The 57,671-nt window shown below is 46.6% G+C and carries 55 protein-coding genes and 1 riboswitch (2 of these 56 running past the window's edge); of the genes, 41 read left to right on the top strand and 14 right to left on the bottom strand.

The window, feature by feature from the left end; all coding sequences use genetic code 11:
- A protein-coding gene (locus ACJJIE_RS06865; protein WP_282933054.1) for a methyltransferase domain-containing protein crosses the window boundary here: on the bottom strand, positions 1-131 show its start. Its footprint begins 916 nt before the window's first position; 131 of the gene's 1,047 nt are visible here — the first part of the coding sequence; its start codon is at positions 129-131; its stop codon lies off the left edge, out of view.
- Positions 132-333: 202 nt separating this feature from the next.
- Between ACJJIE_RS06865 and ACJJIE_RS06860 the strand changes: the two genes are divergently transcribed.
- The 3 genes from ACJJIE_RS06860 to ACJJIE_RS06850 are packed head-to-tail and all read left to right on the top strand — an operon-like array spanning position 334 to position 1,357.
- The gene (locus ACJJIE_RS06860) at positions 334-537 is read left to right on the top strand and encodes a hypothetical protein (protein ID WP_444894054.1); all 204 of its coding nucleotides are present in this window, start codon (positions 334-336) and stop codon (positions 535-537) included.
- A complete protein-coding gene (locus ACJJIE_RS06855; RefSeq protein ID WP_444894053.1) occupies positions 534-1,151 on the top strand; it encodes an RNA polymerase factor sigma-70 in 618 nt (205 codons plus the stop codon). Before ACJJIE_RS06860 ends, ACJJIE_RS06855 begins: the two co-directional genes overlap by 4 nt.
- Positions 1,152-1,153: 2 nt before the next feature.
- On the top strand, positions 1,154-1,357 hold the full coding sequence (locus ACJJIE_RS06850; protein ID WP_444894052.1) for a zf-HC2 domain-containing protein: 204 nt from the start codon (positions 1,154-1,156) through the stop codon (positions 1,355-1,357).
- A gap of 39 nt (positions 1,358-1,396) precedes the next feature.
- Here the strand turns inward: ACJJIE_RS06850 and ACJJIE_RS06845 are convergent, their stop codons facing one another.
- Positions 1,397-1,885: a hypothetical protein gene (locus tag ACJJIE_RS06845; RefSeq protein WP_413662207.1), complete on the bottom strand. Its 489-nt coding sequence runs from the start codon at positions 1,883-1,885 to the stop codon at positions 1,397-1,399.
- Positions 1,882-2,814: a DUF2092 domain-containing protein gene (locus tag ACJJIE_RS06840; protein ID WP_444894051.1), complete on the bottom strand. Its 933-nt coding sequence runs from the start codon at positions 2,812-2,814 to the stop codon at positions 1,882-1,884. Before ACJJIE_RS06840 ends, ACJJIE_RS06845 begins: the two co-directional genes overlap by 4 nt.
- 222 nt (positions 2,815-3,036) lie before the next feature.
- Between ACJJIE_RS06840 and ACJJIE_RS06835 the strand changes: the two genes are divergently transcribed.
- From ACJJIE_RS06835 to ACJJIE_RS06820, 4 genes are all read left to right on the top strand, one after another.
- Positions 3,037-3,429 (top strand): hypothetical protein, encoded by a 393-nt coding sequence (locus tag ACJJIE_RS06835; RefSeq protein ID WP_282933047.1) that lies wholly within the window; start codon positions 3,037-3,039, stop codon positions 3,427-3,429.
- 84 nt (positions 3,430-3,513) lie between these two features.
- A complete protein-coding gene (locus ACJJIE_RS06830; RefSeq protein ID WP_444894050.1) occupies positions 3,514-4,884 on the top strand; it encodes a TolC family protein in 1,371 nt (456 codons plus the stop codon).
- Between the two features lie 15 nt (positions 4,885-4,899).
- Positions 4,900-6,141, top strand: coding sequence for an efflux RND transporter periplasmic adaptor subunit (locus tag ACJJIE_RS06825; RefSeq protein ID WP_444894049.1), 1,242 nt, complete (start codon positions 4,900-4,902; stop codon positions 6,139-6,141).
- A gap of 13 nt (positions 6,142-6,154) precedes the next feature.
- On the top strand, positions 6,155-9,301 hold the full coding sequence (locus tag ACJJIE_RS06820; protein ID WP_444894048.1) for an efflux RND transporter permease subunit: 3,147 nt from the start codon (positions 6,155-6,157) through the stop codon (positions 9,299-9,301).
- A gap of 306 nt (positions 9,302-9,607) precedes the next feature.
- Here the strand turns inward: ACJJIE_RS06820 and ACJJIE_RS06815 are convergent, their stop codons facing one another.
- A complete protein-coding gene (locus ACJJIE_RS06815; protein WP_444894047.1) occupies positions 9,608-10,894 on the bottom strand; it encodes a hypothetical protein in 1,287 nt (428 codons plus the stop codon).
- 429 nt (positions 10,895-11,323) lie between these two features.
- Between ACJJIE_RS06815 and ACJJIE_RS06810 the strand changes: the two genes are divergently transcribed.
- The 19 genes from ACJJIE_RS06810 (at position 11,324) to ACJJIE_RS06720 (ending at position 29,931) form a co-directional block, all read left to right on the top strand.
- The gene (locus ACJJIE_RS06810; RefSeq protein ID WP_444894046.1) at positions 11,324-12,259 is read left to right on the top strand and encodes an SPFH domain-containing protein; all 936 of its coding nucleotides are present in this window, start codon (positions 11,324-11,326) and stop codon (positions 12,257-12,259) included.
- 293 nt (positions 12,260-12,552) lie between these two features.
- Positions 12,553-12,906, top strand: a complete 354-nt coding sequence (locus ACJJIE_RS06805) for a DUF1428 domain-containing protein (protein ID WP_444894045.1) — start codon at positions 12,553-12,555, stop codon at positions 12,904-12,906.
- Between the two features lie 234 nt (positions 12,907-13,140).
- Entirely contained in the window at positions 13,141-13,830 is a 690-nt protein-coding gene (locus tag ACJJIE_RS06800) for an RDD family protein (RefSeq protein WP_444894044.1), read from the top strand.
- Positions 13,831-13,884: 54 nt separating this feature from the next.
- Positions 13,885-14,511 carry a LysE family translocator gene (locus tag ACJJIE_RS06795; protein ID WP_282933038.1) on the top strand — a complete coding sequence of 209 codons (627 nt, stop codon included), beginning with the start codon at positions 13,885-13,887 and terminating at the stop codon, positions 14,509-14,511.
- Between the two features lie 196 nt (positions 14,512-14,707).
- Positions 14,708-15,316 carry an SMI1/KNR4 family protein gene (locus tag ACJJIE_RS06790; protein WP_444894043.1) on the top strand — a complete coding sequence of 203 codons (609 nt, stop codon included), beginning with the start codon at positions 14,708-14,710 and terminating at the stop codon, positions 15,314-15,316.
- Positions 15,317-15,517: 201 nt separating this feature from the next.
- Positions 15,518-15,665, top strand: a riboswitch (cobalamin riboswitch).
- A 103-nt stretch (positions 15,666-15,768) separates the two neighbouring features.
- Complete coding sequence (locus ACJJIE_RS06785; RefSeq protein WP_444894042.1) at positions 15,769-17,625, top strand: TonB-dependent receptor plug domain-containing protein; 1,857 nt, start codon at positions 15,769-15,771, stop codon at positions 17,623-17,625.
- A gap of 37 nt (positions 17,626-17,662) precedes the next feature.
- Positions 17,663-18,277 carry a cob(I)yrinic acid a,c-diamide adenosyltransferase gene (gene cobO, locus ACJJIE_RS06780; RefSeq protein ID WP_444894041.1) on the top strand — a complete coding sequence of 205 codons (615 nt, stop codon included), beginning with the start codon at positions 17,663-17,665 and terminating at the stop codon, positions 18,275-18,277.
- Positions 18,278-18,289: 12 nt separating this feature from the next.
- A complete protein-coding gene (locus ACJJIE_RS06775; RefSeq protein WP_444894040.1) occupies positions 18,290-19,798 on the top strand; it encodes a cobyric acid synthase in 1,509 nt (502 codons plus the stop codon).
- Positions 19,795-20,817 carry a FecCD family ABC transporter permease gene (locus ACJJIE_RS06770; RefSeq protein WP_444894039.1) on the top strand — a complete coding sequence of 341 codons (1,023 nt, stop codon included), beginning with the start codon at positions 19,795-19,797 and terminating at the stop codon, positions 20,815-20,817. Before ACJJIE_RS06775 ends, ACJJIE_RS06770 begins: the two co-directional genes overlap by 4 nt.
- Positions 20,817-21,599, top strand: coding sequence for a heme ABC transporter ATP-binding protein (locus tag ACJJIE_RS06765; protein ID WP_444894038.1), 783 nt, complete (start codon positions 20,817-20,819; stop codon positions 21,597-21,599). The genes ACJJIE_RS06770 and ACJJIE_RS06765 overlap by 1 nt, the downstream gene beginning before the upstream one ends.
- Positions 21,592-22,140 (top strand): bifunctional adenosylcobinamide kinase/adenosylcobinamide-phosphate guanylyltransferase, encoded by a 549-nt coding sequence (cobU, locus tag ACJJIE_RS06760; protein WP_444894037.1) that lies wholly within the window; start codon positions 21,592-21,594, stop codon positions 22,138-22,140. Before ACJJIE_RS06765 ends, cobU begins: the two co-directional genes overlap by 8 nt.
- Positions 22,141-22,156: 16 nt before the next feature.
- Positions 22,157-23,203: a nicotinate-nucleotide--dimethylbenzimidazole phosphoribosyltransferase gene (gene cobT, locus ACJJIE_RS06755; RefSeq protein ID WP_444894036.1), complete on the top strand. Its 1,047-nt coding sequence runs from the start codon at positions 22,157-22,159 to the stop codon at positions 23,201-23,203.
- Positions 23,193-23,798, top strand: coding sequence for a histidine phosphatase family protein (locus ACJJIE_RS06750; RefSeq protein ID WP_444894035.1), 606 nt, complete (start codon positions 23,193-23,195; stop codon positions 23,796-23,798). Before cobT ends, ACJJIE_RS06750 begins: the two co-directional genes overlap by 11 nt.
- Complete coding sequence (gene cobS, locus ACJJIE_RS06745) at positions 23,782-24,615, top strand: adenosylcobinamide-GDP ribazoletransferase (protein WP_444894034.1); 834 nt, start codon at positions 23,782-23,784, stop codon at positions 24,613-24,615. Before ACJJIE_RS06750 ends, cobS begins: the two co-directional genes overlap by 17 nt.
- Before the next feature lie 30 nt (positions 24,616-24,645).
- Positions 24,646-25,569: a cobalamin-binding protein gene (locus tag ACJJIE_RS06740; protein WP_444894033.1), complete on the top strand. Its 924-nt coding sequence runs from the start codon at positions 24,646-24,648 to the stop codon at positions 25,567-25,569.
- A gap of 95 nt (positions 25,570-25,664) precedes the next feature.
- Entirely contained in the window at positions 25,665-25,814 is a 150-nt protein-coding gene (locus ACJJIE_RS06735) for a hypothetical protein (protein ID WP_444894032.1), read from the top strand.
- Positions 25,815-25,825: 11 nt separating this feature from the next.
- Entirely contained in the window at positions 25,826-26,191 is a 366-nt protein-coding gene (locus ACJJIE_RS06730) for a hypothetical protein (RefSeq protein ID WP_444894031.1), read from the top strand.
- 282 nt (positions 26,192-26,473) lie between these two features.
- A complete protein-coding gene (locus ACJJIE_RS06725) occupies positions 26,474-28,210 on the top strand; it encodes a hypothetical protein (protein ID WP_444894030.1) in 1,737 nt (578 codons plus the stop codon).
- Positions 28,207-29,931: a hypothetical protein gene (locus ACJJIE_RS06720; protein ID WP_444894029.1), complete on the top strand. Its 1,725-nt coding sequence runs from the start codon at positions 28,207-28,209 to the stop codon at positions 29,929-29,931. The genes ACJJIE_RS06725 and ACJJIE_RS06720 overlap by 4 nt, the downstream gene beginning before the upstream one ends.
- 58 nt (positions 29,932-29,989) lie before the next feature.
- Here the strand turns inward: ACJJIE_RS06720 and ACJJIE_RS06715 are convergent, their stop codons facing one another.
- Positions 29,990-30,346, bottom strand: a complete 357-nt coding sequence (locus ACJJIE_RS06715) for an LLM class flavin-dependent oxidoreductase (RefSeq protein WP_444894028.1) — start codon at positions 30,344-30,346, stop codon at positions 29,990-29,992.
- A 258-nt stretch (positions 30,347-30,604) separates the two neighbouring features.
- Between ACJJIE_RS06715 and ACJJIE_RS06710 the strand changes: the two genes are divergently transcribed.
- A complete protein-coding gene (locus ACJJIE_RS06710) occupies positions 30,605-31,513 on the top strand; it encodes a LysR family transcriptional regulator (RefSeq protein ID WP_444894027.1) in 909 nt (302 codons plus the stop codon).
- 731 nt (positions 31,514-32,244) lie between these two features.
- Positions 32,245-33,495, top strand: a complete 1,251-nt coding sequence (locus ACJJIE_RS06705; protein ID WP_444894026.1) for an anthrax toxin-like adenylyl cyclase domain-containing protein — start codon at positions 32,245-32,247, stop codon at positions 33,493-33,495.
- Positions 33,496-33,889: 394 nt separating this feature from the next.
- Here the strand turns inward: ACJJIE_RS06705 and ACJJIE_RS06700 are convergent, their stop codons facing one another.
- Positions 33,890-34,876, bottom strand: a complete 987-nt coding sequence (locus ACJJIE_RS06700) for an alpha/beta hydrolase (protein WP_444894025.1) — start codon at positions 34,874-34,876, stop codon at positions 33,890-33,892.
- A 446-nt stretch (positions 34,877-35,322) separates the two neighbouring features.
- The gene (locus tag ACJJIE_RS06695; protein WP_444894024.1) at positions 35,323-35,742 is read right to left on the bottom strand and encodes a TraR/DksA family transcriptional regulator; all 420 of its coding nucleotides are present in this window, start codon (positions 35,740-35,742) and stop codon (positions 35,323-35,325) included.
- A 124-nt stretch (positions 35,743-35,866) separates the two neighbouring features.
- On the opposite strand from ACJJIE_RS06695, the gene ACJJIE_RS06690 reads away from it, so the two are divergent.
- The 6 genes from ACJJIE_RS06690 to ACJJIE_RS06665 all read left to right on the top strand — a co-directional run bounded on the left by ACJJIE_RS06690 (position 35,867) and on the right by ACJJIE_RS06665 (position 41,337).
- Positions 35,867-36,229 (top strand): MerC family mercury resistance protein, encoded by a 363-nt coding sequence (locus ACJJIE_RS06690; protein WP_282933009.1) that lies wholly within the window; start codon positions 35,867-35,869, stop codon positions 36,227-36,229.
- A gap of 9 nt (positions 36,230-36,238) precedes the next feature.
- Positions 36,239-36,748, top strand: a complete 510-nt coding sequence (locus ACJJIE_RS06685) for a ZrgA family zinc uptake protein (RefSeq protein ID WP_282933008.1) — start codon at positions 36,239-36,241, stop codon at positions 36,746-36,748.
- Positions 36,749-36,751: 3 nt separating this feature from the next.
- Positions 36,752-37,219 carry a Fur family transcriptional regulator gene (locus ACJJIE_RS06680; protein ID WP_282933007.1) on the top strand — a complete coding sequence of 156 codons (468 nt, stop codon included), beginning with the start codon at positions 36,752-36,754 and terminating at the stop codon, positions 37,217-37,219.
- Positions 37,219-38,259, top strand: coding sequence for a CobW family GTP-binding protein (locus ACJJIE_RS06675; RefSeq protein ID WP_282933006.1), 1,041 nt, complete (start codon positions 37,219-37,221; stop codon positions 38,257-38,259). Before ACJJIE_RS06680 ends, ACJJIE_RS06675 begins: the two co-directional genes overlap by 1 nt.
- A gap of 121 nt (positions 38,260-38,380) precedes the next feature.
- Positions 38,381-40,744 (top strand): M1 family metallopeptidase, encoded by a 2,364-nt coding sequence (locus ACJJIE_RS06670; protein WP_444894023.1) that lies wholly within the window; start codon positions 38,381-38,383, stop codon positions 40,742-40,744.
- A gap of 107 nt (positions 40,745-40,851) precedes the next feature.
- On the top strand, positions 40,852-41,337 hold the full coding sequence (locus tag ACJJIE_RS06665; protein ID WP_444894022.1) for a DUF6702 family protein: 486 nt from the start codon (positions 40,852-40,854) through the stop codon (positions 41,335-41,337).
- Between the two features lie 170 nt (positions 41,338-41,507).
- On the opposite strand, the gene ACJJIE_RS06660 is transcribed toward ACJJIE_RS06665, so the two are convergent.
- The 4 genes from ACJJIE_RS06660 to ACJJIE_RS06645 all read right to left on the bottom strand — a co-directional run bounded on the left by ACJJIE_RS06660 (position 41,508) and on the right by ACJJIE_RS06645 (position 46,068).
- Complete coding sequence (locus ACJJIE_RS06660; protein WP_282933003.1) at positions 41,508-41,687, bottom strand: hypothetical protein; 180 nt, start codon at positions 41,685-41,687, stop codon at positions 41,508-41,510.
- Positions 41,688-42,594: 907 nt separating this feature from the next.
- Positions 42,595-42,810 (bottom strand): hypothetical protein, encoded by a 216-nt coding sequence (locus tag ACJJIE_RS06655; protein WP_282933002.1) that lies wholly within the window; start codon positions 42,808-42,810, stop codon positions 42,595-42,597.
- Between the two features lie 165 nt (positions 42,811-42,975).
- Complete coding sequence (locus tag ACJJIE_RS06650; protein WP_444894021.1) at positions 42,976-45,303, bottom strand: TonB-dependent receptor; 2,328 nt, start codon at positions 45,301-45,303, stop codon at positions 42,976-42,978.
- Positions 45,304-45,345: 42 nt separating this feature from the next.
- Positions 45,346-46,068: a DUF1826 domain-containing protein gene (locus ACJJIE_RS06645; RefSeq protein ID WP_444894020.1), complete on the bottom strand. Its 723-nt coding sequence runs from the start codon at positions 46,066-46,068 to the stop codon at positions 45,346-45,348.
- 629 nt (positions 46,069-46,697) lie between these two features.
- On the opposite strand from ACJJIE_RS06645, the gene ACJJIE_RS06640 reads away from it, so the two are divergent.
- Positions 46,698-48,923 carry a S46 family peptidase gene (locus tag ACJJIE_RS06640; protein ID WP_282933000.1) on the top strand — a complete coding sequence of 742 codons (2,226 nt, stop codon included), beginning with the start codon at positions 46,698-46,700 and terminating at the stop codon, positions 48,921-48,923.
- Between the two features lie 51 nt (positions 48,924-48,974).
- On the opposite strand, the gene ACJJIE_RS06635 is transcribed toward ACJJIE_RS06640, so the two are convergent.
- On the bottom strand, positions 48,975-49,598 hold the full coding sequence (locus ACJJIE_RS06635) for a DUF3299 domain-containing protein (RefSeq protein WP_444894019.1): 624 nt from the start codon (positions 49,596-49,598) through the stop codon (positions 48,975-48,977).
- A gap of 86 nt (positions 49,599-49,684) precedes the next feature.
- Here ACJJIE_RS06635 and ACJJIE_RS06630 point away from each other — a divergent pair, with 86 nt between their 5' ends.
- The 4 genes from ACJJIE_RS06630 (at position 49,685) to ACJJIE_RS06615 (ending at position 53,824) form a co-directional block, all read left to right on the top strand.
- Positions 49,685-50,422: an ABC transporter ATP-binding protein gene (locus ACJJIE_RS06630; protein WP_282932998.1), complete on the top strand. Its 738-nt coding sequence runs from the start codon at positions 49,685-49,687 to the stop codon at positions 50,420-50,422.
- A complete protein-coding gene (locus ACJJIE_RS06625; protein ID WP_444894018.1) occupies positions 50,412-51,620 on the top strand; it encodes an ABC transporter permease in 1,209 nt (402 codons plus the stop codon). Before ACJJIE_RS06630 ends, ACJJIE_RS06625 begins: the two co-directional genes overlap by 11 nt.
- 257 nt (positions 51,621-51,877) lie before the next feature.
- The gene (locus ACJJIE_RS06620; RefSeq protein WP_282932996.1) at positions 51,878-53,182 is read left to right on the top strand and encodes a S8/S53 family peptidase; all 1,305 of its coding nucleotides are present in this window, start codon (positions 51,878-51,880) and stop codon (positions 53,180-53,182) included.
- A gap of 141 nt (positions 53,183-53,323) precedes the next feature.
- A complete protein-coding gene (locus tag ACJJIE_RS06615) occupies positions 53,324-53,824 on the top strand; it encodes a DUF4166 domain-containing protein (protein WP_353057101.1) in 501 nt (166 codons plus the stop codon).
- A 46-nt stretch (positions 53,825-53,870) separates the two neighbouring features.
- On the opposite strand, the gene biuH is transcribed toward ACJJIE_RS06615, so the two are convergent.
- On the bottom strand, positions 53,871-54,701 hold the full coding sequence (biuH, locus tag ACJJIE_RS06610; protein ID WP_282932995.1) for a biuret amidohydrolase: 831 nt from the start codon (positions 54,699-54,701) through the stop codon (positions 53,871-53,873).
- A gap of 291 nt (positions 54,702-54,992) precedes the next feature.
- Here biuH and ACJJIE_RS06605 point away from each other — a divergent pair, with 291 nt between their 5' ends.
- Together ACJJIE_RS06605 and ACJJIE_RS06600 are read left to right on the top strand one after the other, a co-directional pair.
- A complete protein-coding gene (locus ACJJIE_RS06605; protein ID WP_282932994.1) occupies positions 54,993-55,778 on the top strand; it encodes a penicillin-binding transpeptidase domain-containing protein in 786 nt (261 codons plus the stop codon).
- Positions 55,779-55,895: 117 nt separating this feature from the next.
- Entirely contained in the window at positions 55,896-56,723 is an 828-nt protein-coding gene (locus ACJJIE_RS06600; protein ID WP_444894017.1) for a DUF2059 domain-containing protein, read from the top strand.
- A gap of 193 nt (positions 56,724-56,916) precedes the next feature.
- On the opposite strand, the gene ACJJIE_RS06595 is transcribed toward ACJJIE_RS06600, so the two are convergent.
- Positions 56,917-57,671, bottom strand: partial view of a potassium transporter Kup gene (locus ACJJIE_RS06595; RefSeq protein ID WP_282932992.1) — the final stretch only. Its footprint extends 1,135 nt past the window's final position; 755 of the gene's 1,890 nt are visible here — the last part of the coding sequence; the start codon falls outside the window, past its right edge — the gene reads right to left on this strand; its stop codon occupies positions 56,917-56,919.

Below are 57,671 nucleotides of genomic sequence, written 5' to 3'. Positions count from 1 at the left end.
TCGGGATGAATATTGGACAGCAATGGTTTTAGCCACTCTGGCATATCGCTGGGGTCACAACAGGCATTGGTCTTCAGGTCCGAAGAGTTCTTTAGTTGGCGTCCGTAGTAGTCCTGTACTAAATCGTGCATTGGCTCTTTACCTATTGCGGGGGTTAACCAAAAAGGCGCAGTTGCGCTGATATTGGCGCATTTTGTATTTTTGCTGAGGAAGTGTAACAAGTCTGCGGTTCTTGCGACTAAAAACCAGAGAAATCACGAAAGAGTTGAGGAGTTATAAGTTCTTCTGTCAAAGGTTTCTGCTTTCGAAACTGATACAAAGCCCTATACTGGCATGATATTTAACTTATTCTGGCTCGAGGGGTGGGGCAAAGCAGAAAAGTCTCAATTGGCACAAAAATACCAGCATGATGCACTGGATATTTCAGAATCCGCAAAATTGCCTTTTGGCGCCAGTGGGGATTGGTTGGTAGAGAATCGCATTATTTTCGTTAATATCGACTCTCTCCGCTTCGATATTATGAGGGAACGTAATTGAGCGATCACCTAGCTCCCAGTGCTTCGACAGAGTCCGCCGAGGATTCTTTACAGAATTCGCAGTTCCTGGTGGATTTGCGCCAGCAGATGCTGCGTTTTGCCAGTTTGCAGTTGCAGGATACACAGCTGGCTGAGGATGCTGTTCAGGAAGCATTGATGGGTGCGCTAAAGAACTCGCGCAGCTTTTCCGGTCGCTCGGCTTTGAAGACCTGGGTCTTCGCCATCCTCAAGAACAAGATTGCCGATATATTGCGACAGAGACAGCGCTTCGTAGATGCGGATCAATTGGTTCGTGGGGATAGGGAAGAATATGATCACGATGAGCTGTTTGATCAGATGGGGCACTGGCAGAAGGATGAAAAGCCCAAACGCTGGGCTGATCCTGAGTCGGCAATTCACGATAAGCATTTCTGGCGAATCTTCGAGGCCTGTCTCAGCCATCTTCCCTCGCGCCAAGCGCAGATCTTTATGATGAGGGAATTTATTGAGCTGGAAAGCCATGAGATCTGTGCTGCCATGGAGATTACCGTTAGCAACTTAAATGTCACATTGCACAGGGCGCGCCTTCGCTTGCGCGAGTGCCTGGAAGATAACTGGTTTGGTGTGGAGAAGTGACAATGATGAAGACCTGCCGGGAAGCCACGAGGCTGATGTCTGAGTCCCAGGAGCGGGACCTGTTCATTTCCGAGAAGGCGAGTTTGAAGTTACATCTGGCGGTTTGTGGAGCTTGCCGCAATTTCAATAAGCAGATGAAGACCCTCAGGCATATCACCAAATCCTATGCCCAGGGTGGCCCCGAGAAAGCTGATACCGAAAAATAGCATTTCGCACTTGGGGCCACTTATCCAATATTGGCATTCCTAGCGGGGAGGGCGAACCGGGCGGTAGGCGATATGGCCACCGACAAAGTGCGGTTCATACCAGTAGGACCCGCAGTGCTCATAGGTAACGTTACCAACAGTTACTGCAACACAGCTGCGAGGCAACGTATATAACCACCCGCCGACACCGACGGCTGCTGCCGTACCCCAAAATGCTGGTCCCGGGTAGGGCCAGTAGTGGGGGCGCCAAGGGGGCGGTGGGTAGGGTGGATGATGGGGGTGAAATGGGGGGTGATTGGGAAAGCGCCTCGCAAACTCTCCCGGCGCATAGCCACCGTGGAAGCCTCCACCCATCGGACGCATCCCATTAAAATGTCCCCCAATATTGAAATGAGCCCCACCACCACCAAACCGACCAAAGGCTTCGGCTGAGGGACTGGCCAATGCAGTCAGTAGTGCCCCCGTGACCAGGGCAGGCACAACCAGTTGTGCAAGGAAACCCGTCTTTTGACCGTTGCGATGCATCATGGTGTGGCCTCCTTATTGGGTTCCGCCTTCTTAAACTGGATCTGCTTGAGCTTGTCGGTGGAAGGGGTAAATTGCCCGGCGGCACCAGGTTTGGCTTCCATCCATTTCAAGGTGGCAATAAAGCGCGGCTTGGCGGGGTCGCGGGTATTCACTGTTGAAATACGCAGGGGTAGGGGCTTGTCACCAGCCTTGATCCAGATTTCCCAGTCCAGGTTTTCAGAGCGAAATGCCCAGTGCTCGGTTTTTTGGCCGTCAACCATAGGCCGGTTTACCAGAAAGCCTTCTTTGATACCGGACCAAACATTTTCCTTCCTTCCCCATTCGAGGAGGTCGGCAAAAGGAATCTCAATGCCGTAATCCTTGGCGGCTTTGGTCAAAACTTCCGCTGTAGGCTGGGGTGCTTCCATTTCTGCGAAATAACCATCGCGGGGAGCAATCACGGTGAACTTGTCGCCATTGTGAATAAATTGACGGGTAATAGAATCTGTTTTCAGGTCTACACGCAGTTGCTTGGGTGGCATTGCCATATATTTGACGGTACCGCCAATCAGGAGCTTTTCCTGATTTTCCAGAACGACCTCAGTGAATATATCGGCGTTAAACATCATCATTTTGAGGCTGGCGAGGTAGTCACCCATTCGTTTCAAGGTTGCCATCGCCTTGGGGTCTAGGGGCTCGTTTGATTCCATGGTCCCCATTTGGCCTTGAGGAGGTTTGCCTTGCTGCATTTGCCCTGGTGGCTGGGGGGGATTGCTGTCATCGGTCGATTGAGTGGGGTGCCCTGGTGGCGGGGTTTGGCCTTGGGAGCCAGTGCTATCGGGTTGCGGGGGTGGTGTCGGGTTTTGAGCGACAATCGCAGGGGCTAATGCCACCGTCGCTGCAAGAATCAGCGCCCTAGCCAAGCCACCAAAGGGTTGAAAAGCAAGCATTTACCGGTACCTCCCAATACATAGCCATAGTTGTGGCATCTGAATCAGTGTAGAGGAGAACCTTCGCGCCTGCCGTTGCGTAAAAACGAGTATTGAAACAAGACTGGCTATCCAGAATTGCTGGTCAATAAGCTGTTGTTTTACAAAACTTTTGCCGTATTCAATTGAGGCTCTGGGTTATGTTTGCTAGAGTCGGTCTATTATTGATACTAGCCTGCTCCTATGAATGTGGTTCGTCTGTCATTTTTATTGATTGCGCTGCTGATTTTCCAGACAGCTGGCGCCTTCTATGACAGTCATGATGAGCTAGAAGATATCACCATCCACTTCTCTTCAAATCATATTGATCAACTCCCGGGGGTAGCTCCTACTGACGAGCCTGATGGGGGTTCCGTCACTTTCTCGCTGCCTTCCTCCGGTGAAGAGCAATCTACACCGACGTTGGATTTCTGTAATCACTGTTGCCATTGTCACGGAATTAATGCAACCGGGCTTTTGGGGCAGTCTTATCAACCTCTTCTTCGGGGCACTATCAGTTACAGTGACACAATCAGTGCAGCTGCGCCCTCAGGTTATTTTTCTCCACTTTTACGCCCACCTATAACCCAAGTCTGATTAGTTAAATACAGCGTGTGCCGCTATAGAAGTATGTAGCTTTTGCCCACGCATGCTGATCGAGTTGTGACTTGGGAGAATTCCATGGATTTTAATTACACGCTCTTTAGGGGCGTGGTGGGTCGTGCAGCCGCTAAATTCTTGCTGGCGACCACTTTGAGTTTATCTGCGCAAACTGTTTTTGCGCAGAAAGGGGAGCTATTAACACTGCCAGAGGCAATACAGAGAACGCTGGCACAAAACCCCCAAATTGCAGTTTTTCCTTTCCAGCAATGGGCTTTGGATGGTGCTGAGTTCACCGCAAAACAGCGTCCTGCTTGGGATTTTGGCTTTGAAGCTGAGTATGCAACCTACGACGATGGCTCATCAGGTAATGGCCCTCCCGGGCCTCCAGGCCCCCCGGGTCCTCCAAGTGACGACAATGATGGCGATGATGAGTATACCGAGCTTGAACTGACCGCCTCACTGTCGTCAGTTATTGAGTTGGGTGGAAAACGTGAAGCTCGTATTGATGTAGTTAATGCCCAACGGGATCTCTTGATTGCTGATGAGCAGGCGACTGCGTTAGATGTCTTGGCCGAGGTAGTTCGAGCCTATGCCCAGGTACTTGCTGCCGCGGAGTTGCTTGCTCTTGAAGCAGAAAAAGTTTCACTGGCCAAAGAAACGCTGAAAGTGGTGACTACGAGGGTGAATGCCGCAGCTTCGCCAGTGGCTGAACGCATGCGGGCAGAATCCGCGTTGGCTAAAGCCATTTTGGCTGCTGAGGCGCAGGAGAGAATGCTGACGTACTACAAGTACGCATTGTCTGCACTTTGGGGGCAGCCGACACAAGACTTTACTGTTGATTCCAGCGTGTTGTTTCGTTTTGAGCCAGGTGCGAGTTTCGAGGTGTTGTACGAAAGAGCTCAGGAAAACCCTGCCATTGCTCGATTTGCTTCGGAAGAGCGATTACGCACATCGCAACTGCACTTGGCGCAGGCGAAGTCGAAGCCGGATATCGGTTGGTATGCCGGTTACCGTATCGACCGCGAATATGATGAGAATGCGGTGGTGGCGGGCATTAACGTGCCTCTTTTCACCGGTCGACGCAACCGGGGCAGGGAAATTTCTGCGATGGCTGAGTTGGAGCAGGTTCAGTTAGAGAGAGAGGCGGCGCTACTAAAACTCTACCCTCAACTCTTCCTGGCGGTAACAAGCCGGGAACAAGCCCTGGCTACTGTCGATGAAATGGAAAACACAGTAATCCCTATGCTGCGCGAGGGGCTCTCCGAAGTAGGCCGGGCTTACCGCCGTGGTCGCTATTCCTATGTTGAATTAATTTCTGCCCGCGAGGAGTTGCTCGATGCTGAGCGTTCCCGAATTGTTGCGGCGCGATCTGTCCATTTATATGGCGCGGAAATTGAGAGATTAACTGCCCGACCTTTAGGGGCTGTAGCTGCTGATAGCAGCAAATGAATTTGGATTTAGAAAATGAGCAGATCAAATAAAACATTAAAGTTTGCGATGTTGTTCTTCTCCCTTCTGGCTACAGCAATGGGGGCGATGAATTTCAGTTATGCAAGTGGCTCTCATGGCGAAGGGCATCATGAAGAAGAGCCCAAGGGGCCTCATGGCGGGCGACTTCTGGAGCGCGGAGACTTAGTAGTCGAGCTGGCTTTGGTAGAGCAAAGTGGTAAGGCTGAGTTTCGCGCGTGGGTTCAGAAAAATGGAGAAGCACTGAATAATGCGGACTTGAGCCTGACTCTAGTTCGACTTGGGGGTGAGTCAGAACGAATAACTCTTTCCCGTGATGACAGTATTGATTACTGGCGCAGCCATAGAGATTTGCCTGAGCCCCATTCATTCGATATTGAACTCTCCCTGACCTACAAGGGGGGTAGTGCTGAATGGAAGTTTGAATCCTATGAGGGCCGTGTAAAGATAGCCGAGGATATGGCAGCAAAAGCCGGTATTAAAACTGCGATTGCCGCACCGGGAGTTATTCAAGAGCGCGTTACTCTTTACGGCAAAACCGCTATCGATCATCGCAGCCTCAGCCATGTTCGCGCCCGCTATCCGGGCACAATTATGACAATTGAAAAAGCATTGGGTGATTCCATACAAAAGGGGGAAAAGCTGGCAACAATTGAGTCCAATGACAGCTTGCAAACTTACTCCTTGATAGCGCCTATCAGCGGTCAGATTATCGATAAGCAGGCCAGTCGAGGGGAGTTTAGCGGTGATCGGGTACTGTTCACGATTGCGAACTACAAGCAAATATGGGCAGAGCTTCAAGTATTCCCTACACGCCGGGGACAAATTGCTCGAGGGCAAAAAGTTTCTATTACCGCCGATGGGCTCTCATTTGACTCGACAATTGTCAGCTTGGCACCGGGGGGCAATGGCACACCTTTCGCAATCGCTCGAGCGATGATTGAAAACCCAGAGGACATTTGGACAACAGACCTGATGGTTCAGGGTGATGTGGTCACCCATGAGAGTCCCGCGCCTTTAGTGGTGGAAAATCAAGCGCTACAACCCTTCCGCAATTGGACCGTTGTGTTTGTAAAAGTAGGGGATGCTTATGAGATTCGTCCACTGGAACTTGGGCGGACCGATGGCAGGGTTACAGAGGTATTAAGTGGACTCAACCCTGGAGACCGCTACGTTACTGAAAACAGTTACTTGATCAAAGCGGATATAGAGAAATCCGGTGCTGCTCACCACCATTAATTGAGACCAGAAGATGATTGAAAGCATTCTGCGCTTCTCAATTGAGCGGCGTTATTTCGTGTTGTCCCTAATTTTTATTCTGGTGGGGCTCGGGGTTTGGAGTTACCAGAAACTCCCTATTGATGCGGTCCCCGATATCACCAATGTTCAGGTGCAGATTAATACTGAAGCACCTGGTTACTCGCCTTTAGAAGCTGAACAGAGAATCACCTATCCGGTAGAGGCGGCACTTGCCGGACTTCCCAACTTGGAGTACACCCGTTCGATTTCGCGCTACGGGCTATCCCAAGTGACCGTGGTTTTCAAAGAGGGGACAGATCTCTATTTTGCGCGAAACTTAATAAACAGTCGTCTGGGTACCATCGAGAGCAATCTGCCCCCGGGGTTGGAGCCGGAAATGGGGCCCATTGCCACCGGGCTCGGTGAGATCTTTATGTATACCGTGGAGGCTCTGCCCGGAGCAACCCAGCCCAATGGCCAGCCCTACGACGCCACTGCACTGCGGGAGATTCAGGATTGGATTATTAAACCGCAATTGTCTCTCGTTCAGGGGGTTACGGAACTAAATACTATCGGTGGCTATAACAAGCAGTATCACGTAACACCGGACCCCCGCCAGATGCTTAACTTCGGCGTATCGATGGAGGATATTGCCGAGGCTTTGCGTCGCAACAACGAAAGTCGAGGTGCTGGCTATCTGGAAAATAATGGACGCCAACTGTTAGTGCGTTCACCGGGACAACTACAGAATATCGGAGAAATTGAAGACGTAGTAATTACCAGCCGATCCGGGGTGCCGGTTAAAATTTCTGATGTTGCTGAAGTGGCTATTGGTAAAGAGCTGCGTACCGGTGCTGCTACGCGAGATGGTGAAGAAACCGTATTGGGCACCGCTATGATGCTGGTGGGGGAAAACTCCCGCGAGGTCGCGCGCAATGTGGCGGAAGCTTTGGAGCAAGTAAAATCCACTGTACCTGAAGGTGTAAAGGTGGAAGCGGTTTACGATCGCACGACGCTCGTGGACAAAGCCATCGCTACAGTACAGAAAAACCTTATTGAAGGTGCGTTGCTGGTAGTCGTCGTGCTGTTCTTGCTGCTTGGAAATATTCGGGCTGCCTTTATTACAGCTGCTGTAATCCCGCTGTCCATGCTCGCCACTATATTTGGTATGGTGCAAACCGGTGTTTCTGCCAACCTGATGAGTCTCGGTGCGCTCGATTTCGGTCTGATTGTCGATGGGGCTGTAATTATCGTAGAAAATGCGATTCGCAGGCTCGCCGAAGCCCAACAGCGCAAGGGCGGTAAGTTACCTCTGCAAGAGCGATTGGAGCTGGTATTCCTGGCCACCAATGAAGTGATTCGCCCAAGCCTTTTTGGAGTGTTGATTATCACGGTGGTGTATATTCCTTTGTTCACACTGACTGGTGTCGAAGGAAAGATGTTTCACCCTATGGCCGCTACTGTGGTTATGGCGTTATTGGCTGCATTGGTTCTGTCTCTCACCGTAGTACCAGCAGCGGTTGCTGTTTTTCTCACCGGGAAAGTCAGTGAAAAAGAAAATAAGGTGATTGTTGCTACTAAGTCACTGTACAAGCCGCTTTTAATTGCCGCAATGAAAGTGCGTTGGCTGGTACTATCAGGGGCTCTTGCTTTAGTACTGTTTTGTAGTTGGCTAGCTACTACTCTCGGTTCTGAGTTTATCCCTCAGCTTAATGAGGGCGATATTGCACTACACGCTTTACGTATTCCGGGGACTGGTCTCGAGCAGTCGGTGGAAATGCAGCGTCTACTAGAGCAGCGCATTAAGGAGTTCCCCCAGGTAGACAAGGTATTTGCAAAAATTGGTACTCCAGAGGTGGCTACAGATCCAATGCCTCCGAATGTGGCTGATAACTTTGTGATCCTGAAACCCAGAAATCAATGGCCCGATCCAAAACTGCCTCAAGAGCAATTAGTGGCAGAAATCGAAGCAGCCGTTCGAGAGCTTCCAGGTAATAACTACGAATTTACCCAGCCAATCCAGATGCGTTTCAACGAGTTGATTTCTGGTGTGCGTGCAGATCTGGGCATCAAAGTATTTGGTGATGACCTGGACCAGCTGGTCGCTTCGTCTAATCAAATCCTGGGTGTGTTAAATGGGATTGAGGGTGTAGCCGATGCTCGAGTAGAGCAGGTTGAAGGTCTGCCAGTTCTCTCTGTAGTCCCCAAGCGTATAGCGCTTGCCCGCTATGGTATCGACCTGAAAACCCTACAGGACTTGGTATCAACCGCAATTGGAGGGGAATCTGCAGGGCTGATTTATGAGGGTGACCGCCGCTTCCAATTGGTAGTAAGGCTGCCGGAAGGGCTGCGTCGGGACTATGAAAATCTTGGTGATTTACCTGTTCCTTTACCCGCTGGTAGCCCGCTAGGTAGCTATGTGCCTTTGTCTGAAGTAGCCAATCTTGAAATGACACCGGCTCCCAATCAAGTCAGTCGTGAAAATGGTAAGCGCCGTGTAGTGGTAACCGCGAATGTACGCGATCGCGATTTAGGATCTTTTGTGGAGGAGGCAAAAGCCCGAATCCAACAACAGGTGTCTTTGCCTGCCGGTTACTGGTTGGTATATGGAGGTACATTTGAACAACTGGAATCTGCAAGTACTCGTCTTTCTATCGTTGTACCGCTGACGCTTTTGGTAATCCTCGGTCTTCTAGTAATGGCTTTCGGCTCATTCAAAGATGCCTTGATCATTTTTACAGGAGTTCCCTTAGCGCTAACTGGCGGGGTGCTAGCTCTATGGCTGCGCGGTATGCCTCTATCGATTTCTGCAGGGGTTGGGTTTATTGCCCTTTCTGGTGTTGCGGTTTTAAACGGCCTGGTAATGCTGTCATTTATTCGTCAGCTGCGGCAACAGGGCGGTGAGCTTTTGGTTTCGATTATTGACGGAGCAATGATTCGTCTTCGTCCTGTGCTGATGACCGCTCTGGTCGCCAGCTTGGGGTTCGTGCCTATGGCATTGAATGTGGGTACCGGCGCAGAGGTACAAAGGCCCCTGGCCACGGTTGTGATTGGGGGGATTATTTCTTCCACACTTCTAACTCTGTTTGTACTTCCGTTACTTTATCGGATTGTGCATGGCAGGGAAAAAGCTGTTAAAGAGTATATGAGACTGAGCTAAGCTTCCGTGAGCACCTACTTCACCTTGAGGAGAAGTAGGTGCTCCCAAAGTGAATATAAATTTATTGTTAAAAGTGCTCTGATTTAGGACTTACAGTGAAGTTGGGGGTGTGTTTTTAATATCCACGGAGGCTCTCTTTCGAGTGCTACACAGGATTGCGGCTTAACTAGGCAAGCCTGATTGGTTGCTTCTTGTGCTAAAGGTGGCGCTTATCCATGCGGACATGTTGACGCCTTGAAATAGTTAACTTTCAATGATGTATAAATATGTTCAGTGTATCTGTGCTTGGCTGTTTGCAAAGTAGTATTACATGTCACTTAATTCCAGTTTTTTTAGAGTATTTATAAACCTTTCCGCAAAGTTTAAAATATTGTCCCTTTTGGTTAGTGGGTCACAGTATGAAAAAACAAATACAGAGTTGCGCATGGTTGAATAAGTTAATATTGAAATTGGGTGGGCGCCGTGGGTTTGAAGTGGAATTCCACTGACAATCTCAAAGTATTTCATTTCTGTATTAAGTGCTTTCATACTTCCTACATTAGAAATACAGATTCCCTCAGGAAATACTGGTTTATTATTTTCATATTCTTGTACGAAATCTATTATGTCATTCAACTTATAGTTTTGCGGGAATAAAAATTTGCAAGACTCTCCTGCCTCTGCTTGCCTATCAAGTTCAAACTGTAAGTATTGTGCTAATTGCCATGTGTCCTCTATGTCAATATCTGGCATTATCTCAAGGGTTGTTGCTGCAGAGAAGGCACCGATAGCACTAATTCCAATCTGTGAGCCACATAGATCCCTAACATCCATGGGGAGTAAGATACTTATCCAGTCCTTATGATTTGGCAGTATTTGAGCGGCTTGAATAGCTGCCGCACAAAATAGGGCTGTGGGCCTTACTTTATGACGTTTTCCCAATATTGCCAGTTCTGTAATTTCTTCTACGGGAAAAGCACGGTAGATGGCATGTCCTTCTCGCTCAGCAGCAAATGCAGGTTCCTCTACTGGCCACTTGAATAGATTGTTTTTAAATTGTGATGATTCTTTGTTTGCAAAATGTTTTGGAGAGTTGAAATAGCTTTCAACTGGATCATAAAGAGGTTGCTCTTCAAGTCTAAATGAATCATCACTTTTAAAATAAAGATCCAAGACATAGAATAAGGTCATAATTGACCGGCCATCCAAAGCTGCATGGCTGCTTACTAAGGAAACCCATTCTACTTTGTCATCAGAATTGATATAGAAGGTAATAGTATAAGTACATTTGCTGACATCAAGCCCTAATTCGCCCCTACGATTGAATTCGTGTTCAAAATCGAAAGGTTTGTCGAGTCTTCTAATCTCAAAGGGGATCGATTCGAATGGTACGTCACACCGCCAACATAGCTGCTCCCCAGTCTCTACCCTTGCTTGTAGTAGGGGATATATTGTGTGAATCCAGGCAAATCCAGACTTTAGTTGCTCAATACTCATAGGGATGAGAACTTTGATAAATGAGATTATCAAGGTTCCGCCGCATGTTCTTCTTGCCAGCTCAGTAAATAGTACTTCCTCGGGGCCAAGTGCTCTGGAGAGCTCTCTGCCGGACATAGGGAGCCTCGCCTCTAACCTGTATTCATGTTATGTAAAGTAGTTGTTTCGGCCCTTAATCACAAAAAAGTTCGAAGCATCATTTGTGCTGATTGCGGCCAATTAAACAATGTATATATCAAGCGGGTGGACTTATGATGTATTCGACTTTACAAAAATTTAAATATGCTCGAGTTTATCTGTTTGGCTCAAGCTAGTTAGCCAAAAGTCAGGGTGAATAAAGCTAAAGTTTCAAGCAGACAGCCTGTTTTAGTATGTCGATAAATAAGTGTCGAACTGGATTAAATAAAGTATCAGAGTTTCTGTAAGCCCGAGTGACTCTTGGGTAGAGAGCCTTGTTAAAGTTTGATTTCTCAATCCGTTAGCTATATTTTCTATTGGTGATTTAAATGATAATTTGCTGATACCACTGTTTGGAAACACTTATATATGTTAGAACAATTCTTTGAAGCCCTTCCTTTTTGGCCAATTTTACCGTTGGTGGCGGCAGCCTTTTTGATTGCTAAAGCTATTGTTATCGTTGAACCAAAACAGTACCACTTTGTTCTATTTTTAGGCAAATACTGGAAGACTGCTACACCTGGATTCAACTTGATTATTCCTTATCTATCTTGGGTTGATAAAAAGGCTTCTACAGCACTGCACGAAACGCCAGTAGAGCTTAGTTTGAAAACAAGTAATCATGTAACCTTTGGGTTGATTTTAAAAGTGCAACATCAGGTGGCCTCAGATGTGAGGCTCGCCTACAAGGCATTGTATGACCTGGAAAATTATCAGGCACAACTAAAATCTTTTGCAACGGATGCGGCTATTCCTGTTGCTAATGGCATTGAGCTTGAAGATGTTTATAACAAGAAAGAACAGATAGCGGATAAGGCCAAAGAGCGTCTTCGCCACTTTTTCCATGACTTTGGTGTTGAGATTGTCGATGTATTGTCGGATGAGCCACGCCTGCCGAAGTCGGTAGAGGTTCAGGCTAACAAAGTTATGGAAATGCAGCGGGAGAAGCAGGCCGCTACCTATGAGGCTGAGGCAATCCGGGAACGCGAAGTGGGTAAAGCTAAAGCTGATGGTGAGTCCGTAAAGATCCGTATGGAGAAAATGGGTGAGGCGCGACGGGTATATGCCGAAAGTGCTGCCGAGGCTATCAAGGTTCTTACCAGCGCAGGCACCAGCGCTGACGAAGCGCTGCGCTTTATGACTGCCATTGCGGATAATGATGCGCTTGTAACTGCCGCACGTCACGGTAGCACTGTGGTAATGGCTACCAGTCAGCCGCAGCAAGCACCTGTCGCTTTGCCTTTACCTGATAAGGCGGCTGCGGTAGCAAAACAACGATCCTTGAGAGAGTCCGAGCTTGTTTAATAAGGTTGTCCGAGGGATAAGCCTATGGGCTATCCTTTGGTAGCTTCAAAGTGAATGGCGATTTATATGCAGTGAGTGGGGCTGCCAGATGGCGCTTTATTGATATTGGTTGTGAAGTTGCGTTTTGGATAGTGTTATTCTTGGGCTTGTTGTTTAGATAGGCTATAGACCGGAAAAATTTAGGTCTAAGCCCTATTTATTATCACTAGCTCTGAGAGTTAGAGGTACTTTGCGAGTCTGTGTTTAATTTCAACAGTAAATTTTCAATTTAGAAAAATATCGGAGGCTTAAAAATGTCTTATGCAGATGGATTTGTAGCAGCTGTACCCACAGACAATAAAGAAGAGTATATTAAGCATGCAAAAATTGCTGCAGAAGTATTTAAAGAGCAGGGGGCTCTAAAGGTTGTTGAAACTTGGGGTGATGATGTTCCTGAGGGCGAATTAACCTCGTTCCCTTTGGCTGTGAAGTGTGCAGGCAATGAAACCGTAGTGTTCTCCTGGGTTGTTTGGCCTTCTAAAGAAGTTCGAGATTCTGGGTGGCAAGCGGTTATGGATGACCCGAGGATGCACCCAGATCAGAACCCCATGCCATTTGATAGTAAGAGATTAATCTATGGTGGTTTTAATATTATTTTGGATAGATAAGGCATATTTGTAGGTTGTTGCAGCATGTCAATATGAGTGGTTGAGAGCAATATCAACTCCTTAGCCTGCGTTGCCATGAGATTGTATTTTAGTGGTACAAAGGTGTCGCAGACAGTTGGCATGCATGTGTCCTCGGAGTATAGATCTACTAAAAATACTTTAGATGAGGTGATAAAGGTGGTATACAGGGGCCTCTCTTTAATAAGCCACTTTGAATAGAAATTTCTAACAAATATGTACCCCAAGTTATCCAGAAGACTTAGAGCATTGATGATTGATTCTTTGGTGCTAGTTGTAGTTGTTGCCTTTTCAATAGCTGTTGGTACTAGCATCGGCTTAAAAAATGATGTGTACCAATCAGCTTTAATTCTAATGCCGATCATCTTATTTGAACCGGTATTGGTTTCGTTAACTGGTGGGAATGTTGGGCATCATCTAATGGGTATTCGTATCCGTAAGGTGGGAGCCAATAAAAAAATTAATATTTTTCAGGCACTTGTCAGGACGTTCTTTAAACTATTCTTAGGGGTTCCTTCACTAATAGCTATTCTTACATCAAAGAAGCGTCAAGCTGTGCATGATTTTCTCTCAGTGTCGCTAGTGGTTGTAAAGGACCCGGCTTCATTGCCAGGCTATGAGGTGCTTGATGAGCGCACTGAATCGCTAGACTATAAGTATCCAGGAAAGGTCCGGAGATTGGTTGTAGTAGGTGTATATCTATTACTTTCAATGCTCTTCGCATCCATGATTTCTTTTTTTTCAGTATCGGAGCTGTGTGCTTTTAGGCAGATTTGCAGTCAGCTGGAAAGTTCTATGCAGTTTCTAATTAGTTTGTGCTTTTGGGTCTCGGCTTTTGTGCTTCCTTGGCTGGGGTGGTCTGGTCGCTTATATGGGGCGAGGAGAATAAGGCTGGAAGTTTACTAGTCTACTACCGATTTGCCTTCCCCTGAGGAGCAATGGTCAATTAAGGTGAGTTAAATGGCATTTGAAAGTTGGTTGGCCTTTTGCGTAATCGCACTCTTGGCGACTGCTACCCCAGGGCCTGCGGCACTACTGGTCTCTATCAATACTCTATCGGACGGTGTTAGAGGGGGTGTGTTCACGGCATTGGGTAATATATCTGGTTTGTTTGTTATGTCCGGGCTTTCAGTTATTGGATTGAGTGTAATTGTCCTTAACTCTTCCGTAGCGTTTACTATGGTAAAGATGATTGGGGCTGGATATCTGATTTATATGGGGGTTAAACTTTGGAAAAACGGAATAGGAAGGGCGGATTCTGCTGATGTAGCTTGTAATGCTAGGCGAGGCGCATTGAATTTGTATATTCAAGGGGGCTTAATTGCCTTAACGAACCCTAAAGCGATTATATTCACAACCGCGCTTTTCCCGCAATTTATTTCCTTGTCAGATCCACTCTTACCCCAGTTCTCCTTGCTGGTTTTCACTTTTATGGCATTATCTTTTAGTTGTTTGTTTTGTTATAGCTTATTAGTTTTTGGTACTAAAGAAAAATCCAGGAATATGGCCTCAAGTCGATTGCTCGGTCGTATATTTGGTTCCACTTTTGTTGGTGCTGGTTGTGTTTTAGTTGGCACATCAAAATAGGAAGGTGTATGTAAGAATATACAAAAATCTATGTTGGGTACTTCTGTAAAATATACAGCGCCCCTCCCGCTGTCAGAAGCAAGGTGGTAAGTAGGTCGCAGTTAGATGAGTAGGGTAAGCCGTACCCGTTGCTCTAAATGGAGCTGTGTACCCTCCCCAAAAAAAATACAGCAAGTAGTTTCGCGAGTTACGTAGTATGGATATTAAAGATTATATTGAGTTGATTCATAGTTTTTCAAAGACAAATTTCGAACTTCAGGGAGGCGGAAACTCTATCTATTTTCGGTTGCAAGAGGAAAGGGATATTGTTTTTCCGAAAGAGTTTCAAGAGTATATAGTCCACTATGCGCCTGCACACAGTCAATATCTTGATGGCGTGGGCAATCCAATTGATCTTTATAGTGCCAGGCGCTTGTCATGGCTGATGAATGGATATAACTACAACCCGGTTGACAATCAGCCAATACCCGGTTGGGATAAAACCTGGTTTTTATTCGCCGATGAGGGGGCAGACCCAATCATTGTTGACTTGGCCGAAAATAACCGAAATTCAATGGTATATCGTGCCATGCATGGGGCTGGGGGATGGGATTTTAGGCCTATCGCAGATTCAATAGGGCAATTTCTACTATGCGCTTCAGCTCTACATCATGCGCTCTCCGGAATAGTTGACAAAGATGTACTTGTTGATGATGGATGTGGGTTTAATCTTCATGAAAGAAGTGCATCTTGGTTGTTTCCATTCCTTCGTCAATATGCAGATAAATATTATACAGATTGGCTTGCAGTATTTGATAATAGTTAGCGGAATGATTTATTGATAAATTCTTTATTATGACTGCAGCTCAAGGTTGATCTCAGTCTAAATGGAGATGCCTTGCTAAGTGCTTTTGAAATCTTGCTCATGAATAACTAGTACTTATGTAATGAGGGAATACCCGACTCACGAACAAGCTTCCCTCACATTTTTTGGCTTCTGTTGACTTTCCGGTACCTTTCCACTAGTTTCGCGACCACGATTAGAGGTGCCTTCTGCCCTGAATTGGCTGAGAAGGTTAAACGGGAAGTCCGGAAATCCGGCGCTGCCCCCGCAACGGTGATCCACCTGTATTCTGAGTGGTAAGCCCGATACCGGCCTCTTTTCTAAACACGATGGAGCGGAGGGCTACCATCTTGCAATACGATCTTTCGCGCTTCGGCGTGCCGCATTGCTATTCCTCCCTCGATCCCATGTGCTTTTGTCTTAGGGGTTGAAACTTGAAAAAATCTATATTGAGCCTGGCTGTACTGTCAGCCGTGAGCGCGCCGTCTTTTGCTGAATCCACTGTTACCGAATCTTCAATTCCGGACCTGGAAACCGTGGTTGTTGTGAGTTCCCGTCAGGGCGAGCCGCTGCGCCAGGTAGCTACTTCAGTAACTGTATTGGATGAAGAGCAGCTAAAAGAGCGGGGATTGGTGTCCCTTGCCGATGTTCTGCGCAGTGTGCCTTCTGTGTCTGTTACCAATACAGGGGGTATGGGCAAGACTACCTCCTTAAGGGTGCGTGGAGAATCTGGTTTCAGAACCTTGGTCCAGGTAGACGGTATTGACATTTCTGACCCAACCGGCCTTCAGGCCGGTGCTCATATTGAACATATTATGAGCAGTAATTTACAGCGTGTGGAACTGCTGCGTGGCCCGCAGGGAATGCTCTACGGGGCCGATGCCGGTGGAGTGCTGGATATCTCAACTCGTCGCGAAGATCAAGGACAGCGCTTTGAGCTGTCTGCCGAGGGAGGTAGCTTCGATACTGAACGCTACAATGCCAGCGCTAGCGGAGCCAATGAAACATTGGATTATTTTGTTTCTGCAGCAGTGGCAGAAACCGATGGTTTTAATACTAGTAGTTATGACACCGAACTGAAAGATGACGACGGTTATGATAATGAAACCTTGCATGGCCGTGTAGGCTGGAATATCTCTGAGCAGTGGCGACTTGAGGCCGTAGCGCGGGATACCGATGCCTCAGGTGAATATGATCGCTGCGGTTGGTTTGTTCTTCATGACGATTGCAACTTTGAGTTTAGTCAGGAAAGTGCTCGTGTTAGCTTGGCTCACAAAGGTGAGGACAGCCAACAGGAATTAGCCTATACACGATCTGAATTGCAGCGTACCTATATCGATGAAGGTGTGACTTCCTATGAAGCAGAAGGTGATATCGAAAAGTTAAACCTAATGGGCTCCCACGGGTTTAGCCGCGAACATGGGGTAGTCTACGGGGTAGAGCATCGTGAAGATACTTCGGGAGACCTGGATCGGGATCAGTGGGCAGTTTATTCCGAATATCAGGGAAGCTATGCTGACAAGGCTTATATCACCCTTGGCCTTCGTCATGACAACAACTCCGATTTTGGCAGTTACAATAGCTTCCGCGCCAGTTCAGCCTATTTGTTCGAAGGTGTTGCCAACGGTACCGTAAAGATAAAAAGTAGTTATGGGACTGGCTTCCGTGCCCCAAGCCTGTATGAAGTTAACCACAACGCGACTGCATTTGATTGGTTGACTTTTACCCCATTAGAGTTGCCGTCCCTTAAGCCGGAAGAGAGTCAGGGTCTGGATCTTGGTGTCGAGTACTTCAATGAAGATGCACTGTATCTCGAATTTGTGCTGTTTGACCAAGTTATTGAAAATGAAATTGGCTGGAATGGGGATGCATTTGGTTATTTGCAAAGTAGTGGAACAAGCAAATCTCGTGGAGTCGAATTGGTTGCTGAAACACAGGTAACTGATACCTTGCTGTTATCAGCCAACTACACCTACACCGATGCTGAAGAAGCCGATGATTCTCCCCGAGCCCGCAGTCCCAAGCACTTGGCGAATCTCGGCTTCACTTATAAGCCTACTAGTGACTTGAGCCTTGTTATGAACCTGCGTTCCAGTGCGGATGTGGTAGATAGCGATGGCTCTTCGCTGGATGATTATCAAGTGCTGGATGCCAGTGTCCGTTATCAGCTGAACAACGCCACGACGGTATTTGTTCGCGGTGAAAACCTTACCGACGAAGATTATGTGGAAGTCACTGGCTATAACACTGCGGGCCTCGCCGGTTATGCTGGTGTGGAATTCAGCTTCTAAAGCACTTTCTTTTATAGGTTCTTGAACTGAGGTGGCCATGTCGGAAGACGAGCAAAAACGAAATGCCAAGCACAAGCAGGCAATGCAAAAACACAAGGAGAAGGTTGATGCCAACATTGCAGCAGCCGATATCCAGCGTGGAGTTGCTGTCCTGCTCACCGGAAATGGCAAAGGGAAGTCGAGCTCAGCTTTCGGCATGGTGATACGCGCACTGGGTTACGGGCAGAAAGTGGGCGTTGTGCAATTTATTAAAGGCGCACAGCAATCTGGGGAAGAGCTTTTCCTTACAAACCATTGCCCGGAAGTTACTCTCTATCAAATGGGCACTGGCTTTACCTGGAATACTCAGGATCGCACCAGTGATATTGCTGCTGCAGAGAGAACCTGGGCAGAGGCAGAAAAAATGCTCACCGATACCACCTATGATTTAGTGGTGTTGGATGAGCTCACTTATATGCTCGCTTACAAATACCTGGATGAGTCCAAAGTATTGGAGACTCTAGCCCAGCGGCCACAGGAACAGAGTTTGGTGGTGACTGGTCGAGGTGGTGGTAGTGCACTACAGGAGCTCGTGGATACGGTATCTGAAGTGAAAGATGTTAAGCATGCTTTTAAAGCGGGAATCAAAGCCCGCAAAGGCGTAGATTACTAGGTTGTTTTTACTATGTCCGCGTTGATGGTTCAGGGCACGACTTCCGATGCCGGCAAGAGTACTTTGGTGGCTGGGCTCGCTCGTTACTTTTCCCAGCGCGGAGTCAGTGTCGCACCTTTTAAGCCGCAAAACATGGCACTCAATAGTGCCGTTACGGTGGATGGTGGTGAGATAGGGCGGGCACAAGCGCTGCAGGCCCAGGCCTGTGGGATCGACCCCCACAGCGATATGAACCCGGTGTTACTTAAGCCCGCTTCAGATACCGGGGCTCAGGTTATTATCCAGGGTAAAGTGCTGGGGAATATGCAGGCGCTGGATTACCACCACTACAAAGCTACCGCGCAAAATGCAGTGCTGGGCTCCTTCGCACAGCTCGATGATCAATATGAGTTGGTGTTAGTTGAAGGGGCTGGCAGCCCGGCAGAAATTAACCTGCGGGAAAACGATATTGCCAATATGGGCTTTGCCGAGGCCGTTGATTGCCCGGTTGTACTGATTGCCGATATCGATCGCGGAGGCGTGTTCGCCCACTTGGTAGGCACCCTCGAATTGCTGTCTTCCTCAGAGCGAGAGCGTGTCGTTGGTTTTGTGATCAACCGCTTTCGTGGCGATCTGCAATTACTTCAGCCGGGGCTCGACTGGTTAGAGGAGTATACGGGCAAGCCAGTTCTGGGAGTCTTACCTTATCTCCATGACCTCTACCTTGACGCGGAGGATGCCATTAGCACCCAACAGAGCGGTGCTGATGCTCGATTGAAAGTGGTAGTGCCGGTATTGCCGCGCATAAGCAATCATACAGATTTTGATGCGCTGAGGTTGCATCCGGATATCGATCTGCAATTTGTCAGTGTCCGTGAACCAGTCCCACAGTGCGACTGGATTATTCTTCCCGGCAGTAAAAATGTGCGGGCAGACTTGGCTTACTTAAAAGAAAACGATTGGCCTGCACAGTTGGATCGGCATCTGCGCTATGGCGGCAAACTAGTGGGTATTTGCGGTGGTTTGCAAATGCTGGGGAGCGAGGTACAGGACCCGGATGGGGTAGAGGATACCCCGGGCAACGAACCGGGCTTGGGTTATCTGGATTTCACAACTCGATTGCAACCAGTCAAAGCACTGAAAAATATTACCGGCTTTTTAGCTTTGGAAAATGAAGTAAAAGAAGCTACTCCTGTTCAGGGCTACGAAATCCACTGTGGCATAACAGAAGGTGTAGCTCTGCAAACTCCAGCGGTATATATCTGTGATAAAGACGGAAATTCCAGGCCTGATGGTGCAATAAGTGCTGATGGACAGATATTCGCGACCTACGTGCATGGGCTGTTCGATTCACCCGAAGCGCTGAGCGCACTTTTTGCCTGGGGTGGGTTGAAAGACTCTACGCCGCTGGATGTGGGTGAACAGCGACAGCAACAATTGGACAGGCTGGCTGAGACTATTGCCGAGAATATCCAGGGAAACTGGCTCGAGCAATTTGAGGGAGCTAAGGAGACGGCAGTGCTGCAAGAGGATACCCAGTGACTGTTGCCCGTATCAAAGCATTAAATGTTGCCTGGTGGTTACTGCCCACAGCACTTGCCCTTAGTTTTTCTGCTGCCGTTGCTATAGGTGCAGTGTATCTCTCACCCTCACAACTAATTGCCGCGATCAGTGGTCAGGGCGATGGTGGACTCGCTGGGGATATTGTTCAGGTAATACGATTGCCAAGGGCGCTATTGGCCGCTGGAGTGGGTGCTGTGCTCGCCATCTGCGGGGCAATGTTGCAAGGCTTATTTCGAAACCCTCTAGCTGACCCATCCCTGATTGGTGTTACCGCAGGGGCTTCTCTCGGTGCTTGTTTGGCCATCCTGCTAGGAGCGGAGGTTGCCGCTGCGTTTGGGAGTTTGCCCGTTGTATCCATAGCTGCTTTTTTCAGCGGCCTTTTAGCGGTGACACTGGTCTACAAAGTGGCGAAAAGTATTAATGGCACTTCCGTGGCCACCATGTTGCTAATGGGGATTGCCGTTACCGCTTTTTCCGCAAGCCTGATCGGGCTAATGGAGTACTTTGCTGATAATGACACCCTGCGCCGTATGAGCCTGTGGCTTATGGGAGGGCTGGATGCAGCGAGCTATCCTCGCGCTTTTCTGGTTTTGGCCGTGCTGGGCGCTTTGCTTGCCAGTATGTCCCGCTTCGGCACCTCACTAAATGTTCTTTTATTGGGAGAATCCCAGGCGCGGCACCTCGGTATTGATGTGGAGCGGGTAAAAACCCGTTTGATAGTGCTTGTTGCGGCGGGAGTGGGCACTTCGGTTGCTGTAGCCGGCAGTATTGCTTTTGTGGGGCTGGTAGTGCCCCATATAGTGCGTTTATGGGTAGGACCTGATCACCGGCAACTGTTGCCGCTTTCTGCCCTGGCTGGAGCCAGTTTATTGCTGGTTTCCGATACCCTGGCGCGAACCATTATTGCCCCGGTGGAGATCCCGGTAGGGCTGATCACCGCACTAATTGGAGTGCCTTTCTTTGTTTCCTTGTTGCGTAAAAGCAGGGGGGCAATTTAATGGCTCTGCTACAGGTGGAGGGAGTTGCGGTTAGTGTCGATAATCGGCCGCTGTTGCAAGATATCAACCTGAAGGTAGATGTCGGCGAGCTGGTTTGTGTGATTGGCCCCAATGGCGCCGGTAAGTCGACTCTGCTGCGTGCCCTTTGCGGTGAAGTCAGGATGGATTCCGGGCAGGTCCACTTTAAAGGCCGCTCTTTTTCAAAGTTGTCCGCCCGCAATCGAGCCAGGCAAGTTGCCGTCCTGCCGCAAAATAACCCACTGACATTTGCCTTTACCGGGCTGGAATTGGTCGCCCTCAGTCGAACTCCGCATTCCACTGGCACTGACCGGGACCGAGAAATCTGCCTGGAAGCCATGGCAGCGCTGGATGTTAGTCATTTGTCTGAGCGCCTGTACCCAACATTATCTGGCGGCGAGCAGCAGCGCTTGCAATTGGCTCGGGTGATGGCCCAGATCTGGCGGGCAGAGGATGGTGGAGAGCGGCTCCTCTTATTAGATGAGCCCGCTGCTAGCCTGGATATTGCACACCAATATGGAATGATGAGAGCGGTAAGAGACTTCGCGCGAAGTGGCGTAGCTGTGGTAATGACGGTCCATGATCTGGCCCATGCCAGCGGCTACAGCGACAGAATCCTCGCCTTAAAGCAGGGGCGCAGTATGTCCTACGGAAATCCGGAGGATGTATTGACTGCGGAGAATATGCAGCAGCTTTACGGCTACAGTGTCACGGTGATGCCACATCCCGTAACCGGTAAATCCCTGGTGATTGCAGATGTCTAGCACCAGTGGTGTACACCTGGTACTAGGGGGCGCCCGCAGCGGAAAAAGCCGGCTCGCACAACAGCGCGCGGAACAGTGGCTAAATAGCAGTAGAGATGGTGGACTTATCTACCTGGCAACGGCTACGGCGGGCGATCAAGAAATGTCTACCCGTATTGCTCGACATCGGGAAGACCGGGATCATCGCTGGCAGACCCTGGAAGAACCTACTGCACTGGCCGAGGCTCTGGTTACCGCTCCTGAGTCCCATTGTGTACTGGTGGACTGCCTCACTTTGTGGTTGAGCAACTGTCTTCATCTGGGCGTTTGGGAGCGTGAGCAAGAGGCGCTTCTGCAATGTATCGATCAGAGGCGTACTCTCGCTAACGGTAATACCCCACCTTGGATTTTTGTCAGTAATGAAGTCGGTTCGGGTATTGTGCCCCTTGGGCAGTTATCGCGGGAATTTGTGGATGCGGCAGGTTGGCTTCATCAGGCATTAGCCGAGCGAGCTGATAGCGTCACCTTGGCAATTGCTGGTTTGCCGCTCACTGTAAAGTAATCACCTGAGATTGATAATGATGACTGATGAACTCAGTTGGCTCGATAAGCCCGCACCAACCCCGGACCAGAGTGCTCGCAATGCCGCGATTGCCCGCCAGAAGCAATTGATTAAGCCGCAAGGCGCACTCGGTCGGCTCGAGAGTATTGCCGTAGATTTCGCCGGATTCCAGGGGAGGGAGCAACCCCTACTGAATAATTTGTCGGTGCGGGTATTCGGTGCTGATCACGGTATTGCAGCCCAGGGAACTTCCCGATTTCCTCAGGCAGTCACTTCTGTAATGCTAAAACTATTTTGCGAGGGCGGGGCGGCTATTAATGTGTTGAGCCGCGAGCAGAATGCTGACTTTGCCGCAATTAACCTGGGTTGTGTGGTCCCCGCTGAACACCCCGACCTGATTGATGAAGTTATAGCTCCCTCTACTGCGGATTTCTCCCAAGGTAACCCAGCTATGACCCAAGCGCAGCTGGCTCTTGCTCTTGATGCCGGTCGCCGCCAGTCTACCGATGCAGATTGTTTTATTGGCGGTGATATGGGTATTGGCAATACCACTTCCGCCGCTGCCATGTTTGCTGCCCTTTTTGAGCTAGAGGTTGGCAACATTACAGGGCGAGGAACAGGTATCGACGATGCAGTGCTCGCCCGCAAGGTGGAACTGATCGAATTTGCCTTGGAGCAGCATCGGGCAGCGCTGGGCTCGCCACTTGTTATTTTGCAAACTTTTGGTGGCTTTGAGATTGCAGCCTTAACAGGAGCGTTTGTCGCCAGTGCCCAGCGAGGTGTCCCTGTATTGGTTGATGGTTTTATGGCGACTGCTGCGGCAGCTATTGCCGGTACTATTAATCCGTCAGTGAAACCCTGGTTGCTCTACGCCCATCTCTCTGACGAGTCTGGTCACAAACTAGCCCTCGAGTGCCTGGGGGTGAAGCCATTGCTGAGCTTCAATATGCGCCTTGGCGAAGGCACAGGTGCAGTGTTGGCCATCAGTATTATCAAGCAAGCGCTGAACCTGCATAACAAAATGTTCACTTTCAGTGAGGCAGGAGTGCCAGTTGCGGATTGATCTTTTACGACACGGTGCCTGCGAAGGTGGGAATATTTTTCGCGGCCAGATTGATGTACCCCTAACCAGTGAGGGTAGGGAGCAGATGTTGCGAGGGCTTGCTGAGCTCGATGACTCCTGGAACCGGATTGTTACTTCACCCTTACAACGCTGCCAACGGTTTGCTGCTCAGCTTGCCGGAGAGAAAAAGCTACCGATAACTGAAGTTCCTGATATCCGGGAAATTGGTTTCGGGGACTGGGAGGGGCAGTCAGTCGATAAGATCTGGACTGAGCAACGAGCACTGTGTGAAGCTTGGGGGCGTGACCCGGAAAAGCACGCACCGCCGGGAGGCGAGCCCTTTCACGTATTTCGATCCAGAGTTCTTCAAGCTATTGATAATCTAGCCCAGCAATATTCGGGAGAGTCCCTGCTGCTCATTACTCACGGCGGCGTTATCAAGTTGTTGCTCGCATATGCGAATAACTGGCTTCCAGTCAAAATGATTTCACTGCAAGTTAATTACGGGTTTGCCGCATCGCTGAGATACGACTCGGACAATAAGACCTTTACCGTTTCCTACCCAGAGCAGTCAGCTTATGTTTATTGCCCGTAAGTTGTACAACCTATCCCAAGCATTTCTGTATGCGCTGGTATTTCTTACCCGGCTGCCGGTGGCGGGCTTGCTGCGGGAGGTGGACAAGGAAACGGTGAAGCGGTCGATATATTTTTACCCCCTGGTTGGAGTGGTGATTGGTGTACTGTTATCCGGAGCCGCCTACCTTCTGGCCCCTTTAGGTACTCAGTTACAAGCCGCAATACTATTGGGTTTCTGGGTGGTCCTGACAGGTGCACTACACCTCGACGGCCTTGCTGACTGTACTGATGCCTACTTTGCTGGACATAAGTGTGCCGATCCTGAAGAACAACGTCAGCATATTCTGAGGGTAATGCACGATCCCCACTGCGGCTCTATTGCGGTAGCGGCTGTTGTTGTTTTCCTACTGATAAAGTTCGCTGCAATAGCAACCCTGCTAGAGCTAATAAACCCGGTAACAAAAGATGCTTGGGTCTATCTGCCGTTAGTGCTCTCACCTATGTTAGCCAGGGCTGCGGCCCTGGCTTTAATGGGAATTTCACAATACGCACGTATTGAAGGCCATGTACCGCCCACTGGCTCCGAGCGCCGATGGGACCTATTGCCGGTAGTTGCAATCGTAATTGCTATTGGATGTTTAGCGGCGCCAATACCCATTGCCATAGGCATCGTCTGTAGTTTGATTGGCCTGGTTTTATTCTGGCGTCGCCTGTGGGATAAGGCTATTGGTGGTTATACCGGCGATTGTTTGGGCGGTTTGGTCGAGATAAGTGAGTTGTCGATATTGATTTTATGGGTGGCAGTGGTTGCCAATGTGAGTTACGGAGCTGTTTAGAAGCTCCTTAGTTATAGTCGAGTTAAAGAGATGTCTCGAAGCAGTATTGTCCGTGTTGTTTTAACCTTGAACCTGTTATTGGTGAGTAATACTTGGGCGGATGATCCCGTGCGGGTAAAAGATGCCCGTGGCCAATGGGTTGAACTGCCTGCACCAGCAGAGCGTATTGTTGCGCTAGCGCCAAATATCGTGGAGAACTTTTACAGTGCCGGGGCAGGGGATAAGCTAATCGCTGCGGTAAGCTACAGTGACTACCCCGAGCAAGCCAAGCAATTACCGGAGATAGGTAACTATAAAGCGGTAAACTATGAAAGTTTACTATTGCTAAATCCTGACTTGATTGTTGCCTGGGGATCGGGAAATGGCGATCAGATGATTAATAAACTGGAGGATCTCGGTTTTACAGTTTTCGTATCTGAATCTCACACTCTTGAAGATATCGCTGTGAATGTAAAGCGCTTCGGTAAACTTGCAGGCACAAGTGACTATGCAGATAAATCTGCCGGAGAGTGGCTTGAGCGACTGAATCAAATACAGCATAGCCATAAGGACCTGGATTCAGTCAGTGTTTTTTATCAGGTTTGGAATGAGCCTCTGCAAACACTTAATGGCGACCACCTGATTAGCGATGTTATTCAAACCTGTGGTGGCCGTAATATATTTGCCGATGCATTGGTATTAGCACCGAAGATTAGCATTGAGTCTGTACTCGATAGAGATCCGAGAGTAATTATCGCCAGCGGCATGGGAGAAGAGCGGCCAGATTGGTTGGATGCCTGGGAGGCTTACCCAAGAATTAATGCAGTTAAAGAGGGAAACCTGTTTCATGTACCACCGGATATCATTCAGCGACATACTTTTCGGGTGTTGGATGGTATGGAAATGGTTTGTGATCATCTGAACAATGCACGAATGAAGGTTGATATAGGTGCTACAGCTAAAAATGGTCTGTAATTCTCAATGACGTAGGAAAAATAAAATACTCCCAGGTGCATTAAAGTAATTTATATATAAGGCTGTGATGAAATTCAGTTTAAGGAAGGAGACGTATGCTGGAAACAGTATCGGGGATTATAGGTTTCTTGGTGATCATTGGTGGATTGCTAGCTATTCCTTTTGGGGTGGTTAAATTAACTAGTTTTGAGAAGGATAAAAAAATCGTTGGTCAATTTTTTGGCGTCATATCTCTAAAGATATAGCTGCGGGAAAAATGGCCTTTGCAAGCCCTTTCTTAGCGCTTTTTGTCTATTATGGATTCTATCATTCCTTGAAAGTTGGAGGTGATTCATCTGACACTTCAGTAACTACTTCGTGTGCTGCAATAGGGTTTTTTCTTATTTGTCATTCAGGCTTGATTGATCGTAGCTTCTTGAAGCTCCATATAGAAAATCTAAAGTTGCTGGCTGTGAGTGCAATATCTTTGGTTCTCGTTGAACTCAATGCTTCACTTTCGCTTACGACATTTGTTGGTGCTATGGCCATGATGATCTGCGCAGTAAAGTATTCTGTAGAACAGGTGATTCTGGAGGCTGAGCGAGCTAGAGCCAAAGAAGAGAGGGAATCACGTAAAATCTAGCTTAGCCCTCCTTTATGTTCAATGTCCAATAGCAGGATGTATGAAAGCAGTGATATTCAACATACAATTGATCAATATCTAATTGGCCAAGCAATAATCTGGTACGATGACACTTCGACCTTTTGCGACCCAAAGCGAATGTTGAATTACCTAAATTGCCTCAAAGTACGCTATCTCCATGCCAGAAAAGGTCGGCGTGTGGTAGATATGTTTGAGACTATCCCTATAACCTTTGGTCTCTCTACGGGTACCTCTAGCTTATGATGATCAATAAAGGATGATATGACAGATTTTTACGGTGAGCTGCTGAAAGGCTATAAGGAATCCAGATTTTTTGATTGTGTCAATATGTTAAGTGAGAACTATGGAGGGGATAAACGTATTGCTGAGGCGCTTTCCAAACTTCATAACGAAGGAAACCTTAATCTCACCGAAGAGTTTATAGGGCTTGAAAATGTCAGAGATCGCAATTTCTTTCAGGTTACCGGCATACTTTCAGATGCCTTGCCTATGGTAAATGCGCCTGTATCGGAGGTTGTAGCATGTCTCGAGCATCTGAAGAGTGAATCTGAGAATGGCAGTTATCCTGGACTGGTCATCGAAGGCTATGTTGGGTTTTGCAAGGCTAAGCAAGGGCGGGCCAAGGAGAGTGTTGACGCTGTACTAGCGCTAGAGGGAAATAGCTTTGGTTTGCTGTCGCCTGCGCTCATTGCTGGCTCCAATAAAGATAAAGACTACTTTGTCAGAAAAGCAATATCTTTACTCTTGCATGAAAATATAAAGGTGGTTTCTCAAGCCGCATTTTCTTTAGGACGCATTGACTTCAAAACTGACGATCAGCTATTGCAAAAGACTGTGTCATCACTAAGTGATTGCGCAAGCGCTATTGATGAAGATGAGGCCTTATCATCGGTGCTGAAAAGCTTGTTAACACTTAGCGTTAAACATCAAAATTTATATCCGCAGATTAAGAATGTCATAGATAGAGTACTTGATGTCGGCGATGATTTTGTTGTGGATGCCTCGGCTTATTTTTTAGCTTATGAGAGGGAAGCATACCCTGAAGGCTTGAGGGACCAGCTATTTGGTGTTTTATCACAGGTCAAAGCTAAAAATAAAGGAACCTTAGGTCTTATAGGAACTGTTCTTACGAAAATGTTGAAAACAGGCAACTATGTGGCTGTAGTGTCCTACATGGAGCAGTTATTAAGTGCTAGTGATAGTGGCTTCAGTATTGAGTCTTTTGGTCATGTGAAAGACCAATTCATTGAGAGTGAAAGTTGTCGTAATTATGTAGCCACGAAATGGTTGCTGTCTAAGAAACAAAGCTTACTTAAGGCGTTGTCGAATCTAATTGATTTTGGGGAAAAGGGCCATAAACTATCCTTAGATATTGGTCTGGTTGAAGGTCTGTCCCCCGAGGAGTTTGTTGATCTAGCTGAAAAAGCGTGTGGCTGGATTTTTACTAGTCAGGTCAGTGCTGCGAGCTTTTTACTTTCCCTACTGAAAATATGTCCCAATGATGCGGTCGATCCGATTAAAGCCATCCTTTATAACCCACTGCTAATTAGTTTCCCGGGAAGTGTTAAGGAATACTTGGTTGAGTATAAAAAAGCCCAGGAATGTGAAGACACAATTGCGGGTATCATTGATGATCTGATGGAAAAGCTAGATCAGCACAATGACGGAATAGCTTTAGCGAGACGCGTGAAAGAGCTTCGGCCGAGCACTGCTGATAGAGAAGCCTACAACCGCAATCACTCCAGACTAATGTCTGAGGCCTATGCTAATGCGCCTAAGGGTTTCCTATCATCGCTTTTTAAGACTTCCGTGTTGCTATATGGACATAAGTCAATTCACCACGTGTATCCAGGTCCAAATGGAGAAGGTAGAAAGCGCCAGGAAATGCCACTGCATAGTATTAGCCATTCGTTGGAGCTTCCATCACTAGAGCTTTATGACTCCAATGGCCTTGAATATATACTCTATGTGTTTCGCTATAGGGGGTGTGAAAAATGAAAATAATTGTTCGTGAGTACTTGGCTTCATTAAGAGAGAGGGGCGAGCTTGATTCTCTTCTACCCGATTTGTTGTCAGAAATGGGGCTGGTTGTCTTTTCAAGACCAGGTATAGGGGTGCGTCAATATGGAGTTGACGTTGGTGCATACGGAAGCTTGTTTGGTGGTGAAGAAAAGGTTTATCTATTTTCAGTTAAAGCTGGAAATATAGATAGGAAGACGTGGTCTGGAGATTCTCCCCAAGACCTGAAGCCCTCCTTGGATGAGATTATTGATGTGTATGTCCAGACGCATTTGCCTGCTGAGTATCAAGGCAAACCCGTCGAGATTTGTATTTGCTTTGGTGGTGAAGTCAGAGAAGACGTTCGCTTAAATTTATCGGCTTACCAAGCGAAAAATACGAAGGACAATATTTCATTTAGTGAGTGGGGTGGTGAAAAACTGGCGGGCTACATCGAAGACAACCTCTTAAAGGAGGAACTATTGCCAGATGATTGTAGGAGGCTCTTGCGAAAATCACTTTCCATGATTGATGAGCCGGACTCTGCGTACAAATACTTTAAGTCTTTAGTGACTGCACTGTCGGAGACTAAGGAACTTTCACCAAAAAAAACGGTGACAGCCGCACGGCAGATATATCTGTGTTTCTGGATACTGTATGCATGGTGCAGGGAAGAAGATAATTTGGAGAGCGCTTATCGTTCTGGTGAGTTGTGTTTGCTACATCTATGGGATGTCGGTAAGCCTTTTTTAGGTAAAAAAAATAAAGAATCTAGTGCCATTCAGTTGACGATTTTATATATGCAAACTTACTATCTAAATGTTTGTGAGGCATACTTTGAAGACAAAATATTGCCACATACAAAGAAAAAATATGCGTTGTCGGCTGCGGTTTCCCCAACTTGTTTTCTTGATGTAAATTTGAAGATGTTTGATCTTATAGGCCGAATGGCAATGTTCGGGATATGGGGGTATTTTTTACGTGATAGATTGCCGGGTGAAGAAGAGGATCAAGGACAGCGCAAAGAGTTAGAAGCACTTACTGGAAAAATGGATGTAAGTATAAAGGAGTTGATAAAAAATAATCCTGTGTTATTGACACCTATAAAGGATGATCAGGCAATTGATGTTTTTATAGCAATTTGGTTTTTGGCATTAAATGGCCGGAATGCCGGCTTCATCCATGAATGGTTGGATGAAATGATAAATGGAATTTCTTGGCAATTTGTAACTAATAAGAATTATCCTTGCATTTTGAATGACTATTATCAGCTGCTTGAACACCCGGTCCGAGATAAAGAGGGGTATAAAGAAGAAGTGACAGCAGGCAGTATTTTTTACCCTTATATAGCGTCCTTTGCCGCCATCTTTGGGTTTGAACGTGTGTATCAATCCATTCAGGAGTTAATAAAAAATCACTTAGAGCACTGCAATCTTCAAGTTTGGTTTCCTGACGAAGAAACAGAGGTTCAATTATATAAAAACATAAATGTACACGGAGCAACCATGTCTCATGTTGCTATTTCTTCAGGACCGGAAAAATACCTGGAAGAGCTGTTTTCGGAATGTGATGCGGCTACACATTTTGCAAGCTTGAGTGTTATCCGGGCTCAGTGGTGGCCCATTATATTTTTGGCGAGCAGGCATTACCGTATACCTGTGCCAATTCAACTGCTAAAAACCTTCTTGCCTAGTGATAAGTCACCAGAAGCTAATTCTTAGATCTAAAGAAGAAATTATATATGCCGGTATATAGGTTTCTTTTATTTTTCCCTAAGAACTATGCAATATGCGCTGGGTGACGTAAGGGCAAAATGATGCTGGCTACGCCGAGGGCAATTTTCGATGTCTGGCCTGAGAGCAGCCCAAGGTAGACGAATGGGTCAAAAGTTTGACCCGCATCGCCAAAAGAAGGCACATTGAAGAGGACATCTCTAAGCCAAATCGCACTAAACCCCAGTTCTTCCGCAAGCCGAACCTTTTCAACATGATTAAGCATTGTTGGAACTGGGTTCGTGCCGTAATTCTCTATGGGAACCACAATTCCCACCGTGAGCTTACCTGGCCTAAATACAGCGTTGTAACCGGCATTGATACTAGTAAAAGAGCCACATTGAGCTTGGTGTTGAGAGTGCACTGAGGTAGCTCCTATGCTTCTCGGATAGGAGAGGCTTGGTGGCCAAAGGTGCTAACTAGATCACTATTAGCGGCTTGGACCTGGCCATTTTTTGCGCCGCCGTTCATAAATACTCGTACATGCATCTTTTATCTCCCACAAAGCCTAGGCCAGTCATCAATCAGTGCTGGCTCGATCTATGATTCAAGACTAAATCATTGGAATCTATGTATAAACGGCGTATAAATGGAATCAGAATTCGGTTTTTGGAGATAATAAGTGGATACAAATGGGGTTCGGCTATTCGTGCTGGCCGCGGAGATGCTGAATATAAGCTCTGCGGGGCGAGGGCTTGGATTGGCTCCCTCTGTAGCCAGCGCCCGCTTGTCCAAGCTTGAAGTTCAGCTGGGGGCGGATCTTTTTCATCGATCTACCCGCAAGGTCTCACTGTCGATAGAGGGGGAGGAGTTCCTGCCTTTTGCCCGGGAGATCATCGCACAAGAGGATTCGGCATTTGCTGCGCTGGGGCGTGGAAATTCCTCCGTGAGCGGAACACTCAGGTTTGCGGCATCGAGCACTTTCGTTCAGCGCTTTATCGCGCCTATCCTGCCTGAATTCCTGGAAAGGTATCCTGGAGTCAACATAGAGCTGAAGCTCTCAGACACACAAGTCAGCCTTATCGAGGGCGGCTTTGATTTGGCACTACGCAATTATGCGGTTGAAGATAGCAGTTTAATTGGTCGGAAGCTTGCGGATGACAGGCGAGTTCTATGCGCTTCTCCCAGTTACTTGAAAAAATATGGTGTTCCCGAAAAGCCGGAAGAGCTAGTTGCACATCAGCTTTTGGCCTTTATCAATTCAAAACCCAGGAAACTCATATCTGCGAGCGATCAGACTACTTATCAATTCCCACCTTCAAACAGCAGATCTCGAGTGACTTGTGATGATGGCGCCAGCATGCGTATCGCTGCAAAAGCAGGGGTGGGAATTTGCATGAGTTCTATCTGGAATATCCAAACAGAAATTTTAGAGGGCTCCCTGGTTAGAGTGCTGCCAGAATATTATATAGATGATCAATCAGCCATTTGGCTCGTATACCCCAAGTCCAATGTTCTGACATCTAAAGTGCGAGTCTTTATTGACTACCTGATTGAGAAAATCGGAAAACCGCCAGTTTGGGAACAGTAGATTGTTGCTTCATCAAAAGGAATCCACTTCACATGGGTATGCGCAAGCTCTGTTCTGCATAGCATAGGTAGATTAATTTCGCTCCTTAAAGGGGAAGATCTCGGTGCTCAGCTAGAGGTCTTTTTTCTTTCAGGTAATAATTCACGGCTTGATGCGGCCTCCCTTTACTAACCTGGTAAGTTTTCTATCTATTATCGGTAGATTCATTTACAGGATATCTTACACGTCTAGTAGTGATACTTCAGTTGTATAAACCAACCCCTCTCAATTTAAAAGGCCAAAATCTAAGAAAATATGCCCAAAACCTAAAGGCCGCACTGCGAACTGCGTGTAGGCTTAAGTTTTAGAACAAACTGGGAATCTTTTGGATACTTTAGGTCATACGATCCACGGACTTTGATATTTTTTTAGCCTTTCCTTTGCGTATGAATTTTGTGTAAGGCATTTTTCAAGCCAAGCTTCCTAAGAATTTGGCTTTATTAATTGGATTCAAAAGATTAATTCAGTTTGTGTTCACAGATACAGACCTATAAACAAGTCAGGGTTAAGGGCGGTGAGCAAGTTCTTAACTTTGGCGTATTTGATAATAGTAGTTGGATTGGTGCTTATTTTTAGAGGCACAAAATATAGATTTAGTAGTTTTACATTCATCGTAATAAATTTCTATAAATAGCATTTATTTAGCTAATCGAAATTTATATGTAGGCTGCCCCGAAACAGGAAGTTAATACATGGACCTTATATTTAACAATGCTGCATTGCGCCAAAACCTTATAGGCTGCCCGGCTTCTCATGCAGACGCATTTAAAACTACTGCAGCATCTCACCGTTGCGTTATCATCGTTCGCGCAACAGGGCCAACGTGTACTCAATTACTTGAGCAGGGATATGATACAAAGGGATTTAGGATTCATGGGAAGTCATGCGATTGGGGGCCGATGGCTGGTTTTGTTTTACGAGACCCCCGGTTAAATAAACACGGGATGAGAAAAGCGGCCTATAACCGCGCCCAGCATCAAGAAGCATTCACTGATAACAACTCTGGCGCGGGATGGACTGCATCAACAACACCGCTTCGCTTGTATCAGGAACGGGTTGATTGGCTAATTCAGAACGGAAAGATCAATGTTACAAGAAAAACTCAAGATCGTTACGAAGGTATAGCCAGCCACCCCAGTGGCATTACTTTTCACTATTCTCTTATCAGGGTTAACACATGCTTGGGAGATATGTGGGGTGTTTATGTTGATAAGGAAAAGAGCAGACAGTCAGGTTTTATCCAGGAGCGGGGTAATATCGTTGTTCAGTATGACACTAAGTACAAAGACATGTATGAGCCGCTACTGGCGATGACCAATCCAGTGGAGCATCGTCATTTTCGAAATGAGCACCCTCTGAATGCCATTACCGGGGATTACGACTTATTTGCTATTTGGCCATTTAAGCAGGGGGCAAAGAGGTTTGATCGATATGGAGATGATCGCCGTATTCTCGGCACTGCTCAAGCTTGGTCGCAGCGCCAGCATATCGAAAATCAATTGGAGAGAAATTTCACTACCCAAGGGCAAGGCACTAAACTGGGTAATATAACTAATCGGATTTATGAAGTAAGCCAGACACTCAATTCCACAATTGGTGGCATTCGCAACCCGAGAGCTGGAGCTGGGCATTGGGGGCCATTCCCCAGAAGAAATGTACTATGGCACAGTGATGAAGCCGCACGCCCATATGTGAACGATATAGATTTACCCCTTATTGCATTTACTCCTGCTCGCAGTGAAGTGGTTATTCAAACTTTGCAGGCTTTTAGAGAATTTATCGCAATGTGTAGAATACATGGTGTCCATGTCACTTTGGCAGAGGGTTGGGCAATGAACCCTACCAATAATAAGCCCGACCGATTGGGGCAAGGGTATGGAAGATTTGTACCTCGCGACTGGCACTTTGGTCAGTGGATCGTCCCACCTTGGTACAATGCTTAATAGAGTTATTATGTCGATGTCTGTGGTTACTTGAAAAGTAGCCACTACTTCTCCGGAGGCTGGTTGTTAACAGCGTTTTTTGGAGCGGTCCTTTTAGGTAAAGTAGATGATTCTGTATATATTTGAGGTGTTCAATATACACAGAGAGAAGGTGTGCGCGGAAATAAATACATTTACCTAGGCGGCAGTCAAGTGAGGTGCTCCAATCTAGCCAAGCTCACCATAAGCTTGTGGAGCAAATCATAGAGCATCAACCTACTTGGAAGTCTGATAAGGGGTTTCTACTTCAGGTGGTAGCTCTCGTGGGATGCGCAAGGTTGTAAGGGGGGCGACGGAATAGTACTAAACTGACATCAAAGATAAAATAGGAATTTGTTCTCAATTTTTTGTGTAACTAACTTTGAGTGCTGTTAAGCCATTTAATAATTTCTTTATGTTCGACTTCTCCTATTGTATTCATGCTTGGGTGATATCTGCCAGTAATTTTAATTAACGTTACATTGTCTTTTTTCAAGTTTTCATAATCCACATAAGGAGATATTTGGTCTGAATCTGAGAGTATTAGTAGTGTTGGAACCTTGGAGGACTTTAGGAGTGGTATTATCTTCGTGTCATCCAGATTGATTTTGGCTTTCTCTAGAGCCAGAATTGCACCCTTGCGAAAGTCTTTTTCAGGGATGATTTTGCTAAGTAGTGGGTGGTCACGTTTTGCATAATTGTACACAGCTTCATCAAATGATGGCATTGGGGCCGAAAGGATAATTCCACTAATGTCTTGTCGTTGGAAAGAAATATGGGCTGCCGTTAATGCACCCATCGAATTTCCCAGAATATAAATATCCTCATCTTTAATGACGCCCTCTTTAATTAAATTGTCAATGAGGTGGTTAATATAATTGCTGTCATCCACTCCGTATTTTTTATTGCCACCTGAATCACCATGACCGAGAAGATCTGGAACAACAACCTGAAACCCAAGAAAACGGAAGTATAAAGCTGAATTGATCATAAAATCTTTGGAGGTGCGAAATCCATGCAATAAGATTACGGTACCATCGTAACTCCGCTCCATAGAGTTTCTGGTTAAATCGATTTTAACATTGTTCTCTTTGTCGCCTTCTCCATGCTTTACGGAGTACTGAAGTTTGTTATCGGTTAAAGGTGGACCATAGTAATAGCTAATACAGTTCTTTTTTTGCAGTGGGCAATATTTGTCTTTTTTGAAGTCTAAGTCTTTAATTTGATCGGCAGTTATTCTGTTGTTAAAAGAATAATCTTCAGCATTGTCTATAAAGCTTGCGATCCTTTGGGAGCAAGCTGAAGTAGCTAAGCATGTTAAGGTAATGGCGAGTACTTCAATTAGAGATACTTTGGTTTTCATGGTTTTTGACTTTAGGAGGTTGCGGTAATTTACTCGCAGGATTATTCGTTTTTCTCTTGCCTTTGATATGTTCCATATAGGCAACCAGTTTCTTCTACCTGCAAACCTGCTGTGAGGGGTACTTCGTTCATAATTTAGGGCTTTTCCAACTTTTGCCCTTGTTTTGCGAAGGGAGCTTAGGAGTCTGCTGAGGTATTGTGTTTCGAACCAGCGTACGCCTAAGATGAGTACTAATTACTTGAGCCGGTTTGTACTTCTTCTAGGCTAGCGTGTGCCACTTATGTTGGGAGTCTAGGGTTTTGCCGAATAACTAAAGTGACCACTAAAGCCCTTCTTTGGTTGAGAAGGCTGTCGGCTATCCTCTAAGGCAGCATGAAAACCTCCATTCCTCAAGGTGCTACCGTGTTATATCTAGTCACAGCAAAGCGTGAGGCCGAGTATGGTGCTTACCTTTGCTTGCTGTAGTTGCGTTCCAGCATTTCCTGGCGACTTTTTTCTTCAAAGGAGAGTTCTGCAGTGGGCCTTAATAGCAGTCGCTGCAAACCGATCGGATCTCCACTTATCTCACAGTACCCGTAAGTGCCATCTTTAATCTTCTCTAATGCCCGCTGGATCTTGCGCAGAAGTAGATGCTTGCGGCCGGTAAAGCGTAGGTGTTGCTGGTTTTCTTGCTCTGCGGCCGCTCGGTCCAGGTCATCAGCTAAGGCAAGGTTCGTGGTTGCAATAGCCTGCTGTCCCTGTTCAACCTCTGCCATTAGGTCGCTTTTCAATTCCATTAGACGATGCTGGAAGAATAATAGTTGTTTTTCGTTCATATAGTCTGAGGCGGGCATCCCCAGCAGTTCTTGCTCACTGATTTTTGGCATTCCATGAATCCCCTGTTCCATAGCTCACGTTGACTTGAAATATTAAATTGATGATATAACATATCATCATGTTGGCTGAAGTGTATGTGGTTGTCTTGGGTTCTCGTAGATTAAAAGGATTGTTGTGAGAGATACTTTAGGAATTTTGGCTTCTGGGCTTTGCTTGCTGCACTGTCTTTTGACTCCTTTGTTACCGGTATTGGGAGGTTTGGGGATACTGGGTGCTTTACAAGAGGACCAGTTTCTCCACTTGCTGTTGCTTGTACCCGTGGTAATTCTGGCCTTGGCCAGCTTCCCAGCCTCTTGCCGACGCCATCAGCGCTACGCGGTAATGATTGTTGGTTTCTCCGGGGCATTGCTATTGGTTGGTGCGCTATATATCGAGGGGGTATGGGAGCTAGTTGCCAGTGTTCTTGGTGCAGGCTTATTGATTGTTGCCCATTGGGTAAATCAGCGCTTGATTTATCGGGACGCTCTTGTCGAATAGGTGAAGATCATGAGGCTTGCAGGAGCATTGTTCGTTGTGTTTTTTTGGGCTGGCCCGGTGGCTGCAGAGGTGGGAAGCCATGTTCACGGTAAGGCGATGATGTACCTGGTGGCCGAAGCAGACAGAATCAGTGTCGAGCTGGAGTCGCCCACAGTCGACCTGGTGGGATTTGAGCATGCGCCACGTAACGATGCTCAAGAGCGGCTGTTAGAACAGGTTGCTTTTAATCTATCCAAGCCAGACCATTTTTTGGAGTTTGTCGGTGCTCAGTGCCATCCCTTAAGTGTGGAAGTTAAGGCGCCATATAGCGCAGAAGTTACCAGTGACAACTCAGTGCACAGTGGTTTCCGTGCTAGTTACCAATTCAAGTGTGATAATCTGGCAGAGTTCAACAGTGTCATTGTTACCCTGTTTGAGAGGTTTCCCGGTATTCATGGGATTGCAGTGCAATGGATCAGCTCCGGTCGTCAGGGGGCTGAACTGCTCACTGGTAAAGACAACAAATTGCAAATGAAATAGGCTATGAAAGCATCCCAAATCAAACAGACCCTGAGTGTGGCGGAACAAACCTGTCGCAGTTCAGGTGCCCGCCTGACTGAAAAGCGTAAGAACGTTCTTACCGTGTTGTTGCGGTCAAAAACTCCGCTCTCTGCCTATGAAATAGCGGAGCATTACAATGGTGACTTTGGCGACTCAATTCCCGCCATGTCAGTCTATCGAATGCTGGACTTTCTGGCAGCAGAGAACCTGGTTCACAAACTCAATTCAGAAAACAAGTACCTGGCCTGTGCTCATATTGCCTGTGACCACAGCCACCAGACTCCACAGTTTTTAATCTGCAATCGCTGCAGCAAAGTGCGGGAAATTGGCATTAGGCCCGAAGTCATTGATGCATTGCGGGATACGGTTGAAAGTGCCGGATATCATCTCCAGACATCCCAATTGGAGCTGGATTGTGTTTGTGATGAGTGCAGCCGGGATGCAGCTTAGTGGCAGCTAGTCAGTTAATACGCGGGGTACCTGCCAACGTTATCACTGGTTTTTTGGGCGTCGGCAAGACAACGGCTATCCGGCATCTCCTGGAAAGTAAGCCCGCTGATGAGCGCTGGGCTGTTCTGGTCAATGAGTTTGGAGAAGTGGGTGTTGATGGCGCACTTTTTGAACCAGAACAGGAAGGCAATATTTATATTCGAGAGGTACCTGGCGGTTGTATGTGCTGTGCTGCTGGTTTGCCGATGCAGGTCGCTTTAAACCAGTTACTGGCTAAGGCCAGGCCCCATCGATTAATAATTGAGCCGACGGGCCTGGGGCACCCCAGAGAGGTGCTGGCGGCTTTGTCTGATGCAGTGCGCGGCGGTGTGTTGGACCTTCGCGGTACGCTAACTTTGGTCGATGCTCGCTGTATTGAAGACGACCGCTACTTACGCAGTGAGACTTTTCGGCAGCAATTAGAAGTTGCTGATCTGGTAGTGGCTAATAAGTCTGATCTCTACGGCCCCGAAGACTTGCAAAACCTTCAGCGATTTCTCTCGTTCTTAGGTGAGGGCGCTGAAAAACCGCTGCAAGTGGTGGAGCAGGGGCGTATCGAATTGGATTGGCTCCAACTGCCCTGCAGTTTTCAGGTCTCGTCGGGGAGTGACCACCACCACCCAGTAACTCAGGCGGCGGATGAGATTGAGCTATTGCCGGAGTGTGGCTATCTCCGCTCAGAGAATAGCGGAGAGGGTTACTACAGCTGTGGCTGGCGTTTTAGCCCCGAATTTATATTTGATTATGATGCGCTCTTTTCACTATTCAGTGGCACTGACGCTGAGAGAATCAAGGGGGTATTTATTACCGAGCAAGGTGTATTTGGATTTAATAAGGCTGACAAAGTGCTTACAGTTTTAGAGCTGGATGACACATTGGAAAGCCGGGTAGAGGCGATTAACCAAGCGCGTTTGGATTGGGATGCAATGGAGAGCTCCTGGATCGCTGCCCTGGCGGATAACCAGGGTACCGAAACAAAAGTGTTTTACGAATCCAAATAGCTATATGGCCAGGTATTCAAATCTGGCCAGGCTTATTAGAAATTTTTGCATAAATTCGGTCATTTTTTCGCGGCCGTATTCCGTAAAGTTTTAATCTGACGTAAATCTCTGAAGTAAACCAATGAATATAAAATTACTCGGCCGCTTAACTGTGGCATGGCTTGCTATGTCCGGAACCTCGGGCAGCTTTGCCGCAGATCCCCTAAATGTAACCGGTGATAAGTTCCGCCAGCTGGAGGAACTACTGCCGACACCGAATAGCTATCGCACAGCTTCGGGAGCCCCTGGTCATGCCTATTGGCAGCAGCAGGCGGACTACGATATCAAGGTTTCATTGGATGATGATAAGCAACTGATCACTGCTTCAGAGACCATCACTTACACCAATAATTCGCCGGACACCCTGCGTTACTTGTGGGTGCAACTGGATCAAAATCGCTTCAAGCCAAATTCCTCTGGTAATTTGGCGACGCCGGTTGATATGGAAGCTATTGAACCGGACACCATTCCATTTAAGAGTTTTCGTCGTGCAGTAGTATCCGGTGAATTCCCAGGCGGATACCAGATTACTAAAGTGGCTGACACTCGGGGTAGGGAGCTTCGCCATACTATTGTCGATACCGGCATGCGAATTGACTTGCCCCAGCCTCTGGCCTCAGGTTCCAGAGTGAGTTTCCAGATTGGCTGGGCTTACAAGGTTATTGAGCAGAAAGCGCTGGGTGGGCGTTCCGGTTATGAATATTTTGAGCGCGACGATAACTATTTATACGAGATAGCCCAATGGTTCCCTCGTATGGCTGCATATAACGATGTTAGCGGGTGGCAAAACAAGCAGTTCCTGGGACGCGGCGAATTTGCGCTGGAGTTTGGGGATTATCGCGTTGCTATTGAAGTGCCAGCAGATCATATCGTTGCTGCAACCGGTGTTCTTCAAAATCCCAAGGATGTATTGACTTCCAAGCAGCGCGAGCGTTTGAGAAAGGCTCGAGTAGCGAGTAAGCCTGTGATGATTGTCACTAAGGATGAAGCGCTGGAGAACGAAAAGAGTCGTTCAAATAAGCGTAAAACCTGGGTATTTGAAGCTGAGAATGTACGTGACTTTTCTTGGGCTTCGTCACGTAAATTCCTGTGGGACGCACAGGGTTACAAGAAGGGTGGAACCGATACGATGGCTATGTCCTTTTACCCGGAAGAGGGGACTCCGCTATGGGATAAGTACTCGACAGAGTCCATTATTCATACAATAGATGTCTATAACCGCTACAGTTTTGACTATCCCTACCCTGTATCTATTTCAGTTAACGGCCCTGTGGGGGGAATGGAATACCCCATTATCACCTTTAATGGTCCGCGACCGGAAATAGATGAGGAGGACCGCAGCAAGCGCACTTATTCCCGTCGCACCAAGTATGGGCTTATCTCGGTGATCATTCATGAAGTAGGGCATAACTACTATCCTATGATTATCAATTCTGATGAGCGCCAGTGGACCTGGGTGGATGAGGGGCTGAATACTTTCGTACAGTTCCTGGCTGAGCAGGAATGGGAAGAGAAGTATCCATCCCGCCGTGGCGATGCACGAAAAATTGTCGAATATATGAAGAGTGAGAACCAGGTTCCGATTATGACGAATTCGGAATCCGTACTTCAGCTTGGCAACAACGCCTACGGCAAGCCGGCGGCTGCACTGAATATCCTGCGTGAATCCATTATGGGGCGTGAGTTGTTTGACTTCGCTTTCCGCGAATACGCTCAGCGCTGGAAGTTCAAGCGCCCAATGCCAGCAGATTTTTTCCGCACTATGGAAGATGCATCAGGTATGGACCTGGATTGGTTCTGGCGCGGATGGTTCTACACCACTGATAATGTCGATATCAGCCTTGATGCCGTACATCATTACACCGTTGGTACACAAAATCCTGAAGTGGAAGGGCCTTGGAAGCGCGCCCAGCATAAACGGGAACCCGAGACTATCACTGTTATTGAAAATCGCGCGAAAAAGTTGACTCGAATCGTCGATGCTAAGCCGGAGTTGGAAGACTTCTATAATACTCACGATGAGTTTGACGTTTCTAATGCGGATCGCAATAGCTACCAAAGTAAACTAGAAAATCTAGAGGACTGGGAAAAAGACATGCTCAAGGTTGAGAGTAATGTCTACGTGCTGGACTTTAGCAATATTGGTGGCTTGGTGATGCCACTGTTCCTGCGGCTGGAATATGAAGATGGGAGTGTTGAGGATTTGCGTATCCCCGCTGAAATCTGGACTCGCAATGCCAAGAAGACCTCCAAAATGCTGGTGAGGGATAAAAGCAAGGTGCTTAAGTCTGTAGTACTCGATCCCCATTGGGAAACAGCGGACGTCAATGTGGAGAACAATTTCTATCCACGTCGAATTATCAAGTCACGCCTGGAACTATTTAAGGATGAAAAACAGCGTAACTTGATGAAGGATTGGGATGAGGAGCTTGAAGAGAAAGATTAAACCATAGACAGCGGTGTAGCTCTCAGACAATTGACTTGGAGAGCTGCACTTCGAGCGTTTAACTAAAGTATCCCTCTAGAATATTTATTGTGTAGTGGTAGTAATTGATGAAAGTTTTATTTTCCTTTTTATTGATAGTCACGACCTCTGTATTCGCACTCCAGGCTAGCGCACATCGCTATCATTTTGGTTTGACCGATATCTCCGTAAATGAGCGAACTCAAACACTAGAGATTTCCCATCGTTTTTTTGTTGCTGATATTGAAAAGGCCCTATCAATAAGCGCCAGTAAGGAGTTGAATGAAGCGCAGAAACAGATGGAGAACTATGTCAATTCAAGATTCCAAATTAGCCAGGAAAATGGTGAAGTGGTGAAGCTTAATTGGGTAGGTATGGAAGCTGATGTTCATGATATCTGGATATATCAGGAAGTACCGTTGGTAGATATTTCCAGTAAAAAATTGAACGTTAAGCAATCAACGCTGATGGAAATAGAGCTGGACCAGGTGAACACTTTGAATGTCAATAATGGCAGGAGAACTCAAAGCTACACCTTAAAGCCCGGTGAGAGTAAGGTAGGGTTCACTTTATGAGCTGGAAACTTGTCAGATAGTATCTAATTCTGTAGTTGATTGAATAACTGTAGTTCAGGGTTGACCTGACAGAAGACCTTTTGAAAACCGGTAACTGTCAGATCAAATCTGAACTGATGCAGTCAAAAGCAGAATAGCTCAATAGGCTATACGTCCACTCTTGAGAAAAGTTAAATTACTTGCCCCGTTACCGGCATATATATCATGGTTGTATGGGAATTGCCGTTATGATTACTATCTTTACCAAAAAAATGAGCCATATCTAATAGCTCCCAACCGCCTGTATTTCCATCAGTAAAAACACAGTCACTTTTATTGCCTGCTCCATGACCATTTGAGGTATGAATCATTACATGTCTCATAACTCCTAAATTTGATAGAAAACCAACGAAGCAGCCCTCCGGCAAGGTCATTAAATCGTGCAGAGTATTAACTGATCGGGTTCAGGGGGTGGCTCCAAAAATTCTCTTGTAGTTATTGTTACCAGTAACATTATAGTTTTTGTTGTCCATGGTTACACTAGGGCAGTTTACACCTTTGGCACTCCAGGCACAGTAGAGCGCAGCGTCCCAGCATTGCAAACTACTTAGTTTTGTATAAAGGGAAAGCTCTGGTCCTGTCAGAGTGCCGTTCATGAAAGCGGGTTTCGCATTTCCCATCGCCTCAGCTAACAGACGCGTTCTTCTACCTGGTGTTTGCCCCTCAGGGATTAAGGTCATTAGTGGCATTTTTGTTCCTTATTTTTATGCTTAGAAGTTGTTTTCTAAATGTTAATGCACCAAATGAATCGCATTGAAGCCATGATAAATGAATGGCGGACCTAACTGTTAGAAAAAGTGCTATTTGTAATGCTGTGTTTTAGTAGGCTAATGGCAATCTCTAGATGCGACTCTTTATTTTATATTTTTTGATTAAATGGCCGCGCTTTGTGGGCGGCAAGTCGTAAAACCCTACTTGGTATCAGGGGTTTCATTTTCGTAATTTCCGTTTCAGATCTTTAGTTTGAGTAACTGTGATCTCTGGTATCAATTTCTGGATGTTATTAACGGCTTCTTGTTGCTTGTAAAGGCAGTTGAGTTGAGGTCGCTATGGTTGTTTTAGGTTGGAGTAATAGCTAGATGTAAATCTTTCTTAAATTATCCGCATCGATGGGTAGGGTGTTTGGGTTTCCTTATAAAACTATTAATCTGGAGTCACATAATTCCAGTCGAGGCTATTGTGTCCTTTGGTTTTGGTGGTTTTTGGTTGTCTCCGGGGTTATATTCCTTCACATACTTGTTTAAACCAGCTGAGTACTTTCTGGTGGTATTCTTGCCCGTATAAGAGAATAAAATTACGGGTGTGGTAGTTCTTGTTGTCCTGCAGTGCATTGATGCGCTCATCAACAAATTCTGGTGTTAGTTCGATGCCGCACTCTACCGTAATGCAATGTAGCCAAGCGTTGAAATTCTCTGGTACTACTGGCTGGGTCATAATAACTCCTAATTATTTTCTTGGTGCCTACGGGCCCTAAGGGAAGTTCTTGTGAAAACGCAGGGATTTTTCTAAGTTCTTATTGAGGGCAATTTATAAAATGGAAAAACCACCGGCAATGATTACTGCTGGTGGTTTCATTGATTGACTAAAGCCTTTCCCTGACTAAAACATGCCTCGCAATCCAACACTAAAGTTCCGCCCCGGCAGTGGAGCAAGTTCCTTTAGGAAGGATGAATGCACGTAAGCTAACTCGTCAGTTAGATTGTTAGCCTTCAGATAAACGGTGAGGTCGTGTTGGCTTCCTTGAAAAGTGTATGCAAGCTCAGTATTCAAAAGTGTGTAAGCAGCGGTGCTGGTTTCCAGTTCTGATACTTTGTTTTGCTCAAACGCGTGCGTAATCTCAATTCCTGCATCCCATCCATTGGAGCTATAACTTAACATACCGCCCAATCGTGCAGGTGGAGTGCGAGGCAGGTTACCTCCGTCATCTAACTTTCCACGAACAGTGTCTCCCCACAGTGTTAATGTGAGTGGCTTGGATATTTGCCAGGCAAATTCAGCTTCTAGCCCGTAGAGTGTCGAATCAGCTTGATCGAAGACATAAACGGGTAATTCGCCATGATCGTGACTCTCTTCTTCCTCATCGTGATCGTGTTCTTCAATATCTTCGCTGGTGTAGCCCGTATTTCGCTCGTAGTAGAAATTATCAACCTGGTTGTAGAATAGATTCAGCACCCAGCCGATATTTCCGGAATGCCGGCGAAAACTGAGGTCAATGTTGTTGGAAACCTCTTCCTCAACATTGTTCTCGTAGTAAAAATAGGGCTCTTCTGTGTCATCCAGTCTAAATAGTGCGCCGACTTCGAAGGTGCTGGTGCCAATATGGGGACCATAAGAAAAAAGTTCAGCGGCACTGGGTGCTCGTTGGGCGTGGGTAAAAGAGATGCCGGCATTGTAATTAGCGGCAATGTCCCAGACCAAGCCGGCAGAAAAGCTATAGGGTGTGAAAGCTAACTTATCGAGATTTCCCCCCTCCCAGTCATCATCGGTGGCTTCGATAGTGACTCTTTCGATTCGGGCTCCTAACTGCCATAGGAACTCTCCCGTGTGCTTTTCCTGTATTAGCCCAATCGCTGAGCTTTCCGTTGTGCTCGGCGGAGTGAATGCCTCTTCGCCTATTGCTTCAAAATCGGTGGTTTTGCTTTCCAGGGTTATTGCACCACGCCAGCCGGCCATCTCTTGCAGCAGCAGGTTGACCCGTGCTTGCAGTGTTTGATTACTGAATGTCGTACCGATAGCGTTGTTTTCGATCTCAGAATGTTCGTAGTCTGTGTAGCCAATTCTGGCATCCAGGCCGCTCAACCATGGGTTATCCAGTGACAGTTCGCTAGCCAATTGCCAGCGGTCCTGTTTCAAGTCAGAGACTACTTCTAACTCTTCTTCATGCTCGTCATGATGCTCTGACTCATCTTCCTCGTGTTCCTCATGTTCTTCAGCGTGCGAATGGCTGTGCCCGGGAATACCGTTAATTCGCTCCAGGCGTCCATAGGCAAGGCCGATTGAACCATTATCTAAAAACCAGTTGCCACCGATGTTGAACCCTTTGCTTTTTGAGTCACTGTTCTCTAATACCCCACTGGATTCTTCGCCATAGTCGCTTGAGGTGGGAATTTCATAGTCGTCACTTTTGCGCCAGAAGCTGTCCACGTGATACGCCAGCTGATCATTGCCGCCGGTATGAGCCAGCGAGGCTTCGCGCTCATCTGCCACGGTATTGCTTCCCAGCGAATAAGCAGTCCTGTTTTCACTAGAGGTAGGGATCCGCTCATCTACCACATTGACTACGCCACCGATGGCTCCTGAACCATAAAATAAAGTGGCAGGCCCCCGCAGGATTTCTATCTGCTCTGCAGTAATGGTCTCAGTGGCGACGACATGGTCTGGGCCAACTCGGGAGGCATCGGCGCTATCGAGCCCATTTTGGGTAATCAGAACGCGGGGGCCGTTGAGTCCGCGGATGATGGGACTACTGGCTACTGGTCCAAAGTAGCTGGAATGAACCCCTACTTCATTCTTGAGGGTTTCTCCCAAAGTGGAGGCTTGTTTTCGACGCAGCTCTTCGCCGGCTACCACTGTTACTGGTTGTGCTGATTCAATGGTGGAAGCATGTAATGGTGTGGCTGTTACGTCAATTTGTTCGATAACAGTGTGTTGCAAGGTAACCTTCAGGGGCTCATCCTGACCAGCTTGTAAAATTACTGTCTTATGGCTGTGCCCCGGGGCATTGATATGGATCTCGCGGAGCTGTGAAGTATTCACCTCAAGTGAAAATCGGCCCTGCGCATCTGTTTGTGCCTGCTGTCTACTTCCCGCGACTTCAATACTAGCGCCATAGATGGGCTCTCCAGAAGAATCTAATACCTGGCCGGAAATCCCATGGGCCAGGTTAGATAGGGTCATCAGTGCGAAAAGGTTCGCAGTAAGTTTCATGAGTTATTCCTTATAAGATTTTTACGTCCAAGTGCACGCTAGTTACTCGTCGGCGGACCCGAAATCGAAAGTGAGCAGTAGTCGCAGTTGGCCGGGATCGACACTGGGTGAGCGATGGATTAGGCCGAATCCTTCATTGCCTTCCCAGAGTTCACCTTTGAGTAGAGCAACTGAGCCGCATGCCAAGTGATTGATGGAAGTTGAAGGAAATTCCTGGTTAGCCTTTAAGTCGAGCGTATTTGGGTCAATAGAGTCTGGAGTCAGCCACTCTGTACCTGTACCTAAATATGTCGTAATCAATCGGCAGGGCACCCGATCTACATGAAACTTGGGGCACATTGCACTGTTCAGGGTTGTTAAACGAATACCGACTCCACTTAGCTCAAATAGGTAACTGAACATATCTGCCAGTAGCTGGATATCAGCACATAGGTGCGGGTAGGGCTTAAGCTCCGGTAATACTTCAGCGAGACGGTCAATCTTGGTGGTGGGAAGCAGAATCCGGCGGTTGGGGCGTACACCACTATTTAAGAGGGTGCGGCAATCACTGGCTATGCTACTGGGCAGTTCCCGTTGCCAGATGGCCATATTGATATCAGCTTGGAAAATATCTGTTAAAACTTCTCCAATATCTGCAGATACGGCCCGACGGATATTTGGCAGGTCTGCCTCTGACAGTCCTTCCTCTTTCGGAGCCAGTTCAGCACTTGGAGTTTGTGTGATAAGTGTCTCATGGCTTCTTTCTGTAAAGTCGGTCAGGCTCAAGCTAATCTCCAATTAAGTAACTTCGGCTAATAAACACTATTTTCAGGGGCTTTAATTGCTTTGCTCTCTGCTGTGGCGGGCGCTGCAATACCTAAATTCCTCACTCGACTACCCACTCCTTAATACAGGTTATGATATAACATATCATATTGAGAATGGTCGGCCTTGGCAACCTCCAACATTGGGGTGAATCAAGCTTGAAGACCGAATTCATCAGGAGTTCTGACAGCTGGAGGGAACCTTGGTGAGGCGTATTGACCACTGCCTGGCGCAAGTAGATTATTCGGCGATGTTCTTTTTAGCAGCAAAACTGTTTATCGCAGATTTCTTTCTTGCTGTCGTCGTAATTCACATTTTGCTCAGATTTGATTGAATCAAAATGATACGGTATATCAATTGTGTATTTATGGTTTATCCCACTTGAGTGGAGGAGCCTGGGAAATAATGGCAATGACTGGCAGGATTTAGCTAGGGGTGCAGCTTCGTGCCGGCCTGCAGCTGGGGAGGGTGTGTTACTCTGTCAGCCTGCCGTGTTTATGAGTGAATTTTCGGTGTACCGGAAAAGACAGGGTTAGCGTTGGGAAGTACCCAAAATTAACCTGTTATTTTTTAAATATTGCTGAGTAAATATGAAAATAAATAATTCTATTGTTTACGGGGTTGCAACTGCTGCATTATTTGCTGGAGCGAGTTGCGCCAGCCTCGCCGCAGAGAAAGAGAGTGTTTCGACTGAAGGCATGTGGCAACCTCACCAGTTGCCTGAGCTGTCCAAAGAGCTTCGCACTCATGGCCTGGAGCTGGACCCAGCCAGCATGACCAAGCTTACCGAATTTCCAATGAACGCGGTGATCAGCCTGGGGGGATGTTCCGCTTCCTTTGTCTCCCCCACGGGATTGGTGATTACCAACCACCACTGCGCCTACGGTTCAATTTCATACAATTCAACTGAATCCAAGGATTTACTGGCTGAAGGTTTCCTGGCCGGAGATTTGTCTGAAGAGCTGCCTGCTGCACCGGGCTCCCGCGTCTACGTCACCGTTGCAATGAACGAAGTAACGGACAAGGTTAACGAACGCCTGACAGATGAGATGGATGGTGCTGCACGTTTTGCCGCAATCGAAGAAGCGGAGAAGTCGCTGGTTTCCGAGTGTGAAAAAGATCCGGGCCATCGTTGTGAGGTCTATAGCTACTACGGCGGTTTGAACTACTACCTGGTCAAGCAGCTGGAAATCCGCGATGTGCGCTTGGTTCATGCGCCGGCGTCTTCGATTGGCAAATTCGGCGGCGATATCGATAACTGGATGTGGCCTCGCCATACTGGCGATTACGCTTTCTACCGCGCCTATGTTGGCAAAGATGGTAAACCGGCTGATTATTCCAAAGATAATGTCCCTTACGAGCCCAAGCACTATTTGCCTGTAGCGGCAAAAGGGCCTAAAGAAGGTGATTTCGTGATGGTTGCCGGTTATCCGGGGCGTACAAACCGTTATCGCACTGCCCAGGAAGTGGAAAGCAACTTCAACTGGTATTACCCAAACATGCAGCGGGTATTGGGTGAGTGGTCAGAAACGATTGGTGCGGCTACCGCCGACAATAAAGATGCAGAGTTAAAGTATGCCAGTCTCGTGGCAGGCTTGAATAATTACTCTAAAAACTTTACCGGCATGATGGAGGGATACCAGCGTAGCGATCTATTGCAGCGTAAAGAAAAGCTGGAAAAAGATTTGCAGGCCTGGGTGGATTCAGACAAAGCCCGCCAGAAAAAATACCAGTCTACTATTGATGACCTTGAGGCGCTGGTTGTAGAAAAAGAATCAACTCGTGAACAGGACCTGGCCATCGATTATATGGATCGTTCAGCCATGCTGGGTGCCGCAAGCAAACTGTATCGATTGGCTAAAGAGAACGAAAAACCCGATGCTGATCGCAAGCCGGGTTATCAGGAACGGGATCTAACCCGATTCAAAGAGGGCATGCGTCGTATAGAACGCAGCTATCACCCATCAGTCGACAAGCAGATCTGGCTTTACTTCCTGGACCGTTACCAGGCGCTCCCTAAGGAGCAGCGTATAGCCAGCTTTGATCGTTACTTGAATATCGGCAAAGGCAATACTGACTTAGAGGCAACTCTCGACAAAATGTATAAGGAAACAGAGCTTTCCAATGTCGAGGTACGTGAAGCGTGGATCGGTAAAAAGCCCGAAGACTTCAAAGAGAGCAAGGATCCGTTTATCCAGCTGGCAGTGGCCATGTACGATGATATGCTTACGCGTGAAGAGCATGAGGAGTCCATGAAAGGGCGCTTCGCCCAATTGCGCCCACAGTATATGGAGATGCTGATAGATTATTACCACTCCCTAGGTAAGCCGGTCTACCCGGATGCAAATAGCTCTCTTCGCGTGACTTATGGCCTGGTTAAAGGCTATGAGCCACCAGCTGGAACAATTAAAGAGGCAGCAGATGGTAATGACGGTAAACAAGGCTTTGTACCTTTTACAACATTGCGTGGTATTAAGGCAAAGTATACCGGCGAGGACCCCTTTGATGCTCCCAAGGCTTTGATGGAAGCGATCGATAAGAAGAACTATGGCCGTTACTATGAAAAGCAGCTGGATTCAGTACCGGTTAATTTCCTAAGTACCGTAGATATTACGGGCGGTAACTCAGGATCTCCGACAATGAATGGTCGTGGCGAGCTGGTGGGAGTCGTATTTGACGGAACATACGATAGCATCAATGCTGATTGGGACTTCACCGATAGTACCCGGGCGATTCATGTCGATATCGCTTATATTCTCTGGGTAATGGAGAATATTGACGGGGCCGGATACTTGGTTCGGGAGATGGGCCAGTAGCCGGCAATCGATGAAGTAGTGTCCTCGGGTGAGCAGCGCTCGCCGGGGACATTATTCTGTGTAAGGTTGTATGTTATCCACTTCCATACTGTAAGCCGCAGTTCCGAACTCGCTTTCTATCTTCAATGTTCTCAGTTTCCCTTCTATAGAGAAAGGTTCGTACAGAGCGTCAACTTGAACTCCCTCAGAAAAACTGCCATGGATAACCTGATTTGGAGGTGGGGGCGGCAGGTGGATACAGGCTCCGAAGTAGGGAACAAAAAGGAAATTGGAAATTGTTAATTCGTCATTGAATTCAATTGGAACTATAAACCCAGCAATACGTATCTGTTGGTTGTCGAACTCTGGTTTTATTCGAGTGGAAGTCAAAGCGGCTTGGTAACGGCTTTCATTTTCGCTCGTAGAGGCAATAGCTGATGTGTTAGGCATTGAGTCGGCAGTGGAGCCTTCAACAATATCATCTATGTATTCTGGTGGGTTGAGTAACGCATCCAGATCATCTTTCGGGATTAACTCTTCCCAGCTGACTTCGCGATAATTGATACTTACTTGTTTGACTTGAGTATGTTCTGCAACTGGGGGCGAAATTGGACGAGTTTCAATTCGACTGTCACAGGCAGCAGTGAGTAGTGCGGTGGTCAGGGTGCAGGCTGCCGAAAGGGGAGTTCTGTTCATGGCTCGGATTTATTTACTATACAAAATGATGTGATATATCATTATATATCTGTTTGCAAAAATCCATGCTGTAAATGAGGTAAAAGATGAATGCCTTCACTACAAGACCTCAACTTGCTATTGAGGTGGAGCAGTTGCGCTTCGCCTATCGTAAAGGCCCGGCAGTTTTAGAAGTCCCCTATTGGTCGCTACCAGTGGGGGAGCAGGTGTTTTTACGCGGCCGATCCGGTAGTGGCAAGTCAACGCTGCTGAACCTCCTGGCAGGCATTCTGGTTACAAAATCGGGGAGCCAAAAGGTTCTAGGCCAATCGTTGGATGAACTGAGCGAGCGCAAGCGGGATCGCTTCAGGGCGAGACATATTGGCGTTGTATTTCAGCGCTTTAACCTAATTCCCTATTTGAGTGTGGAGGACAATATTCGTGTCGCTACCCACTTTTCTGGTTTCCGTGGCGATTTTCGCGGCAGGGTTAATGAGCTGCTAACGGGGCTCTGTTTAGGAGAGGAAATTTTACCCAAGAAAGTGGCCAGCTTGAGTGTCGGACAGCAACAGAGGGTGGCAATCGTGCGGGCATTGATCAATGAACCGCAGTTATTGCTGGTTGATGAGCCTACATCTGCTTTGGACCCTGAAGCGAGAGATGCTTTTGTCCAGTTGTTGATGACTGCATGTCAGCAAAAGAAATGCACTCTGATCTTTGTCAGCCACGATAGCTCTTTGGAACGACACTTCCCTCTGGTTATGGATATGCGCGAAATAAATATTGCCTGGAAACTTAGGCCCGAGTGGGACACTGCACCAGAGGCTTTAGCCGATGTTTTTTAAACTTGCTTGGCAAAGCCTGATGCAGCGTAAGGGTAGTGTGTCACTGGCCGTATTGTCTGTAGCAATCAGTTTGATTCTAATGTTGGGGATCGAGCAGTTGCGAAGCCATACTAAAAACAGCTTTAGTCGAACTGTGTCAGGGGTAGACCTTATTGTTGGGGCGCCTACGGGACAATTGAATCTCTTGTTATACAGCGTATTCCATATTGGGAATGCCAGTAATCATATTTCATGGGATAGCTACCAGGAACTTTCTCACTTACCCCAGGTAGGTTGGGCGATACCCCTATCCCTGGGGGATTCGCACCAAGGTTACAGGGTGGTGGGAACCTCAACGGGATTTCTCGATCACTATCGGTATGGGAATAAGAGGCCATTGGAGCTATCAACCGGCCAGAATTTTATCGATACTTTTAGTGTCATATTGGGGGCGGAGGTCGCTCGGGAACTCAACTACCAACTTGATGACACTCTCACATTGGCGCACGGTTTGGTTGGAACGCGCTTCACAGAGCATGGTGAAAACCCCTTTATCGTTAGTGGCATACTCAAGCCTACTGGTACACCAGTAGATCGAGCACTCTATGTAAGCTTGGCGGGACTGGAAGCCGTTCATGGTGCTGATGCGGAGCACGATGATCTGGTGCCTAATAACATTACTGCCTTCTTACTCGGGCTTAATTCCCCTATAGCTACATTTCAGGTACAGAGAAAAATAAACGAATATTCGAAGGAGCCGCTGCTGGCAATATTGCCGGGCATTGCACTATCGGAGCTTTGGCAGATATCCGGTGGTATAGAAACGGTATTATTTTTTGTCTCAGCTATGGTGGTTTTGGCTGCATTACTTGGCTTATGTATCTTACTACTTTCCACGATGCGCGAGCGCAGACTGGAGATAGCACTACTGAGAACTGTAGGTTCTGGCCCTTTGTTTTTATTCCTATTGATCCAGACTGAGGCATTTTTGGTTTTACTTTTAGGTGCGACAATTGCTGTTTCTGGATTGATAATGGGAGGCTGGCTGGTTGAGCCAATTCTGACAGATAAATTTGGAATCTATTTGGACGGCGTTGTTATAGGCGAACATACGATTGTGCTTTTAGCTTTAGTACTGGTAAGCACATTAATTGTGGCTGCTATTCCCGCTATAAGTGCATGCCGCCAGTCTTTGGGGGATAGTGATCTTCTGCATTGACTAGAAGGTGAGGCGGAGCCAAATTCAGAGTAAGACTTTCTCTAGATTTTGATGTCAGAGGTAACCGAATATCTTTTATTTTATGGGCGATATTAGCTTTGTAATTTCTATATATATTTGCTTTGTTGCCTTTCCATACCATTCGTGATCCTATTTCCAGGCTGCGAGCTTTTCCTGTCACTGGGACTATTTATATCCCGTGGCTTGTAGCAGCCTACAAACACTATCTAATAATTTTTCATGACAAGGAAATAGTTTTGAATAGGATAATACTAACAATCTTAATGTTGCTGGGTAGCCTCAATATATTTGCTTCAACCCCAGATATTGAGCAGGCCAGAGATTCCTTAGAGATTGTGAAAGAATTAACCCCCTGGCCTTGGGAAGAGCCGGTAACTCCAATTATTGAAGAGTATATGGCAGCTGAATTCGATCAATACTCGGGGATGGCAAAATCCCACTATATGGTTGAAGAATTACTGATGCACAAGTGGGGCCAGACAATCACAGAATTTATTGTATTAGCTGAACTTCTGTACACGTTTCAGCCAGAAGATTACCAGGAGCAATACAGGCCGGAATTTGATGCCGCTATTGCCGACCTGAATCTATTCAGATTGGCAATTAATGAGTTACTGCTTCCCCATGTACCCGGTTATAAACTGAAACAGCAAATTTTGACTAAGCGCTTTGATGGCGAGGGTATGGTAATTGCTGTCTTTGATTTGTTTGATCCGACACGCTTACAAGAGCAGCGCGAACAGTATCCCAATATTGAAGCAGAAGTTGCATTTGGTGATCCCATTACTTTCCTTCATGGTAACACCGTAATTGATATCATTTTGGATATTGCCCCTAAGGCAACTATTGTACCCGTTAGTGCTGAGAGCAAAACTTATAATGATGCAATGGCCTATATGCGGTATCGAGATGACATTAGTGTGATCAATATGAGCCGTGCATTCCATATCACCAATGACCAACTAGACCCAGAGTTTGCAGAGCATCTTTCCGCTATTTTACAAAGTAAGATTTTTACCAAGTCACTGGGAAATACAGGTACGGATCTTGAGCATAACAACTCCGATGTGAGAGAGCGCTTGGAACTACCGCCACTCGGCAGCTTCTTTACCTATGACCTGGATTTAATCAGGGCATTCCTTGCTCAGAATGAAGGGCAGGCCGGTGCTGAAAATTTGTTTTTTGCAATCAATCTCCAGCCATTCTCAAATGAGATCTCACTTACCGCGACGGTTCCGGGTTACAACCCCTTGGCTATTAAGCAGAGCTTTGCTATTGCCGGCGATGCAGTATATTCCGCTTCCAGTCAAAACTTTGAGTCCGGTAGCTCTTTTGCCGCTCCTCAACTAGCGGCTGTGAGTCTATTGCTCCTTGAAATGGCAGACTACTATGGCCTTAGCAGGGTAGAAGCTGCTCAACTAGTGAGCAAGTCATTGAAAGATAATGCTCGCCGCAGTTGGTTAGGTAACCACAACACCGGGCTTGGGTTCGTTGACGCCCACCGGGCTATGAGCACTATTCTGAGAGCGAATAGTAAATAAGCTTGATTTAGTCATCGAGTTGACTGAGAGTGCGCTGGCAGGTTGAATATTTGCAGCCTGCCAGCTACCTGTATAGATGGTACTGTGGGTAAAGGACGTGAATAGGAATAGGAGTGAATATTGAACATACTTTCTGCTCATATGGGGTCCTCATTCAATGAATTATCTCCACTGTTGCAATTTGCACACACTGGGGTGAAGAGGTTTGAGGGTTCTGTTGTAGTCAAGCGAGGTGGAGTTATTGCGAATACTATTTGTTCAATATTTCGATTTCCGAAGGCGAGTTCAAGTTCGCAGTTAGTTGTTGATTGTGGGCACTTTTCCGATCGGATGGATTGGGTGAGAGATTTCGATGGGTTCAAGATGAGTTCATCATTTTATTCAGAAAAAAATTACCTGGTGGAAAGGATAGGCCCTTTGGAAATGCAGTTTACCGCTCATAATGTCAACGGAGCACTTGAATATCAGTTTTCGAAAACGAAGCTATTAGGTATAGCTTTGCCCAAATTTCTTTGGCCCAAAGTCAAGGCATATGAAACAGAAAGTGAAGGGCGGTATCAATTCAGTGTCAGTGTGCACATGTTTTTAGTGGGGTTCATCTTGTCATATGCTGGAGAGCTGCATGTTAGGGCGGCAAGTTGAGTAGAAGTACTGTTGTATGAGAGCCCAAGTTGCACAGGGCTCCCCCTTACCTGCTTTTAGAGGCTTCAGTTAAACCTTTCAAAAACTTCTTACTGTCAGTGTATGCGCCAAAAACGCCCCCTTGCATAGTAATCATTTTCAGGGCTGCACCATGATTAACGATGTCTGTAGCACCTGTACAGTCTGTTAGTGTGATGCACTCAAACCCTCGATCATTCGCCTCTCTCATTGTGGTATGAACACAGACATCAGTAGTCACACCAACAAGAATTAGGTTTTGAATATTTCGCAGCTCTAATATAAGTTCCAGGTCAGTTGCAAAGAATGATCCTTTGCCGGGTTTATCTATAATTACTTCGCCTGGAAGTGGTTCCAGTTCTGAGATGATTTCCCAGCCGGGTTCTCCTCGAACGAGAATTCTTCCCAGAGGGCCCTGATCCCCGATTCCTGCAGCTATTTGGCGCGACCGCCAAAGCTTATTGGGAGGGAGGTCAGAGAGGTCAGGGCGATGCCCCTCTCTAGTGAAAATAATATAATAGTTCTCCGCGCGCATAGTATTTAAGATGGTTCTAATGGGTTGTATTGGCCGGCGCATTGCCTCTAAATCATACCCCATTTTGTCTACATACCCGCCTTCGCCGCAAAAATCAACTTGCATGTCGATAATGACAAGGGCGGTATTTTCTGGGCGCAGATCACCATTAAATGGCCAGTCATAAGGGTGTGCTTTCACGGGACCATTTTTATCCTGTGAGTCGTTGGTTCCAGGAATACTCATTATCAAGTTCTCAATTTTTTGAAAGACAAACTTATTGCTAATGCATAATAGCGTTGATTTTGAGCTTTCTTGTGAGGTAAGGCTTTTCCAGGCGTGCAATTCCTGTTTGATGGAAGTGTAACTGGGATTGTGTATGTGATATCAACTGTTTTAGTTGTGGATTTATATGTACTACTCTAATGCCGTTCCTCATTGTATATGCGGCGATATTTTTGGCATTTATTTTCCTGAGCATACATCAAGTCTATTGCGAGACTTACTAAATGACTCCTTTCCAGTGTGGTTTTACTTCAAGAAGTTTCATTAAATAGATGTATTACTCCATAAATTGTAATGGAGCATGTTAATATCTTTTGGGTAGCTACATACTTTAAATAAAGGAGATTTAGATTGAGGCGCTTTAAATGGTTTATTGCAGTTTTTGTTTTTGGTGTCAGTAGCTCGGTGATAGCTGAAGATGAAATCTCATGCGGAAAGCTATGTGCTTTCGTGCTTAAGAATAGTCGAACTTCTGAATATACGGTAATCAATAGGGAGAGGGCAGCCAGGCAGTTCACACCATTCTCTACTTTTAAGGTTCCCAATACCCTTATTGCACTTGACTTGGGTTTAGTTGAGAACCTGTTACAAGAGCTAACCTATAATCATGACAAATACCCGGCTAAAGCGTGGTGGCCTGCAATCTGGTCAGAAAGGCCTTTGACAATTCGCGAAGCATTTCAAAATTCAGCGGTTCCGATCTATCAGCAATTAGCAACGGAGATTGGCGCTAAGAGAATGAATCGGTATTTGGCAGGTTTTAATTATGGTAATCGGGATGCTTCGTCTGGTATTGATACCTTCTGGCTCAATGAGAGTATCAAAATATCAGCGTTGGAGCAGGTAGACTTCCTGGAGCGTTTATTTACTGGTCAATTACCTGTATCGCAGTCAGCTATAGATAAATTTAAAGAAGTGATGCTGGTAGAGGAGACTGATACCTATAAGTTATATGCAAAAACAGGAGGAGGGCCATTAGCTAAGAATAAGGCTTTAGGCTGGTATATTGGAATTGTAGAGTCCAATAACAATATTCATTATTTTGCGATTAACATAGATGGCAGCAGTTTTCGGGAAGTACAAAAGAAAAGAATTGAAATTGCCAGAAAAAAACTATCTGAGTTGGGGGTTATTTAGGCTCTTTATAGCGAAGCTGTGGTACGTCTGTTTTTGCAATGGTTAGTGCTTTTTGATTGATTGTTGTGAGTCAATCGGCATAATGGCGATCAAATTCACTTTCATATGGAGCTTCCTATGGGAACTCAAGCTGTAAAAGTTATATTTGCTCTACTCATCAGCACCTTTTGCTCATTATGCCTGGCTGGCGATAAAGTTGCCAATTTGGATAAGCTTCTGCTTGTATCGGGTTTCACTAAGCAAGCTGAGGGGTTTCCTGAGCTAGTAAAATCTGGATTTGCGGAAGGCGTACAGCAGGGTGTACCAATTCCTCAGGATAAACTGCAAAAGATTCTTGAAAGTGCAGATAATACGATTTTACCGTCCATCATTATGGGTGAAGTGCGCTCGTCACTGAGTACTTCTCTGACCGATAAAGATGTTGAGGTCTTATTGGCTTGGTATGAGTCAGATATCGGTAAGAAAATTACCAAGGCTGAAGAGGAAGGAAGCTCTGAAGAGGCATTCCAGAATTTGATGGCTAATGCTCAGCAGTTGATGGCTGACACAAAGCGCGTTGAAATGGCAACTCGTATTGATCAGCTTGTTGGTGCTACCGATATGGCGATGGAGATGCAGATCTCTACGAGTATTGCTGTCTATTCCGCAGTGATGGCAGTGATGGCTCCCGGACAAGAGATCAATCTGGATGCTTATAAGGCGCAAATGGAGGCAATGAAGCCCCAGATGCGTCAAAATGTTGAGCAATTTATTACTCTCTCTTTCGTGCAAACTTATCAAGGCTTAGACGATGCAAGCTTAGCGAAATATGAGGAGTTCTTGAGTCAACCAGAAGCCAAAAAATTCAACTCCTCTTCAATGGCAGGGCTTAACAAAGCTCTAACACAAGTAATCGGCCGTTGGTCCGGTGATACGGTTTCTATACTTAAGAGCGAAGCGAACTGATTATAAGGTAGAGAACTCCTGAATATCTTTATATTTCTTAATTAGAGCATTTAGGGGGTTCTAGGCTTACCGCCTGCATCCATATTAGCTGTAAAGGAAGCAGGCGGTATAACCATCACACTTTAACCCTTCCACTCTACCCCCTAAAGAGTCTCATAGGCTTGTCAGCTATTTGATAAAATAACTTTTAAATTCAGATCATTATATTCTCTTGTACTTCGACAGTCCGATTCGCTGGAATACGGTAATAGTCTATAGTACTGCTTGAATTCCTTACCATGGCGGCAAAGATTCGCTCTCTCCAATTTGCCATCTTGCTATAGCCGCCTTTAACAGGAAATATATTGTATCGGCAGGTAAAGAAAGAAGACTTACTTGGATCTATATCCAAAAGGTGCATTTTGTTGAGTTTATTTATGGCTCCTTCGACATCTGGGCGTTCCATATATCCATAGCGTAAGATTAGCCTGAAACATCCCTCTCTTATCTTGCTAATGATTGCTCGGTTCTTTGGGAGTACTTTTGGGGTGTTGGCCGACGTAACGGTTAGGAAAAGGTTCTTTTCGTGAAGGACACTGTTATGTTTCAAATTGTATATCAGGGCATGAGGTACAAAGAGTTGATTGGTTCCCACAAATATCGCTGTTCCAGGTACTCGTAATGGGGGATTATCAAAAAGTGAGTTTAAATAGGGTTCCAATTTATAATTCTTACCCTGCAAGTAACAATTTATTGCTTTTTTTCCATCTCTCCAAGTAATCATCAGCATCGCAATAAAGGCGGCTAAACTAATAGAGAACCAACCCCCGTGGCCAATCTTTGCCAGGTTTGAAGCAACAAAGGCAAAATCAATAAAGGCAAAGAATGAGCCGACAGCCAAGCAAATTATCAAGTTGTATTTGAGGTAGTGGCGATAAACGATTGCTGCAATACAGGAGGTAATCAACA

Source organism: Microbulbifer maximicatervae (SeqCode), assembly GCF_052467325.1.
The sequence above is the reverse complement of the archived record's forward strand: the minus strand, read 5'-3'. Positions and strand labels throughout refer to the sequence as shown.

Bases quoted from the DNA above. Each gene is read 5' to 3' on its own strand.
- ACJJIE_RS06815 (WP_444894047.1), bottom strand. From the start codon at position 10,894: ATGTCCGGCAGAGAGCTCTCCAGAGCACTTGGCCCCGAGGAAGTACTA.
- ACJJIE_RS06835 (WP_282933047.1), top strand. From the start codon at position 3,037: ATGAATGTGGTTCGTCTGTCATTTTTATTGATTGCGCTGCTGATTTTC.
- ACJJIE_RS06695 (WP_444894024.1), bottom strand. From the start codon at position 35,742: ATGCCAAAAATCAGTGAGCAAGAACTGCTGGGGATGCCCGCCTCAGAC.
- ACJJIE_RS06640 (WP_282933000.1), top strand. From the start codon at position 46,698: ATGAAAATAAATAATTCTATTGTTTACGGGGTTGCAACTGCTGCATTA.
- ACJJIE_RS06820 (WP_444894048.1), top strand. From the start codon at position 6,155: ATGATTGAAAGCATTCTGCGCTTCTCAATTGAGCGGCGTTATTTCGTG.
- ACJJIE_RS06845 (WP_413662207.1), bottom strand. From the start codon at position 1,885: ATGATGCATCGCAACGGTCAAAAGACGGGTTTCCTTGCACAACTGGTT.
- ACJJIE_RS06615 (WP_353057101.1), top strand. From the start codon at position 53,324: ATGGGGTCCTCATTCAATGAATTATCTCCACTGTTGCAATTTGCACAC.
- ACJJIE_RS06735 (WP_444894032.1), top strand. From the start codon at position 25,665: ATGCTGGAAACAGTATCGGGGATTATAGGTTTCTTGGTGATCATTGGT.
- ACJJIE_RS06725 (WP_444894030.1), top strand. From the start codon at position 26,474: ATGACAGATTTTTACGGTGAGCTGCTGAAAGGCTATAAGGAATCCAGA.
- ACJJIE_RS06705 (WP_444894026.1), top strand. From the start codon at position 32,245: ATGGACCTTATATTTAACAATGCTGCATTGCGCCAAAACCTTATAGGC.
- ACJJIE_RS06720 (WP_444894029.1), top strand. From the start codon at position 28,207: ATGAAAATAATTGTTCGTGAGTACTTGGCTTCATTAAGAGAGAGGGGC.
- ACJJIE_RS06840 (WP_444894051.1), bottom strand. From the start codon at position 2,814: ATGCTTGCTTTTCAACCCTTTGGTGGCTTGGCTAGGGCGCTGATTCTT.
- ACJJIE_RS06650 (WP_444894021.1), bottom strand. From the start codon at position 45,303: ATGAAACTTACTGCGAACCTTTTCGCACTGATGACCCTATCTAACCTG.
- ACJJIE_RS06740 (WP_444894033.1), top strand. From the start codon at position 24,646: ATGTCTCGAAGCAGTATTGTCCGTGTTGTTTTAACCTTGAACCTGTTA.
- ACJJIE_RS06765 (WP_444894038.1), top strand. From the start codon at position 20,817: ATGGCTCTGCTACAGGTGGAGGGAGTTGCGGTTAGTGTCGATAATCGG.
- ACJJIE_RS06700 (WP_444894025.1), bottom strand. From the start codon at position 34,876: ATGAAAACCAAAGTATCTCTAATTGAAGTACTCGCCATTACCTTAACA.
- ACJJIE_RS06685 (WP_282933008.1), top strand. From the start codon at position 36,239: ATGAGGCTTGCAGGAGCATTGTTCGTTGTGTTTTTTTGGGCTGGCCCG.
- ACJJIE_RS06660 (WP_282933003.1), bottom strand. From the start codon at position 41,687: ATGATTCATACCTCAAATGGTCATGGAGCAGGCAATAAAAGTGACTGT.
- ACJJIE_RS06830 (WP_444894050.1), top strand. From the start codon at position 3,514: ATGGATTTTAATTACACGCTCTTTAGGGGCGTGGTGGGTCGTGCAGCC.
- cobS (WP_444894034.1), top strand. From the start codon at position 23,782: ATGTTTATTGCCCGTAAGTTGTACAACCTATCCCAAGCATTTCTGTAT.
- cobU (WP_444894037.1), top strand. From the start codon at position 21,592: ATGTCTAGCACCAGTGGTGTACACCTGGTACTAGGGGGCGCCCGCAGC.
- ACJJIE_RS06600 (WP_444894017.1), top strand. From the start codon at position 55,896: ATGGGAACTCAAGCTGTAAAAGTTATATTTGCTCTACTCATCAGCACC.
- ACJJIE_RS06800 (WP_444894044.1), top strand. From the start codon at position 13,141: ATGTACCCCAAGTTATCCAGAAGACTTAGAGCATTGATGATTGATTCT.
- ACJJIE_RS06810 (WP_444894046.1), top strand. From the start codon at position 11,324: ATGTTAGAACAATTCTTTGAAGCCCTTCCTTTTTGGCCAATTTTACCG.
- ACJJIE_RS06730 (WP_444894031.1), top strand. From the start codon at position 25,826: ATGGCCTTTGCAAGCCCTTTCTTAGCGCTTTTTGTCTATTATGGATTC.
- ACJJIE_RS06825 (WP_444894049.1), top strand. From the start codon at position 4,900: ATGAGCAGATCAAATAAAACATTAAAGTTTGCGATGTTGTTCTTCTCC.
- ACJJIE_RS06680 (WP_282933007.1), top strand. From the start codon at position 36,752: ATGAAAGCATCCCAAATCAAACAGACCCTGAGTGTGGCGGAACAAACC.
- cobT (WP_444894036.1), top strand. From the start codon at position 22,157: ATGATGACTGATGAACTCAGTTGGCTCGATAAGCCCGCACCAACCCCG.
- ACJJIE_RS06670 (WP_444894023.1), top strand. From the start codon at position 38,381: ATGAATATAAAATTACTCGGCCGCTTAACTGTGGCATGGCTTGCTATG.
- cobO (WP_444894041.1), top strand. From the start codon at position 17,663: ATGTCGGAAGACGAGCAAAAACGAAATGCCAAGCACAAGCAGGCAATG.
- ACJJIE_RS06795 (WP_282933038.1), top strand. From the start codon at position 13,885: ATGGCATTTGAAAGTTGGTTGGCCTTTTGCGTAATCGCACTCTTGGCG.
- ACJJIE_RS06790 (WP_444894043.1), top strand. From the start codon at position 14,708: ATGGATATTAAAGATTATATTGAGTTGATTCATAGTTTTTCAAAGACA.
- ACJJIE_RS06775 (WP_444894040.1), top strand. From the start codon at position 18,290: ATGTCCGCGTTGATGGTTCAGGGCACGACTTCCGATGCCGGCAAGAGT.
- ACJJIE_RS06625 (WP_444894018.1), top strand. From the start codon at position 50,412: ATGTTTTTTAAACTTGCTTGGCAAAGCCTGATGCAGCGTAAGGGTAGT.
- ACJJIE_RS06665 (WP_444894022.1), top strand. From the start codon at position 40,852: ATGAAAGTTTTATTTTCCTTTTTATTGATAGTCACGACCTCTGTATTC.
- ACJJIE_RS06635 (WP_444894019.1), bottom strand. From the start codon at position 49,598: ATGAACAGAACTCCCCTTTCGGCAGCCTGCACCCTGACCACCGCACTA.
- ACJJIE_RS06655 (WP_282933002.1), bottom strand. From the start codon at position 42,810: ATGACCCAGCCAGTAGTACCAGAGAATTTCAACGCTTGGCTACATTGC.
- ACJJIE_RS06805 (WP_444894045.1), top strand. From the start codon at position 12,553: ATGTCTTATGCAGATGGATTTGTAGCAGCTGTACCCACAGACAATAAA.
- ACJJIE_RS06860 (WP_444894054.1), top strand. From the start codon at position 334: ATGATATTTAACTTATTCTGGCTCGAGGGGTGGGGCAAAGCAGAAAAG.
- ACJJIE_RS06630 (WP_282932998.1), top strand. From the start codon at position 49,685: ATGAATGCCTTCACTACAAGACCTCAACTTGCTATTGAGGTGGAGCAG.
- ACJJIE_RS06850 (WP_444894052.1), top strand. From the start codon at position 1,154: ATGATGAAGACCTGCCGGGAAGCCACGAGGCTGATGTCTGAGTCCCAG.